Raw genomic sequence first — 47,220 nt, forward strand, 5'->3', positions numbered from 1 at the left:
TGCGGACTCCAGCCAGTCCGGCGCCTCCGCGGGCGCCACCGGCGCGGCCTCCGGCAAGGACGAGGACATCGTCGACGCCGAGATCGTCGACGACGAGGAGTCCAAGTGAGCACCGGCGCTTCCGCTCCCGAGGGCGACGGCGCCGGCCACGAGCCCATCGACCCGGGCCTGGCCGAGGAGGTCGAATCCGCCTTCGACGGCGTCGACCTCGGCGCCGCCCAGGCGGCGGGCGCCCCGGGGCAGACGGCCCAGGCGGGCCCGGATGCCCAGGCGCCGCAGGGCTCGGAGGCCCCGGGGGATGAGTCCGATCCCCTGGCGGCCGCCCAGGCCGAGAACGCCCGCCTGACCGACGAGCTCGCCCGCGCCCGCGCGGACCTGTACAACCTCCAGCAGGAGTACCAGGGCTTCGTGCGCCGCTCGCGCGAGTCGGTGGCGGGCCACCAGGAGGCAGGCGCCGCCGGCGTCGTCGAGGCCCTCATCCCGGTCCTCGACGAGGCCGAGCTCGCCCGCCAGCACGGCGACCTCACCGGTCCCTTCGAGACCACGGTGACCAAGCTCGAGTCGATCCTGGCGGACAAGTTCTCCCTGGAGCGCTTCGGCGCCGCCGGCGAGGCCTTCGACCCCACCATCCACGAGGCGCTCATGGCCGTGGAGTCCACCGAAGTCACCGAGCCGACGATCGCCCTCGTCCTCCAGCCCGGCTACCGCCTCGGCGAGCGGGTCGTGCGGCCCGCCCGCGTGCAGGTCTCCAACCCGGCCTGAGCCGGCAGCACTGGCGATACCGACGGCGCGGGCCCGGCCCGCTCGGGCCCGCGCCGCCGCCCGCCACCCGCCCCGGGCGCGCGTGCGGCAGACACCCAGACACTCAGATACCCAGACACAAGGAACGAACCAACGACCACCCCAGTAAGGAGGAGGTGACCCATGGCCAGCCAGGACTGGATGACCAAGGACTTCTACGCGGTCCTCGGCGTCGCCAAGGACGCCGACTCCGCGGCCATCAAGAAGGCGTACCGCAAGCTCGCCAAGCAGTACCACCCCGATCGCAACCCCGACGACGCCGTCGCCGCTGAGCGCTTCAAGGAGGTCGGCGAGGCCTACGCGGTCCTGTCCGACCCCAAGGAGCGCGAGCAGTACGACGCCATCCGCAACATGACCGGCGGCGGCGCCCGCTTCACCGCCGGGGGCACCGGCGGCGGGGGCGGCTTCGAGGACATCCTGTCCTCCATGTTCGGCGGGGGCGGCAACGTCCGCTTCTCCACCGGCGGAGCGGGAGGCGCTGGCGGCGCCGAGCCCGATCTCGACGAGCTCCTGCGCATGTTCGGCGGCACCCCCAGTCCCACCCGGAAGAACGGCCGCCCCGGTGCCTTCAACTTCGGGGGATTCGGCGGCTTCGGCGGCACGCCCGAGGCCACCAAGGGCCCCGACGTCCTCACCTCCGCCACCCTGTCCCTGCGCGACGCCGTGGCCGGCACCACCGTGGAGCTCACCGCGGACAAGCGCACCATGACCGTGCGCATCCCCGCCGGCGTCCACGACGGCCAGAAGATCCGTCTGTCCGGCAAGGGCCGGCCCGGCAACCACGGGGGCCCCAACGGGGACATGATCGTCACGATCTCCGTGGCCAAGCACCCCGTCTACTCCATCGACGGCGCCAACCTGCGCATGGACCTGCCCGTCTCGCTGGCCGAGGCCGCGCTCGGCGCCGACGTCGAGGTGCCGCTCCTGGACGGGACCACCAAGAAGGTCCGCATCAAGCCCGGGACCCCCTCGGGGACGGTCATGCGGATCTCCGGCGCGGGCATCGCCACCACCAAGCGCACCGGCGACCTGCTCGTCACCATCGAGGTCGCCGTGCCCAAGAAGCTCTCGAAGGCCGCCAAGAAGGCCCTCCAGGACTTCGACGCCGCCATGGAGGGCACTGACCCGCGCGCCACGCTGAGGGACGAGGCCGCGAGATGAGTGCCCGGCGAGCCTCGCGCGCCACCGGCCAGGGACTCGGCTTCCTCGCCGACGACGCCGCCGACCGCGCTGTCTATGTCATCTCCGTGGCCGCCGAGCTCGCCGGCATGCACCCCCAGACCCTGCGCCAGTACGACCGCCTCGGCCTCGTCAGCCCCGCCCGGACCTCCGGGCGGGGGAGGCGCTACTCCCACCGCGACGTCGAGCAACTGCGCCGTATCCAGGCCCTCAGCCAGGAGGGCGTCAACCTGGAGGGCATCGCCCGCATCCTCGACCTCGAATCCCGCCTGGAGGAGCTGGAGGGGGAGAACCGGCTCCTGCGCCTGAGGCAAGCCGCCGTCGAGAGGGTCTTCGCCGCGGCTGCCGACGGCGAGGTCCAGGTCGTGCCGTCCAGGGGAGGCCACCCCATCCGGATTGAGCGGCAGGCACCAGGCGCACAGAGGCGTTGAGGCGCGCCGCGCGGGAAAAATAGGCCCCCACCTGGGCGAATGTTCTCGTGTCTGGGAAGGGAAACCCTCAGCTTCCACAGACATTCACCCACGGACGCTGTGCGGAGCGTCATGCCATGACCATCCAATGACCTTGTAGTCTGAGTCAGTCACCCCTATCAAGGAGATCCCACAATGTCTCAGCCGATGACACCCGGCCAGCCCTACAACCCGCAGTCCGCGCCCTCCGCGCCCGGAGTCCCCGGTGGGTACCAGGCCCAGTACCAGCAGCCCCAGCCGGCGCAGTATGCCCCGGGCCAGCAGATGCCCGGCCAGCCCGGCCCCGCCAACCCCGCGGGCGGCTCGATGTTCAGCACCCTCCTCGACGGCACGTCGGAGTTCGCGGTCAAGAGCGGTAAGCAGATCATGCAGTTCGCCGTTATCGGCGTGCTCGTCGCCTGGGCCATGTTCTTCCTCGCTGGCCTGATCGACGCCGCGACGGGGATCGATCTCGGCTCCTCCGGGAGCACGAAGTTCTTCACCGTCAGCTGGTGGGACGTCATCTTCACCCGCGGCATCGGCGGCCTGGGCGTCTCGCTGTTCGCCCTCGTGACTCTGCGCACCCTCCTCGACATCGCGCGTCACGGCGTCCCGCGCGCCTGAGCCGTACCGCGCCCCACGGGTGCGAGATGGCTCGTCACACATGATGACGCTTGCGCCGCAAGGCTGCCCCACTCCGTCTCTCGGGGTGGGGCAGCCCTCTCTACGCCGGGCGGCTGAGCGGCCACTGAAGCGCCTCGGCCTCGCGGATGAGGGGGCCGCTGCCGCCTTGGGGGAGAATCACCCCATGCTCTCTGATCCCCGCCCCACTCCCTCAGGAGGACGGCTGTGACCAACCGTTCCGCCTTCGCCGTCCGCTTCCTGTCCCGCTACCTCTTCACCGCAGGCATCCTCTCCCTGCTCAACAGCACCTCGCTGTCCTCAGTTCCGGGCCTCGGCAAGGCGATGGACATCGTCCTCACCTGGCTCATCCCCCTGCCGATCGTCGACTGGGTCTCAGCCGTCCTCCTGCTCCTGCTCGGCTCGGGCATCGCCCGGCGCAAGCGCGCGGCATGGATCATCATGCTCATCGGCGTCGCCTTCAGCGCGCTCGCCTTCACGGGGCTGCTCGCCTCGCTCCACATGGCCCCCGACAACCTCGCGGTCCCCGACGCTAGATGGCCGCTCCTCGTCAACCTGCTGACGCTCGTGGCGCTCCTCATCCTGCTCGTGCGCCACCGGAAGGCCTTCAGCGTGCGGTCCCCGCGGGGCAATTCGGGTCGCGTCATCCTTGTCCTCATCGTCGGCATCGCCATCGTCCTACAGCTCGGGATCCTCGGCTCCTTCCTCTACACGGGTGTCGGCTGGAGGCAGGCCAAGCGCTTCCTCCTCGAGCTCGTCGCCAATCGATCCGAGCCCTCGCCCGTGCCCGAGTGGGTTTTCGCGCTCGTCGGCCTCGGGCTCGCCCTCAGCCTCCTCGCCGCCTTCGCCGTCCTGCTGCGCTCCCAGCGCAGCGAGGCCCGCCTCACCGTCGACGAGGAGATGCGTGTGCGCGAGCTCCTCGCGGCCCACCCCTCCGACTCCCTCGGATACTTCGCCACCCGGCGGGACAAGTCCGCGTTCCTCTGCGAGCACGGCGGGGTCGTCTACCGGGTCGGCCTGGGCGTCGCGCTCGCCTCCGGCGATCCCCTCGGCGATCCCGCCAGCTGGGCCTCCTCCGCCCTGGCCTTCAAACGGCACGCCGAGTCCTACGGCTGGGTGCCCGCCGTCATCGGCGCCTCCGAGGCCGGCGCGCGCGCCTACACCGAGGCCGGGCTGCGCGCACTGCGCCTGGGCGATGAGGCGGTCCTGTCCACCGCCTCGTTCGCCATCAACAACCTGCCCGAGGTGCGCCGCGCCGTCGTCAAGCTCACCGAGCTCGGCTACACCACCCGGATCCGTCGGCACTCCTCGATCCCCGTCGGCGAGCTGGAGCACCTCGCCCGCCTGGCCGGGCACTGGCTCGACGGCGAGCCCGAGCGCGGCTTCTCGATGGCGCTGGGCCGCTTCGCCGACCCCTCCGACGGCGAGTGCGTCATGGTGGAGGCCCTCTTCCCCGAGGGCGACGAGCGCGGGACGATCGCCGGGCTCCTCTCCTTCGCACCCTGGGGCGCCGACGGCGCCAGCCTCGACGTCATGCGCCGCCACCCCCAGGTGGACAACGGCGTCACCGAGCTGATGGTGTCCGCTCTCATGAACGACGGCCGCGAGCTCGGCATCCACCGCGTCTCCCTCAACTTCGCCGTCTTCCGCTCGGCCTTCACCGAGGGCTCGCGGATCGGCGCCGGTCCCATCCAGAGGCTCTGGCGGCGAGTTCTCCTCTTCGCCTCCCGCTGGTGGCAGCTCGAGGCCCTCTACCGCTCCAATGCCAAGTACGAACCCGAATGGGTGCCGCGCCTCATCTGCTACCCAGAGCCCAGCGACTTCACCCGGGTCGCCGCGGCCATGGGCATCGCGGAGGGCTTCGTCAACGCGCCCCGGTGGCTGTGCCCCGTGCCCGACCAGGACCGGCGCAGCGCGGAGGAGTCGGCGGCGCTCCTGGCCGCCAGTGCCGGATCGACGGTCGCGCGCCCCGAGCCCAAGCACTCCGACCAGCTCGTGGCCCGCGCCGCCACCCGCGAGGCCATGCTCGCCGAGGGGATCGAGCCCTACCCCGCGTCGGTGGGAGTCGACGCCGAGTGCGCCACCGCCGACGGCCCCTGCACCGTGGCCGGGCGGGTGCTCACGATCCGCGACCACGGCGGCGTCATCTTCGCCACCATGCGCGACGCCAGCGGCGACCTCCAGATCATCCTGGAGTCCGGGCGCGCTGGCGCCCAGTCCCTCGCCTCCTTCCGACGCCTCGTGCGCGGGGGCGACCAGATCGCCGTCCCCGGAACGATCGGGGCCTCGCGCACCGGGACGCGCAGCCAGCTCGCCGACTCCTGGATGATGACCTCCAAGGCGCTGCGCCCCCTGCCGGACAAGCGCCGGGGCATCCAGAACCCCGAGGCGCGCGTGCGCCTGCGTCACGTGGACCTCATCGTCAACCAGCGCCAGCGCGAGATGGTTCGCTCCCGCTCAGCGGCGATCCAGGCCGTGCGCGACACCCTGCTGGGCCGGGACTACCTGGAAGTGGAGACACCGATCCTCCAGCCGGTCCACGGCGGCGCCAACGCCCGTCCCTTCCGCACCCACATCAATGCCTACGACCTCGACCTCTACCTGCGGATCGCCCCCGAGCTGTACCTCAAGCGCCTCATGGTCGGCGGCATGGGGAGGGTCTTCGAGATCGGCCGCAACTTCCGCAACGAGGGCGCCGACGCCACCCACAACCCCGAGTTCACGATGCTCGAGGCCTACCAGGCCCATGCCGACTACACCATCATGAAGGACGTCATGCGGGACATGGTCATCGCGGCCTCCCGCGCCGCGACCGGATCGACCATCGTGCGCGGCAGCGTCGACGGCGTCGAGCACGAGATCGATCTCGCCGCCCCCTGGCGCACCGTCACGATCGCCGAGGCGGTCTCAACCGGGCTCGGTGAGGAGGTCGGCACCGAGACGCCGGTGGCCGAGCTGCGTCGCCACGCGGACCGCATCGACATGCCCTACGACCCCAAGTGGGGCTGGGGCACGATGATGCAGGAGCTCTACGAGCACCTGGCCGAGGGAACCACGGTGGAGCCGACCTTCTTCTCCGACTTCCCAGCCGAGACCTCGCCGCTGACCCGCCAGCACCGGAGCGATCCGCGCCTGGCGGAGCGCTGGGACCTCATCATCTTCGGCTCCGAGGTCGGCACGGCCTACTCCGAACTGGTCGACCCTGTCATCCAGCGCGAGCGCCTGACCGCGCAGTCCCTGGCCGCGGCTGGCGGCGACCTGGAGGCGATGGAGCTCGACGAGGCCTTCCTGGCGGCCCTCGAGCAGGGCATGCCCCCCTCGGGCGGCCTGGGCATGGGCCTCGACCGCCTCGTCATGATGCTCACGGGAGCCTCGATCCGCGAGACCATCGCCTTCCCACTGGTCAGGCCGGGCCGGTGAGACGCTGGGTTCTGGCCCTCAGCGCCGTCGTCCTCTACAACACCTGGCTGGCCTGGCCCCTCAACGGCAGCCCTGACGCCCTCCTCGGCTACCTCTCCGAGCTCGCCGCCGCCGACCAGCCCTTCGCCTGGTTCTTCCGCGCCGCCGACATCGCCGCGGCCGCCGTCTTCGCGATCATCGCCCTCACGGGCTGGCGGGGCTGGGAGGCTTGGCTCGGGCAGCCCTGGTCCCGGCGCCTCGCCGTCGCCCTGGCCGGGGTGGCGCTGGGCACGGCCCTCGATGTCATCTTCAAGCTGCCCTGCGCGGAGAGCCGGGACGCCGCCTGCGCCGCCACGCCGAGCCTCCAGAGGCATTTCCATGAGGCCGCCTCGGTCATCACCTCGACGGCGCAGGTCGCCATGATCGCGTTCGTCGCCCTGGCGCTCGCGGCCCGCAGCGGATGGACCCGGCTCGCCCGGCAGGTGGCCTGGCTGGCTGGAGTGGTGAGCGCGCTGCTGCTGTCCAGCGTGGCCGCGCCCTATGTGCTCCGAGGCGCGCAGGGACCTATCCAGATCATCCAGATCCTCCTATGCTCACTATGGATCGCCTACCTGGCATGGCACCTACCCCAGGAGCAACATGACTGACGCGCAGGACCGGTGGGAGGCCCGGCTCGCCGAGCACACCGTCTACCGCCGCCCGGGCGGCGGGCCCGCCGTCGTCCTTCTCAACGGGTGCGGGCTGGCCTCGGTGGCCTGGGACGCCGTCGTCGAGGCCCTGCCGGGTCGCGCCATCATCGCCGTCGACCGCCCGGGCCGCTGCGGCACCGTCAACGATGGCCTCCCCGATCTGCGCCAGGAGGCGCGCATCCTCTCCCGGATCATCGGCGACGACGCCCCGGCGATCGTCGTCGCCCACTCCATGTCCTCCTTCCAGGCCGAGGCGCTGGCGCGCCTGCACCCGCAGGCGGTCAGCGGGATCGTCCTCGCCGACCCGGCGGTGGAGGCGAGCGCCCACTCCGGCAGGCTGCGCCGCGCGGGGGCCGCGAGCATCGCTCGCGCGCTGGGCTCGGCGGTCCGGGCCGAGCCCGTGCGCCGCGTGGCGGCGGCCGCGATCCGCTACGGGATGCGCCACGAGACCTCCCATCCTGAGGCCCTCGACGACGAGCTGTGGCGCGCTTGCCACGACACCCCCGAGGCGCTGGCCGCCTCGGCTGCGGAGCTCGCCTCCTACGGAGGCCAGGCCGCCGATCTTGCCGCGCTACGGGCTGAGCAGGCGGCGCCCGCGGCGGCGCCCGCGATCCTCCTGGAGGGCAAGCCCTTCCACCCAGCGGGCCAGGAGGAGACTCTCGAGGCCGCCTTCTCCCATCTGGAGATCAGGCGGGTGCCGCAGTCGCGCCACCTCATGATGCTCGATGCGCCCGAGGAGATCGCCCGGGCCGTCGACGACCTCGGCACGGCCGCCGCGCCCGAGGCATAGCGCCGCCGCGCGTGCGGAGTACGGAGTACTCCGCACGGCCGGCCCTCGCGCCACCGCCCGCAGCGCGCGTGGGGCCCCCGCACGTCGTGCGCGGGGGCCCCACGTTCTGGCGGCTGGGCCGCCGTGCTCATCAGCGCGAGCGGGTCGGCGTCGCTGCGCCGCTGGGTGTCACTCGTTGCCGATCTTGGAGTCGGCGGCCTCGACGGCGGAGTCGATCTTCTCGTCGAACTTGCCGCCGGTGACCTTCTTGGCGGCACCAGCCGCGGCACCGAGGACCTTGTCGCTGACGCCCTCGGCCTTGTCGCTCTTGAGCGCCTCGCCGGCCTTGCCCGCCAGGTCGCCAGCCTTGCCGGCGAGGTCGCCGGCCTTGTCCTTGAGGTCATCGATTCCCATGATGTGATCCCTTCCGTCGGGGGACACCGCGCCGGGCGGCGCGTGCCTGACATGATGGAATCAGACACAGTCCCATAGGGCAAACTGACCACGTCGCTGCCATGTCGCGGGAAGTGCGAATGGGTGCTCCGGATCGGCCGGTGCCTGGCTTGGGCGAGGCCTCCGGATCACCACTGCCATGTGGGGCGCGGAGGCTCCCCTGCGGCGTCAGCCAGGCTCAGCGCCTCGCGGACGGCCCGGGGGAGGAGCGAGTGGACGAGTCGGTAGGAGTCCTCGACGAGCTCGTGGGCGGTGGGGGCCTCGTAGCCGGGCGCGGTGAGGTCGATGCTCACCCAGTGCTTCTTGGCCTGGTGGAAGCCGGGCTCGGTCCAGGGGATCGAGCGGCGCACGGCGACGGCGTCCTCCGGCTCCAGCTTCACGTTGACGATGAGCCGACCATCGGTGTGGGTGAGGAGCAGCGCGAAGAGCCTGGGGCCGATGCTCGCCACGCTCGTGTCCCACTCGGGTTTGTGCCCCACCCAGGCCCCGGGGAGCGTGGCGGCGTACTCGAGGAGCTCTGAGGCGCGGTCCAGGGCGAGGTCGGCGGCGGTCATGCCAGAAGAGTAGGACGCGGGTGCGGGGCGCCGACGGCGACCTTCTCCACCGACGGCGACATTTTCCACCGATGGGTGCGCCTAGCACCCAGGGGTGCAGTGAGAACGCACCTCTCGGTGCTCACCGCACCCACCGGTGCTCGCGGCAACCACCGGTGACTGCCAGGCCATCCCTTAATCGACGACCTCCAGGAGCTCTCCGACGCCGCAGTCGAGGGCCTCGCAGATCGCGGCGAGGGTGGAGTACCGGATGGCCTTGGCGCGGTCGTTCTTGAGCACTGAGAGGTTGACGGTGGTCACGCCGACCCTCTCGGAGAGCTCGACGAGCGTCATGCCGCGCGCGGCCAGGAGCTCGTCGAGGTGGCAGACCACCCTCATACGAGCCCCTCGGTGTCCTCGCGCAGCGAGGCGTTCTCCGCTTGGAGCTCCTTGCTGCTGTGATGGAGTCGGGTCAGGGCGGCCACGAGGTACGTCATCCCCCAGATGACGACGGCCGAGGCGAGGATCCCGATGAAGGTGATGCCCCCGACGCTCATCGGTGATGAGCCGTGCCCTTTGGGTGTCCAGGAGACGGGGATCATGTACCCGAAAGCCCATGCCGCCAATAGCGCGGCCGTGCCGAGCCGCCGCACGCGCCGCGCAGCCCTCTCGATCCGCTCCCACGGCGTGCCCCTGCCCTGCCAGTGCGGGGAGGTGGGGGCCACGAGCCGCCCGATCTCGACGGCGCAGAGGAAGACGAGCACCACGTACGCGATGATGAGAACGGCTTCCAGGGCCAGGCTCCACGTTGGCGCCCCTGTGTAGTAGGCGTAGACCTTCGCCCGATCGAGCCCGACATAGGTCAGGAGCCCGTTGTACTCACGCGGGATGGGCGTCCCCTCCCCGAGGACGTCGATGAACGCCGTCGTCCCTCGGCCTGGTGGTCGCGCTCAGTGAGCGGAAGCGGCGATGCTCTTCGTGAGCGCGGTCGCGTCGGCCTCCGTGGGGGCGACGATCAGCACGGTGGCCGCGCTGCCCGAGGTTGTTGGGATGAACGCAATGGATCCGTACGACACCGTGCTCGAGTAGCTCATGAAGTAGGCGACGGTCGCGGTGCCATTCGGAGTGTCGATGTTCCTGCAGGATGTGACTCCCACCGTGTTGAGGCTTTCCGTGACCATCCTGGCCATCGCTCCATTCGGCACGTAAGGGAAAGGGTCCTTGGCGATCCGCACCTGCCGGGATTCATCGGCGTCGTGAGCATAGGCGTCAAAGCCTTCCGTGTACTCGACGATGCCCGAGGGGTCAGGGGCGCTGCCATCGCCGGTGATCCACGTGCTCGGCACGGAGACCGTGATGCCCACGCTCTGGCTTGTCAGACTGGTCATGTCCTCCGCCTGCGTGGAGTCGTCGCCGCGCATGAGGAGGAAGGCGCCGACGCCAGCGGCGATGAGGGCGACGACGACGCCCACGACGATGCCCACGATGAGCCCGGTGCGCTTCTTGGGCTGCCCGGGGCCCTGCTGGCTGGGAGCGCCGTTGGCACCGTCACCGTAGGCGGGATCGAAGGGAGGGAAGGGGCCCTGCGCACCCGGCTGGGTGGCGATCTGCGCCGAGGGCGTGTCGCCGGGCTGACCGCCGGTGCCGTACTCCGTTCCATCGCCCGACTGTGGACCATCAGGAAACCGCGCTTACATGCTGTGATTGCTAGATGAGCGTCGTCGTGGTGGTAAGGCGTGGGGGCGCGGTGGGACCCACTGTCTCCGGGACGACTCGCCGCAGAGCGAGAGGCGGAGAGGCGCGTGAACGACGGCGCGGGTGGACCCGCCTCCTCAGAGGCTGGCCCACCCGCAGTGGTGGGTGAGGTTGGCGCTGCGCGACCGATCAGCGAAGACCGTTGGCGACTTGGGTGATGCGAGCCTTGACCTTCTCCGGGGTCAGTGCGATCACCTCGACCACGGCGACCGCGCCGGACTTGGCTGGGACGAATAGGAGGCAGCCGAATCCCGGGATACCGGAGGCGTTCGTGTAGTAGGCCACCTTCCCCGCTCCGTTCGCCGTGGAGATGTCCTCGTAGGAGGAGAGCGTGGAAGTGCCATCCTTGGTGATGACATCGTTCACCGTGGTCTGATCCGGGAGGTTGGGAAGCGGCGTGTTCCCGATCTCGACTCGCTCGAACGCGGCCGTGTCATGCGCGTAGGCATCCATGTAGCTCGTGTCCTTGAGGAGCCCCGAGGGGTCCGGCGCGCCCGCCGTCCCGCTCACCCAGGTGCTCGGCACAGGGACGGTGAGCCCGGTGACCGGGCCGGAGAGATCTGTCATGGTCTCTGCCGGTGATGCGCTCGGGGTCGGTGATGTGCTCGGGGTCGCCAACATCGTGGGTCGCCTGGTGCGGGTGGGCTCCTCAGTGGGCTCGGTGCGACTGGTCTTTGTGGCGGTCGCGGTGGCTTCCGCCTTGGGGTCGGAGTCATCGTCGCCGCGCATGAGGACGAAGGCGCCGACGCCGGTGGCGATGAGGGCAACAACGACGGCGCTGACGATGCCCACGATGAGCCCCGTGTTCTTCTTCGGCTGCTGGGGGCCCTGCTGGCCGGGGGAGCCGTAGCCGTAGGCGGCGTCGATGGGCTGGAAGGGGCCCTGGGCTCCCAACTGGTTCCCGGCCTGCGTCGACGGCGTGTACCCGGGTTGGTTGCCGCCGCCGTATCCCGGCTGCTGGTAGCCGGGATACGGGTAGGCCTGGGCGGGCGGCTGCGAGGATGGATCAGGGTACTGGCCAGGGTATTGACCCGGGTACTGCCCGGGATACTGCCCATTCGGGGGGTAGGTGGACATGCACTGATCTTAGGGGAAGCGCGGGGTGGGGCTCTCGACGACGAGTGGGGGTGGGCAAGCGGCCAGAGGGTGGCTGGAACGGCGCGCCCCGACGCGCCGAAGAGGCGCGTCGGGGCGGGTGCGGGCCCTCCGGGAGAGAAAGGCTCAGAGGATCGAGAGCGTCACTTGACGCTTCCGGTGACCCGGGCAACGAGCTCGTCAACGGTGGACGGGTCGGTGGCGGAGACGGTGATGCCCGCGTAGTTGCCGCCGGAGGCGGGGGCGAAGATCACAGCACCGTAGCCCGTGCCGTCCTGAATCGTCATGTCGTAGCGGATGACGGTGGCGTCACCGTTAGCAGTGCCGATCTTCTCATACTTCGTCATGTTGTTGGCGCCGGTCGCCTTGGCGAACGTGGTCGCGGATGCCTCATCCGTAGGGACCTGGGACTCGGGGTAGGCCTGACGCGCCACGACGATGTTGTCGGCGTAGGGGAGGGATCCGATCGACTTGGCCTCCTTGCTCGAAACGATCAGGTCGACCTGCTTCATGGTGTTCTTGAAGGTCGTCGGATCCTGGCCCATCGCCTCCGCGGCAGCGCTCAGAGCGGCCTCGTCGAGGTTGGCCGGGTCGGAGATGACCGTCCAGTCGCTGGGTGCGAGGAAGGTGATGCCGGCTGTTGGGGCTTTTGCCTCCTGGCCATCGGTCACGGTCGCGGCCATGGATGCACCGGATGACGGGGCGGCTGTCGAGGCCTCTGCGGTGGTGGCTGTCGAGGCCTCTGCGGTGGTGGCTGTCGTGGTCTCTGCGGAGCCAGAGTCCTTGGAGCTGTCGGAGGAGCAGGCTGCGAGCGGCAGCGCCAGCGCGAGCACCGCGACGGCGGCGAGGGAGCGGGTCGTCTTCATGAGAATCTCCTTGGTGTAACGACGTGTGTCCACCATAACCCCCTCCACGCAGCAGCTACTCCGACATCTTGACAAGAAGGCCTGTGGAGTTCTCCCCATCACGCAGGAGCCTCGGCGCCTACGAAAGTTGAGTGGAATAGACTCAACTCGTCGGCGGTTGAGGTGCCTGGAGGGAGCGGCCCGCGCGCTGGGCCCTCCCGCACAGACCCGCCCACCAGGCATGACATCCCAAGGAGAACCATATGGACACCAACTACACCACTCGCTCCCAGGAGGCGATCTCCGGGGCGATGCAGGCGGCCGCCGCCGCGGGCAACCCCCAGGTGGACACCGCCCACCTGCTCGCCGAGCTCCTCGGCTCCGAGGACTCCACCGCCCTCGCCCTGCTCGCCGCGGTCAACCAGGACCCGGCCTGGCGCCAGCGCATCGGCGCCGCCTGCCGCCGCGTCCTCACCTCCCTGCCCGCGTCCTCGGGCTCCACCGTCTCCCAGCCCCAGCCCTCGCGCGCCCTGCTCGCCGCCCTCGAGGCCGCCTCCCATGAGGCCAAGGCCGCCGGGGATGACTACATCTCAGCCGAGATGCTCCTCATCGGACTGGCCGCCGGCAACCCCAGCGACGCCGTCGCCTCCCTCCTGCGGGAGGAGGGCGCCACCGCCGAGGCCCTGCGCGCCGCCCTGCCCGCCCTGCGCGGCGGCGCCCGCGTCACCTCCCCCAACCCCGAGGGCACCTACAAGACCCTCGAGAAGTACGGCTCCGACCTCACCGAGGCCGCCCGCGAGGGCAAGCTCGACCCCGTCATCGGCCGGGATGCCGAGATCCGCCGCCTCGTGCAGGTCCTGTCGCGCCGCACGAAGAACAACCCCGTCCTCATCGGCGAGCCTGGTGTCGGCAAGACCGCCGTCGTCGAGGGCCTGGCCCAGCGCATCGTCGCCGGCGACGTCCCCGACTCCCTGCGCGGCAAGCGCCTCATCGCCCTCGACCTGGCCGGGATGGTCGCCGGTGCCAAGTACCGTGGCGAGTTCGAGGAGCGCCTCAAGGCGGTCCTTAAGGAGATCAAGGACTCCGACGGCGAGGTCATCACCTTCATCGACGAGCTGCACACCGTCGTCGGCGCTGGCGGCGGCTCTGAGGGCGCGATGGACGCCGGCAACATGCTCAAGCCCATGCTCGCCCGCGGCGAGCTCCGCCTCGTCGGCGCTACCACGCTCGATGAGTACCGCGAGCGCATTGAGAAGGACCCCGCCCTGGAGCGCCGCTTCCAGCAGGTCCTCGTCGACGAGCCCAGCGTGGCCGACACCGTCGCCATCCTGCGCGGCATCGCGCCCAAGTACGAGGCCCACCACCAGGTGACGATCTCCGACGGCGCCCTCGTGGCCGCCGCCGCCCTGTCCGACCGCTACATCACCGGGCGCCAGCTTCCCGACAAGGCCATCGACCTCGTCGACGAGGCGGCCTCCCGCCTGCGCATGGAGCTCGACTCCAGCCCCGAGGAGATCGACGCCCTGCGCCGCCGCGTGGACCGCATGCGCATGGAGGAGTCCTACCTCGCCGAGTCGCTGGGAGCCGGTGAGGCCGACTCCGGGACCCCCAGCGCCCCCGAGTCCGTGGAGGCCGCGGCCGACCGCGAGCGCCTCGAGCGCCTGCGCGCCGAGCTCGCCGACGCCTCGGAGGAGCTCGCCGGACTGACCGCCCGCTGGGAGGCCGAGAAGGCCGGGCACAACCGCATCGGCGAGCTGCGCGCCGCCCTCGACGAACTGCGCACCAAGGCCGACCTCGCCGAGCGCGAGGGGCGCTTCGAGGAGGCCGGTCGCCTGAGGTACGGGGAGATGCCCTCCCTGGAGGAGCAGATCCGGCAGGCCGAGGCCGCCGAGTCCGCCTCCGCCGTGGCCGGCCCCGACGGCGTCGCGCGGGGAACCGCTGCGGCCGCCGAGCCGATGATCGTCGAGAAGGTCGGCGCCGCCGAGATCGCCGAGGTTGTCGCGGCCTGGACGGGCATCCCCGTGGGCCGGCTGCTCCAGGGCGAGTCCGCCAAGCTGCTCCACATGGAGGAGGTCATCGGGGAGCGCCTCATCGGGCAGAAGACCGCGGTCGCCGCGGTGTGCGACGCCGTGCGGCGCTCGCGGGCAGGCGTGTCCGACCCGGACCGCCCCACCGCCTCCTTCCTCTTCCTCGGCCCCACGGGCGTGGGCAAGACCGAGCTCGCGAAGTCGCTCGCTGACTTCCTCTTCGACGACGAGCGCGCCATCGTGCGCCTCGATATGTCGGAGTACTCCGAGAAGCACTCGGTGGCCCGGCTCGTCGGCGCCCCTCCCGGGTATGTCGGCTACGAGGAGGGCGGCCAGCTCACCGAGGCCGTGCGGCGCCGCCCCTACTCCGTGGTGCTGCTCGATGAGGTGGAGAAGGCCCACCCGGAGGTCTTCGACCTGCTCCTCCAGGTGCTCGACGACGGCCGCCTCACCGACGGCCAGGGGCGCACCGTGGACTTCCGCAACACGATCCTCGTGCTCACCTCCAACCTCGGCTCGCATTTCCTCATCGACCCTGTGCTGAGCCCCGAGGAGAAGCGCGACGAGGTCATGACACAGGTCCGCGCCCACTTCAAGCCCGAGTTCCTCAACCGGCTCGACGACACCCTCGTCTTCGACCCACTCACCAAGGAGGAGCTGGGCCGGATCGTCGAGATCCAGCTGGCCCGGATGTCGGAGCGCCTGGCGGACCGCCGCCTCACGCTCACCGTCACTGACGCCGCCCGCCAGTGGCTGGCCGATGAGGGCTACGACCCCGCCTTCGGGGCACGGCCCCTGCGCCGCCTCGTCCAGAGGGAGATCGGGGACCGCCTGGCCAGGCTCATCCTGGCGGGGGAGGTCCTCGATGGCCAGGAGGTCGTCGTCGATCTCAGCCTGGATGGGCCGGCCGCTGGCCTCGCGCTGCGGGCGGTGGGCGGGGGGCGCGTGCCGAGCGCGTCGAGCGCCCCCTCGGTGCCTCTCGTGTAAGGGCGCCGCATCATGGGGCGCGCCCGGTCCGGAAAAGACCGGGCGCGCCCCTGCGCATAGCGTGTGTGGCGCGCCTCCTCGCGCCCCGACAAAGAGTCCATGCGAACGATCATCAGGACACCCGGTGGGGTATGAATCATAGGTGATGGTGAACGTGGACCATGTATGTCGGATGACCATGAGAATGGTGGTATCCCACTAAGAGCGAGAGGCGTTTCAGGATGTTATCTTTTCGTTATTATTAATGTGAGAGACGACTCCAAAGAGTCGTGTGTCGCATGCCCTGATTCGCATGTGTTCTCCCTGGGGAGCGAAAAGGGGGCCCCGCACCTCAACACGGTGCGGGGCCCCGGTCGGGTACGGGGGCGCGGTCCCTGAATCGCGCGGGTCCCGAACGCCGCGGCATGTCATCGGAGTCCCTGATCTCCTCGTGCCGGGGCGTTTCCCGACGGCGTCATCATATGCGACGTGATGGCCCTGAAGCACATTCGCGTCTCGGAAGTTCTCGTGGAATGGGACCTCGTCGCTCCTCAATCGGTTCAAAACGGCGGAGAATCGCCAGATCGGGGCTGTTGCGCCCATGGGATCACATTTCCGTAACGAGGTGTCCGAACTCGTGGATCCGGTCGGTGAATATGCCGGAGACCCCCCATGAGAAGAGCTCCTCCGCGCGCTGGGGCGAATTGATGGTCCAGACATTGACCCCGTAGCCCAACGCGCGGATCTCCTCGACCAGGGCGCGCTCCAGGCCCTCATCGGCTGGGTTGATCGCCTCGACCCCCAGCATCTCCGCGTAGGAGCGCCAGGCCCCGGTGGGCATGCCCGCCGCCATGAGAAGCGCGAGCCGCGTGGCCGGGCGGCGCCGGCCCAGGCGATCCAGGAGGAGAGGGTTGAAGGAGGAGGCCACCGCCTGGCTCCCCGGAGCCGTGGCGGCGAACTGATCCAGATGCCTCGCGACGGCGTCGACGAGCTCCGCGCACACCCTGGCCCCCGCCTCACAGGGCTTCATCTCCACATTGACGCTCAGGCCCTCCGCGGCGACCATCTCCAGGACCTGCCCCAGCGTGGGCAGCGGCTCGCCGGAATAGGGGCGCGAGCCGTCCTCGGCGATGAACCACGAGCCGGCGTCGATCCCGTGCAGGTCCGCCTGGGACAGGTGGTCGTAGGGCCCGCTGCGGTTGGTGGTGCGGTCCAGTGAGGAGTCGTGGATGACGATGGGAGTGCCGTCACCGAGGACATCCACATCGATCTCCACCCAGGTGGCCCCCGCCCGCGCGGCCTGACGGATCGACGAGAGCGTGTTCTCAGGCGCGAGGGAAAGGGACGCCCCGATGGCCCAGGACCATTCGGCTGCCCTCCGGCACCGGCCGGGGGCAGGGCAGGGGCTCATGGCCCCATCGCGCCCGCGCGCTCATGGCCGCTCTCGCGAGAGCGCCGGATCTTCTCGCTCGGCCCACAGCAGCAGATGCGGCGTGATCGAGGCAAGGTCCGGCACGACAACGAGCCCGGGGTCGGCGGGGAATACCTTGGTCGCTCCGATCTGCACCACATGGATCCCATTGGAGCGGGCCGAGGCCGCGCCCGTCGCCGAGTCCTCCACGACGACGCAGTCCGCGGGGGCCAGGCCGAGCCTCTCGACCGCCGTGGCGTAGGGGAGGGGGTCGGGCTTCGCTCCCGCGCCGTCGTCCCCCGTGACCGTCACGGCGAACACATCGCCCAGTGCGCGCGCCACGCTCTCGACGATCCTGCGGGGAGAGGCGGACACGATCGCCTGCGCCACCCCGATCTGGGCCAAGGCCGAGGTGATGCGCTCGGCGCCCGGGAGCAGGGGAGGGGAGGCCGCCACCCGCGCCGCGACGTCGTCGGCGATGGTGGCGAAGAGATCCGCTGCAGCAGGGTCCCGCCAGTCGGCGACGGCGCCGGTGGCGGCGATGAGGTGCCGTGCCGTCTCGATGGAGGCACCGGTCAGGCGCTCCACGATCGCCGGGGTGGGGGTCCCCCCGGCGTCGCGCGTGCGGGCGATGAAGGACTCGTCCCAGAACGGCTGCGAGTCCATGAGCGTGCCGTCCATGTCCCACAGGACCGCTCGGATCGTGAAGCCGGGGAGGGAGGGGGGACGGGAGGGAGGGACTGTGACCGCCATCCCATGAGCGTAGCGCGCGCCGCGCGCCCGTGGGGCCGCCCTGTGGCATCGTGGGTCCCGGAGCAGATCTGGGAGGAGGTTGGCCGTGAGACCTCATGAGCACCGGGCGACGATGGCGGATATCGCGATCGCCGCCGGGGTGTCGCGGACCACCGTCTCCTTCGTGCTCAACGACCGCCCCGACTCCCGCATCCCCGAGGCGACCCGGGCGCGGGTCCTCCAGGCGGCCAAGGAGCTCGACTACCGGCCGCAGGGCACGGCGCGCCTCGCCCACCCCCGGCCCAGCAGCGCCCTGGGCGTCGTCACCGATATCGTCACCGGGCCGCACGCCTCCTCCATCATCCGGGGCATGCAGGACGCCGCCCTGCGCGAGGGCATGCCGCTCCTCCTGATCCCCACAACGGGGCGCGCGGAGGACGACCGCCGCGCCGTCGCCTCGCTCCTGGAGCACCGGGTGGGCGCGATCCTCCACGCGCGCGCCAGCTGCGTCCAGGTCGCCATGCCGGCCGAGGCCCGCGGCACCCCCACCGTCCTCGTCAACTGCCAGGACTCGGCCGGCGAGCACCCCAGTGTCCGCCCCGACGAGGAGGCCATCGCCCGCCTCGAGGCCGACGCCCTCCTCACAGGCGAGCACCGGGACATCGGCGTCATCGAGGTCTCCGGCGCCGACGTCGGCGCCCAGCCCCGGCGCGACGGCTACCGCGCCAGTTTCGCGCGCGCCGGGATCGACTGGGGCAGCGCCGCCATCGCCGTCGGGTACGGCACCATCCAGGGCGGTTACCGGGCCGCGGGCCAGCTCCTCGAGGCCAACCCCTGGATGACCGCGATCCTGTGCGGCAACAACAGGATGGCGATCGGCGCCTACGATGCCGTGCGCGAGCGCGGCCTGCGCGTGCGCGACGACGTCGCCATCATCGGCATCGACGACGAGGACCTCGCCCCCGCCCAGCTCCGCCCCGGCCTGACCTGCGTGGCCCTGCCCTTCGAGGAGATGGGGAGGGTCGGCGTCGAGCGGCTGGCGGCCATGCTGCGAGGCGAGAGCGTGCCCACTCAGACCCTGTTGCCCGGGCGCCTCGTGCGCCGCGCCTCCATCTAGGGGCTCTGCCCGGGCGGGCCGGGACGGGCGGGACGCCCCGCCAGGCCGGGCCCGCTGGCGGATCCGGGCAGGATCGGGGCAGGATCGGGGCATGGCAACCCAGGACACCCAGGCCCCTCAGGACTCCGCCGCCCCCCAGGGCGACGGCGCCCCCGACCGCCCGAGCATCGCCTTCCACTCCGCCTACGACCAGGGCTTCGCGCGCGTCGCCGCCGTCACCCTGCCCGTCGTCCCCGGCAACCCTGGCAAGAACGCCGCCGCCATCATCGACCAGGCCCGCGCGCTGGGGGAGGAGGGCGTCTGCCTCGCCGCCTTCCCCGAGCTGTGCCTGACCGGCTACGCCATCGACGACCTCCTCCACGCCGAGGTCCTCCTCGACGAGACCCTTGCCGCCATCGAGGCCATCCGGGCCGCGAGCGAGGGATTCCTGCCGGCCGTCGTCGTCGGCGCCCCGATCCGCCTGGGCAACCGGCTGTTCAACTGCGCCGTCGTCATCGCCGGCGGGGCCGTGCGCGGCGTCGCCCCCAAGTCCTACCTGCCCACCTACCGCGAGTTCTACGAGACCCGGCACTTCGCGGCCGGCGACGCCCCCGAGTGCGCCGAGCGCCGCGCGGTCCTGAGGGGGGTGCGGGGGCCGGGCGGCACCGGTGATTCCAGCACTGCTGGCGGCACAGGAAGCGCTGGCGCAAGTGTGCCCTTCGGCCCCAATCTGCTCTTCGACGTCGCCGACGTCCCCGGCCTCACCTTCCACGTGGAGGTCTGCGAGGACATGTGGGTTCCCGTCCCGCCGTCGTCCGTGGCCGCGCTCGCGGGCGCCACGGTGCTGCTCAACATCTCCTCCTCGCCGATCACCGTCGGCCGCGCCGAGGACCGCCATCTCATGGCGCGCTCCTCATCGGCGCGGGGCCTGGCCGCCTACGTCTACGCCGCGGCCGGGCAGGGCGAGTCCAGCACCGATCTGGCCTGGGACGGCCAGACCATGATCTACGAGAACGGCGAGCTGCTCGGATCCTCCGAGCGCTTCCCCGACGGGCCGAGGGCCACCATCGCCGACGTCGACATCGAGGGGATGCGCGCCGAGCGCCTGCGCCAGGGGACCTTCGAGGACAACGCCCGCACCCTGGCGCGCGCCGCCGGGGGAGCGGCCCCAGGGCCCGCCTCCTTCACCGACCCGCGCGCCTTCGAGCGCATCGAGATCCCCGCCGTCGACCTGCGCGCCCCCCGGACGGATATCGGACTGCGGCGGCGCGTGGACCGCTTCCCCTTCGTTCCCGACGACCCTGCCCGCCTGGCGCAGGACTGCTACGAGGCCTACAACATCCAGGTCGAGGCGCTTGTCCAGCGCCTGCGCGCCATCGGCAACCCGACAATCGTCATCGGCGTCTCCGGGGGCCTGGACTCCACCCAGGCGCTCATCGTGGCGGCGCGCGCCATGGACCGGCTCGGCCGGCCCCGCTCGGACATCCTGGCCTACACGATGCCCGGCTTCGCCACGAGCGCCACCACCCGCCGCAATGCCGAGGACCTTGCCGTGGGCCTGGGCTGCTCCTTCTCCGAGCTCGACATCCGCCCCACCGCCACGCAGATGCTCACCGAGATGGGCCACCCCTACGGGCGCGGCGAGCGCGGCCCGGAGGTCTACGACGTCACCTTCGAGAACGTCCAGGCCGGGCTGCGCACCGACTTCCTGTTCCGCATCGCCAACGCCCGGGGCGGGATCGTGCTCGGAACGGGAGACCTCTCCGAGCTGGCGCTGGGCTGGTGCACCTTCGGCGTGGGCGACCACATGGCCCACTACGGGGTCAACGCCGGGATCCCCAAGACCCTCATCCAGCACCTCATCCGCTGGGTGGTGGCCGAGCAGATCTTCGACGACGCCGTCGGGCGCACGCTGCTGTCCATCCTCGACACCGAGATCAGTCCCGAGCTGGTGCCCGGCAGCGAGGACGAGCCCATGCAGTCCACCCAGTCGCGGATCGGCCCCTACGCCCTGCAGGACTTCACCCTGTGGCACGTGCTGCGCCGGGGCTCGCGGCCCAGCCGCATCGCCTTCCTGGCGGAGAAGGCGTGGGCCGATGCCTCCGAGGGCGACTGGCCGCAGGGGCTGCCCGAGGCGGACCGGGTGGCCTACTCGCTGCCGGAGATCCGGCGCTGGGAGCTGCTGTTCCTCAAGCGCTTCTTCGCCAACCAGTTCAAGCGCTCGACCCTGCCCAACGGCCCGAAGGTCGTGGCCGGGGGCTCGCTGTCCCCCCGCGGGGACTGGCGCATGCCCTCCGACGTCAGCGGCGCCGCCTGGATCGCCGAGCTGGAGCGCAACGTCCCCGAGGCCTAGCCCGTGCCCTTCTCCCCACCCCCGCTCCCCCTTTGCCGAGACCGGGCGATCAGCACGGCGAGATTCCGATCTGTGGAAAACCGCCCGGTTTCGCGGTGCTGTTCGCCCGGTCTCGGTGAGGGGTGGGGTCGGAAACTGAGAGGAAGGCTCGCTGTGTGACGAAGATCATAGTTAGCGATGAAGGTGATGGGCAGGGGCTGTGACCCACGCAATATCGCCGATGTGCTGGGCGTCTCATTGCTAACGTTCTCCCACTCGCGTTACTAACGCTTGTTAACGCCTGCCTGATCGGGTGTCATCTCGTCGCATTCGCGCGGAATCGCGCCTATCGTCCGCCTCACCACACCGTTCGCCGGTGGCGGAGATCCCCGCGACCGGCCCGACTGGAAGGCGGTTATCCGTGGTTTCCGTGATCATCGCTGCTCATGGGCACATGGCTGAGGGGCTGCTCGGCTCCTCCGCCATGATCGTCGGTCCCAGCGACGACGTCGTCGCCGTCACCTTCGAGCAATCGGAGGGGCCCGACGACCTCCTCGCCAAGTACGCCGCTGCCGTCGAGGCCTCAACCTCCGAGCAGCACCTCATCCTGTGCGACCTCTTCGGAGGAAGCCCCTACAACGCCGCGGCGCGCTTCGCGGCGGAGCGCCCCGACGCAGACGTCGTCTCCGGCGCCAACCTGCCGATGCTCGTCGAGGTCCTCGCCCGCCGTATGGCCGGCGCCGACCTGCCCGAGCTCGTCGAGGTCGCGCGCACCGCCGGCAAGGCCGGCATCAAGATCCTCTCCGAGGAGTTCACCCCCACCACAACCCCCACTATCTCTGACGACGAAGGAGACGAGCTCTGATGGACATCAAGCTCCTGCGCATCGATTCCCGCCTGGTTCACGGACAGGTCGCCAACAACTGGGCAGGCTCCCTGGGCGCCGAGGCCATCCTCGCGGTCTCGGACAGCGCCGCCAACGACGAGCTGCGCAAGTCCCTGCTCCTCCAGACCGGCGGCGGCAAGGTCAAGGTCTACGTCCTGGGCGTGGAGAAGGCGGCCCGCGTCTACAAGAACCCCAAGTACGCCTCCCTCAAGGCCATCATCGTCGTCGAGACGCCGGCGGACATCGTCCGCCTCCTCGACCTCGGCATCGAGGCCAGCGAGGTCAACGTCGGCGGCATGACCTTCAAGCAGGGCACCTCCCAGGTCTCCCAGGCCGTCTACGCCTCCCCCGAGGATGTCGCCGCGTTCGCGGAGATCGACTCGCGCGGCATCCCGCAGTACATCCAGCAGGTCCCCTCCACGGGACGCTCCGACCTCATGCCCGCCCTCAAAGCGAAGGGAATGCTGTGAGGCCGGCCCCGAGCCGCCTCGCATGAGAAAGGTTCTGCCATGCATGACATCTCCACGTTCCAGATCATTCTGGTCACCATCGTCGCCTTCGTCGCGGGCATGGGGAGCGTCCTCGACGAGCGCCAGTTCCACCGGCCCCTCGTCGCCTGCACCCTGACGGGATTCGCCCTGGGGCAGCCCACCGTCGGCATCGTCGTCGGGGGCACCCTGGAGCTCATCGCTCTGGGCTGGATGAACGTCGGCGCCGCGATGGCCCCTGACGCCGCCCTGGCCTCGACTGTCTCCACCGTCATCGCGGTCGCCTCGATGGACGGCGCGGGCGGCACGAAGGCAGCCATCGACGCCGCCATCAGCGTCGCCGTGCCACTGGCCGTCGCTGGCCAAGCGCTGACCATCTTCGTGCGAACCATCGCCGTGTTCTTCGCCCACCAAGCCGACCGGTACGCCAAGCAAGCGAACTACCGCGGCATCGCCATCATGCACTTCACCGCCCTGTTCCTCCAGGGCCTGCGCGTGGCCGTGCCCACCGCGATCGTCGCCGCACTGGCCTCCGGTGACGCCGTCCACCGCGCGCTGGACGCCATCCCCGAGGTCATCACCAAGGGACTGGGGATCGCCGGTGGATTCATCGTCGTCGTCGGATACGCGATGGTCATCAACATGATGAAGGCGCGCAAGCTCATGCCCTTCTTCTTCCTGGGCTTCGTCTTCGCCACCTTCGCCACGACGATCGCCGGCAATGGATCCGTCTCCGACCCCCAGGGCGCTGGGGACATGGCGAACTGGGTCCTCAAGGTCATGCCGACGGGCGTGACGCTGGTGGGCCTGGGCATCATCGGCGCTTGCCTCGCCGTCATCTACACCCAGCTCAACCCCGAGTTCGCCAAGCCGGCTCCCTCGTCCCAGCCGGCCCCCGTGGCCGCTGGAAACGGCGCCGCCTACGCGGACGACGACCTCGACGACGAGCTCGACTGAGCGAATGGAGAACGTGATCATGACTTCCACCACGACCGCCGCCCCGGAGCGCTCGCTGACCAACAGGGACCTGCGGTCCATGTACTGGCGCTCGACGACCCTCCTGGGCTCGTTCAACTTCGAGCGCATGCAGGCCATGGGCTTCTGCCTCACCCTCATGCCCGCGATCAAGAAGGTCTACAAGGACGACAAGGCCGCGCAGGCCGCCGCCCTCGAGCGCCACTTGGAGTTCTACAACACCCAGCCCTGGGTCTCGTCCGTCGTCTTCGGCGTCACCGCCGCCATGGAGGAGCAGCGCGCCAAGGGCGAGCCCATCGGCGATGACACCATCACCAACGTCAAGATCGGCCTCATGGGACCGCTCGCCGGAGTCGGCGACCCGATCTACTGGGGAACCGCCCGTCCCGTCCTGGCGGCCCTGGGCGCCTCGCTGGCGCTCAACGGCTCCATCGTGGGACCACTGCTGTTCTTCCTGGGCATCAATGTCCTGCGCGTGGTCACGCGCTGGTACGGCCTCAAGCTCGGCTACGAGCGCGGTACCGCGATGGTTGCCGATGTCGGAGGGGGCCAGCTCAAGAAGATCACCCAGATGGCCGCCGTCATGGGTCTGTTCGTCATGGGCGCCCTGGTCTCGAAGTGGACCACGATCAACTTCCCGGCCGTGGTCAGCTCGGTCGAGGACAAGGACACCGGCATCGTCACCGACACCACGCTGCAGACGGTCCTCGACCAGTTGCTGCCCGGAGCGGCCGCCCTGGGTCTCACCTTCCTGTGCATGTGGCTGCTCAACAAGAAGGTCAACGCGCTGTGGATCATCCTCGGCATGTTCGTCGTTGGCATTCTCGGCGCCTGGTCCGGCTTCCTCGGCTGAGCCGGGCAGCCGCCCTCATGCCCTAGGCTGCGAGGGGCGCGGGGAGCACCGCTCCCGCGCCCCTCGCGCGCGTCCTGGCACCGCCGCCCGCGCCAGACCCGCCAGCCCTGAGATCCGATATTCCAGCCAGAAGCCCAACGGAGGGCCCATGCGCCGCCTCATCGTCACCGACCTCGACTCCACCATCATCTTCAACCGCGGCGTCTCCCCGGCCGACCGCGAGGCCATGGGGCGATGGCGGGCCGCCGGCAACCTGCTCGCCGTCGACACCGGCAAATCCATCTTCGCCACGCGCGGCGTCCTGGAGCCCGCGGGCGTCCGCTTCGACTACGGCATCGTCTTCACCGGCGCCGTCCTCATCGACGGCGACTACCAGGTCCTCGCGGCCCGCTACCTCCCCGACGGCGTCGCCCGCGCCGTCGCCGAGGACACCGCCGACCTGCCGGGCGTGTCCACCTACGCCACCACCATCACCCAGGACTACATCCTGTCCGACAACAACGGCGATGTGTCCTCCATCCTCCAGGTCTTCGAGCCCATGACCGCAGCGCAGATGGGCGAGCACCGCTTCATCGGCGTGCCGCTGCGCGTCACCGACGACTTCCTGCGCGAGCGCATCGAGATCGAGGCCGCCGAGCGCTGGGGCGCGGGGATCGAGTGCCATCGCAACCTGGAGTTCCTCGACATCGTGCCGACCGGATCCTCCAAGGGCGGAGGGCTCGCCGAGCTTCTCGCGGGTCCCCTGGCGGCGCTCCGGGCCTCCGAGGGTCTCGAAGTGTGGACTCTCGGGGACTCCTACAACGACGTCTCCATGCACGCCCTCGCCGACCACCCCATCACCCTGCCGTGGGCCCCGCCCGAGGTGAGCCAGGCCTGCGAGCGCGTCGTCGGCTCCATGGCGGAGCTCATCGACGGCCTTCTCCGGCAAGGGCCCCAGACTTCCTAGGATGTGACGATCGTCATCATTTTGATATCCTCTGGGATATGACGCGACGCCGCATCTCCCTGATCCCCGCCCGGGCCCTCCCGGCCGCCATGACGGCGCTCATCGCCGTCGTCGGAGGGGCCGGATGCGCCGAGTCGACACCCGCCGCGGACTCCGGAACCTCGACGGCGGGTACCGCCCAGCCCGGCGCGGGGCTTCCCACGGAGCTGCGCACCGCCACATCGACCCCCGCCCCGCTCTCCACCGTCTCCGCATCCTCGCAGTGCACGGCGATGGACGGCGTCGTCTCGCAGGCCCTGGCCGATACCCCCGAGGGCCAGAAGTACACGGCTCTGGCCGCCTCAGGGGACTCCGTGGCCACGCAGCAGGCCTGGGAGGCCTTCGCCGGAGTGCTCGCATCGACCTACCGGGACCAGCTGACCAGCGCCGCCGGCTCCGACCCGACGGCCACCGCCGCGCTGACCTCCCTGGATACCTATACCAGCGTCAGCGGCAAGCTCTCCCGCGGCGAGATCGCCGAGTACGCGGACCCGGCCCAGGCCGAGGACGACATCAAGTCCGGGAGGACCCCGACGCCCAACCCCGAGTACCAGACCGCAACCGACTCCCGGACCCAGGCGCAGATCACCCTCACGGGCTGCCTGTCGACCTGGCCGGTGGTCTTCTGACACATCACCATCCCACGCCCTGACACACGAAGCGCCCCGCAGAACCTCACCCAGCTGGCGCGATGGGGCGCCCGCCTCCCCACGAGAGAAGACACCTGTGCACTGGACACGGAGCACCACCCGCCGCCTCGCGGCCGCGGGCCTCGCCGCCGCCCTCTCCCTTCCCCTCGCCGCGCAGGCGAGCGCCGTCGACGACCCGGGGGCCACGCCGTCGCCCAGCGCCTCGGCGTCGGCCTCCCCTGCCGGAGATGAGAACCGCCTGGGGCCCGCGCCCTCGGAGCAGCCCGACCCCGCCGCCTCGGCCTCGGCAGCACCGACGAGCCCCGATGCGACTACCCCCGCCGGCGAGGAGGATCCCGACGCCGTCGCCGAGGCCGCAGTCGAGCCCTCCTCCTTCAACCCCGCCGGCACCTGGGTCAAGGCTGGCTGGCGCTGGTGGTGGAAGAACCCCGATGGCAGCTTCCCCTACTCCCAGTGCGCTCCCATCAACTACGCCATCTACTGCTTCGACGCCGAGGGGTACATGCGCACCGGCTGGTGGCGCGACGCCGCCGGCTGGCACTACAACCGCGACTCCGGCACTCAGTACACCGGCTGGCTCAGGGACCGCGGGCACTGGTACTACCTCGACACCTCCAGCGGCATCATGCGCACCGGCAGCCTCGTCGTCGGCGGGGCGCGCTACTTCCTGGACTCCGACGGCGCCATGGCGCTGGGATGGGTCAAGCACGCCGACGGCTGGCGCTACTACGCCCCCGCCACCGGCGCCATGGCCACCGGCTGGCTGGGCCTGGACGAGTGGTACTACATGGACCCCTCCAGCGGCGTCATGGCCACTGGGAGCCGGAGCATCGACGGCAAGACCTACTGGTTCTACGACTCTGGGGCCTGGTGGGCCTACTGGGCGCCGGCCTGGTTCCTCCAGCCCACCAACACCATCACCCCGTTGGGCGGCGCCAGCAACAACCTCACCAAGGGCATGAACGGCGTCAAGGTGAGGGTCGTGCAGCAGTCACTCGGCATGTGGAGCCCCTCGAAGCTCGCCTCGGTGGACGACGCCCTCATGTCCGCCGTCGCCAACTTCCAGAGCCGCGCCGGGCTGCCGCCCACCGGCGTCGTCGACAAGACCACCTGGGACGCCCTGGGCACCGGCTACGACTGGTTCGCCATCGAGGCCTACCACGCCACCCCCATCCGCCTGAGCGCCACCCGCGGCGAGCGCATCGAGGCGATGATCGGGTACGCGCAGAACCAGATCGGATCGAGCTACACCTGGGGCGGGGCAGGCCCCTACGCCCTGGGCTACGACTGCTCCGGGCTGGTCCTGCAGTCGCTCTACGCGGGCGGCCTCGACCCCCAGCCCATCAACACCCACCGGCACGCCTGGCCCGACTACCGCACCTCGCAGGAGCTCTTCCGCCATCCGAAGATGCAGCACATCCCGCTGTCCCAGCGCCAGCGCGGCGACCTCATCTTCTACGTCAACGGCTCGGGGACGATCACGCATGTGGCCATCTACCTCGGCGGTGACCAGGTGGTCCACACCGACTGGATGGGCAACCCCGCGCGCATCGAGCACATCACCGTCAGCTACGGCTGGGGCAACATCGTCGGCGACGTCGTGCGGCCCTTCCCGGAGAACTGAGCGGAGGGCCGCGCCGGCCACCCGCTGGAACGACGAGGCGCCCCCGCCCTGGGCAAGGGCGGGGGCGCCTCGCGCGCGGGAGCCGGGCTCGTAGCGGGCTCGGGCGGAGGCTCGAGCCCGGGCCCGGGGCTCGGCTCCGAGGCGCGGGCCCGGCTCGGGCTCGGCTCTCGTGGAGCTCAGTTCTTGGGGGCGCTGTGCCGGTAGACGTTCGTCTCGCGCAGCTCGAAGCCGCAGCGCTGGTAGAGGCGGTTGGCCGCCTCGCGGGACGGGCGCGAGGTGAGGTCGACGGTGCGCGCGCCGAGCTCCTGGGCGTGGGCGACCGCCGCCTCCACGAGCTGGCGGCCGGCGCCCTGGCCGCGCGCCTCGGCGTCGACGACGACGTCCTCCACCCAGGCCCGCAGGCCCGTTGGGATCGTGAAGGTCGCCAGGGTCAGCATTCCCAGGATCGGGGCGGGGGCGGCGCCGGCGGGGGAGTCCGGGCGGAAGACGAAGAGGTAGACGCCGTCCTGTGCGAGAAGGGCCTCGCACTGCTCGGCGGTGAGCGCCGGGGCGCTGCGGGAGAGCTGGGGGATGAGGCGCTCCATCGCCTCGACGAGTTCGGGTCCTGCCTGGGTGACGATCTCGGTGGCCATCGTGGTGCCTCTCTTGAGTGAGTGCCGCGGGGACGCGCGCCGCGTGAGGGTCGGCGCGAATGCCCTGAGCCTAGCGGCGATGGGGAGCTGGCGAGGGCGGGCACACGGTGTCAGCATCGGGGGTAGTCTCAGGGGACCCAGCATGGGACCGTTGGGACGAGCATCTGGCCGGAGGGAGCCCCGCCATGACCGAGCACACTGAGCCGACCCAGCCGACGAGTCAGAGCGAGCCGGTCGGAGCCGGCGCGCCGCCCGCTCAGGAGCGCGCTTTCGAGGCCCACGAGATCTTCTTCTCCACCACGGACGCCGCGGGCCGCATCCGCCGGGCCAACTCGATCTTCATGCGCCTGTCCGGCTACCCGCGCGGGGCGCTCGTGGGGCGGGCCCACAACGTCGTGCGCCACGCCGTCATGCCCGCCGGGCTCTTCCGCGGGGTGTGGGAGGACATCGAGGCCGGCCACGCCGCCAGCGCCTACATCACCAACCGCGCCTCCGACGGCGGGCACTACCGGGTCTTCGCCACCATCGTCCCCTCGGGCAGCGGCTACCTGTCCATCCGCACCCTCCCGCAGCTGACCGAGCAGCGCGATGCCTTCGAACGGGCCTTCGCGCGGGTTCGGGAAGTCGAGGCCGCCTCGGCCGCGGGAGGCTCCACCCGCCGGGAGGCCGCCGCCGCGGGGCAGGCCGCCCTGGCCCGCGAGCTCGAGGCGCTGGGGTATGAGTCCACCGTGGACTTCACCCGGCAGGCCGTGGCCGCCGAGGTCGCCGCCCTCGTGGCCGCCGGGGTGGGCATCCCGAGCGCCGACGGGGCCGAGGGGCCCGTGGCCCGCGTTCTCGCGGAGATGCACGCCATCGAGGAGGCCACCAGAGGCCACCTCGCCCTGCTCGACGAGCTCGCCCGCCTCGTTCGCCTCCTCGACAGTCGCGCCACCGAGATCCAGGCGCTCGCGGCCAGGCTTGCCGAACTGCGAGTGGCCCTGCGCGCCACGAGGGACGAGGTCGCGCGCCTTGGCTCGCGGCCTGGGGCTGAGGGAGAGGGCGCCGACGGCTTCGAGGAGCGCTACCAGCGCGTCGACGCCCTCGTCCTCGAATGCGCCGAGGAGCTGCGCCCCCTGGCCGGGCAGGTCTCCGAACTGCGCGGCGACGCCTACTCCGTGCGCTTCGCCATCGCCCTCATGCGCCTGCACAACCTCGCCTCGGGATTCTTCGCCGCCCAGATCCTGGCCGGGGACGACGACGTCACCGAGAACGACGCCGTCGGCTCCCTCGAGGAGCTGACGAACGCCCTGAGCGAGGGCATCTCACGGCTCACCGACCACCGCGCCCTGCTGGAGGCCCGTCGCGAGCTCGTCGGCGGGGAGCTCGACGCCGTCGCCGAGGAGCTCACGGCCACGCACGGCCCCCTCACCGAGCTGCTGGCCGAGGCCGCCGCGGCGGGCGCGGGGCAGAGCAAGCCGGTGCGGCGCGCCACTGCCCTCGTCGCGGACGGCTTCCCCGAGGCGCGGGACCTGGCGGACCTGGCTGGAGCCGTTCGCGACCTGGAGATCCCGATGCTGGCCGCCGAGATCCAGGAGCGCATCACTGCCGTGCGGCGCGCCCTGGCCGAGCTGCGCTGAGCACTGCCGGGTGCGCCTGGCACCGGTGGTTGCGGCAAACACCTTCGGGTGCGTTGCCACCGCAACCCACGGTGCTCGGCGCGACCACCGGTGCTGGAGGCACCCGCCGATGGCGCGGGGGAGGCGCCCCTCTCCGGCTATGCCGGCGTCGGCGCGGCGGCGGGGACCACGTGCAGGCGCCGCCAGCCCAGCGCCCCGCTGACCACGACGAGCGCCGCCGTGTAGACGGCCGCGTGCCCGAGGCCGCCCGCGAGCGCGCTGGAAGCGTCCGCCACCGGCCCGACGGCGAGGCTCGCCAGCTCACGGGCCGACCACAGAGGCAGGGCGCGCGTCCACGACTCCTGCGGGTCCACGAGGAGCTGGACCGCCATGATCCCGATGAGCAGGAGCGCCCCCTCCAAGTCCCGGGGCACGAGGGCCGCCGTGAGCGCGCCCAGCGGGGCCGCGACGGTGGCGCCAAGGAGCAGGAGCGGCACCACCGCCGTCGGCCGCTCGAGTGAGTCCCCGATCGTCGCGATCGCCACGATCGAGTAGGCGCAGGCGAGCGCCCAGCCCATGGCGAGGACCGCCAGGAGGCGGCCCGCGAGCAGCGCCAGGGGCGGCGCCCCCGCAACGGCGAGGCGGCGGTCGATGCCGCGCGAGGAGACGTGGGTGAACAGGGCGAGGGTCGCCACCGCCCACCCCAGGCCCATCGACAGCAGCCGCAGCGCCGTCCAGTGGGTGTCCACGCGCACCGCGAAGAACGCCAGGGGGAGAAGGCAGGTGAGAGCCAGAGCGCCGCGGCGCCGAAGGAGCTCGACCACAGTGGTGCGGGCGACGAGCAGGGTCATGATGCCACCTCCTCGGGGCGCTCGGGGCTGGGGAGCTCGATGACGCGGTCGACGTGGTCGAGGTCGCGCAGCAGGTGGGTGACGAGGAGGACCCCCGCGCCGCTCGAGCGCCAGGCCTCCACGAGCCCCCACAGGTCCTCGTAGGCCAGCGAGTCGAAGCCCTGGTAGGGCTCATCGAGGAGGAGCAGGTCCGGGGAGTCGATCTGGGCGAGGGCGAGGTTGAGCTTCTGCTGGGTCCCGCCCGACAGTGTGCCAGCGCTCTGCCCTCCCCGCGCCCGCCATCTCAGGCCGGCCAGCAGCCCATGCCCGACGGCGACCGCGCGGCGCGGCGCCATGCCCCGGGCCGCGCCGAAGAGGCGGCAGTGCTCGTCCACGGTGAGCAGCGGGGCCAGGCCATTCAATTGGGGCGCGTAGCCGAAGCGGGGAGCGCGCTCCACCCGGCCCGCGCTCGGGCGCAGGAGCCCTGCGCAGATCTGCAGCAGGGTGGACTTGCCCGCCCCATTGGCGCCGACGACGGCCATGACCTCCCCGCGCCGCAGTTCGAGGCTGATCCCGGTGAGGACCGGGCGGTGGGACCGCATGGCGCTCACGCCGTCGAGCCGGAGGACCACCTCTCCGGGAGCGGAGGGCAGGGGGTCGGGGCGGGAGCCTGCGCGCAGGGCGGTGACGAGCTCGCGCGCGTAGATCGTGGCGGGGCCGAAGAGCGCCTCGGGCGGGGCGGCGGCCGCCAGGGCCTCACTGCTCGCGGAGGTCGCGGCGTCGTCGCAGGCGGGGCCGGGCAGGCCGAGGGCGGCGAGCTCGGCGCGCAGGGTGGCGCACCAGGCGGCGTGAGGATCGTGCGGCGCGGGGACCGTGCGCAGGGAGGTCATGTGGTCCTCCCGGTGCTGCGCTCGGGGGCGGTGCCCGGGGTCGCGGGGGCGAGGGGGGTGAGCGGGCGCGGGCTCATGATGCCGCCGACCGCCTGGCTGAAGGAGGCCCACTCCTCGCGGTGGGAGGCCAGGGCGCTCCGACCGGCGTCGGTGATCTCGAAGTACTTGCGCGCCGGGCCGGAGGTGGAGGGCTGCCAGGAGGCGGTGATGAGTCCCTGCTTCTCCAGGCGCAGGAGCGCGGGGTAGAGGGTTCCGCCCGGGATCGTGCCGAGGCCCGCGGCGTCGAGGCGCTGGGCGAGGGCGAGGCCATAGTCCGGGGCCGTCTCCAAGAGGGACAGGAGACAGGGGGCGAGGAAGCCGTGGAGGATCTGCGTTGACGGCGTCATGCTAGTCAGGCTACCTAGTTAGTAGAAAGTCTGTCTAGGGATGGCCTGCGGCGATGGTGTGGGGTGATGGCCGGCGACGATAGCGGGATGCCGTGGGGTGATGGCGTGCGGCGATGGCCTGCGGCGGTGGCGTCCTCGCGCACGAGCGGCTGTGCGAGCGATGTCGGGAGCTTCCTTCTCGCGCGTTCCCGGGTGCGCTGAGCCCGTGCTGACAGGCGCGCTGCGCACTGATGGGTGCCTCCAGCACCGAGAGGTGCGGAGACAACGCACCTCTCGGTGCTGGGCGCACCCGTCGGTGGAGGAAGCACCTGTCGGTTTAGGCGCGCAGCGGCCAGGGCGCGGGCATCTGCTCCAGGCCTGCGCGGACGAGGCACTCGATCATCGCCGCGCCGTCGTGGTACCACGCGTCGTTCCAGCCCCAGCGCCGGACTATGACGCCATACAGATCCTCCAGTTCGTTCTGCCTGTCCTTCTCATCGAGCAGTACGGCCCGTGTGTCCCTGCCGAAGGAGGCGGGGTCGTACTTGATCCGGCCGTCGTACTCGCCGACCAGGTTGATCGAGGCCCAGTAGAAGTCGACGCGGATCACCCGGCCACCGGCGTCGAGCACGTACTGCAGGACCGGCTGCGGCAAGCGGCCCTGCCACTGGCGAACCCGCGACACCGACTCGCCCGGGGACTCCGCCCTCTCGTCGGCCAGGCCGAGGGCGGTCCGCGCTACCCGCAGGCCCCGGGAGCCCGCTGGGATCCGCTCCAGCGCCTCGCGGAGCTCCTCCCACACGCACAACTCCTGGTGGAGCGCGGAGTCCATCGCGCATACGCCCGGGATGAGGCCTCCCCATCGGGCGATGTCCACGGCGGCGTCGGCAGCGCTCGCCAGGAGGAGCCCTCCGTGCTCGACGATGTCGAGGTTCCCTGCCCGGTGCCGTCGCCGCATGAGTGTTGTTCGAGAGCGTGAGGCTTGGCGTCGGAGCACCTCCACACGCTCCAAGCGCATCCCGACGACGGGGATCCCATAGGCGATGGCAGCGGAGGGACCGACAAGGACCGCCTCATCATCTGTCCGACGGACCGCCTCGATGAGAAGGCGGTGGCGCTCGGCGGGACGCATCGCCTTCCAGGCCTCAGCCTCGGCGTAGACACCACGGGCGACGCGCACCAAGCCGTCGATGCGTTCCGGGTGGAGGGGCCCGATGGCGGTGCTCGCGGACTCGTGGGCGATGACGATGACGGGGAGCGGGGGCGGCGGCGGGACGGCCGGTGTGGTCTGGGAAGCGGCGCGCTGGGCTGAGATGTGCATGAGATCCAGATTGCGGCGCGTTTGTCGGCATTGCCGCGCCTCTCCACAGCGCGCGGAGTGCGGCGTGCGTGAGGAGGCCTGTGGATCCCGGCGCGTCCTGGGCGCGGGGGCTCCGCGCGTATCGCCGGGTGCGTCTAGCACTGGTGGGTGCGGCAAGCACCGAGAGGTGCGTTGTCGCCGCACCCGTGGGTGCTGGGCGCACCTGTCGGTGGAGGAAGCACCTCTCGGCGAGGGGCGCGCGGGGATGGAGAGCGCTCTCGACGGCGCCTCAGCGCACGAGCTCGACGAGCACCTCGGCGTGCGGGGTATGCGGGAACATGTCGAACAAGCGCGCCCGGCGCACCCGCAGTGACGGCATCCGCCCCAGATCAGCGGCGAGCGACGCCGGATTGCACGAGGAGTACAGCACCCGCGCCACCCCCGAGGCCTCGATCCTCCCCGCCAGCTCCTCCCCGATGCCGCGTCTGGGAGGGTTGACGACGAGCAGGTCCGGCAGGCCGCCGAGCCCGCGCGCCGCCGAGGGATCGAGCACGCGGGCGTCGCCCGCCTCGAAGCGCGCCTGCTCAGCGCTCAGCCCCGCCAGCGCCGCCGAGGCCCGCGCGCCGTCGATCGCCGACGCCGAGATCTCCACCCCGAGGACGCTCGGCCCGGGACTCCTCTCCTCCCCGCTCGCCGCTCCTGCCAGCGCCAGCGCGAAGCCGCCCACCCCGCAGAACAGGTCCCACGCCCGCCGCATCGGGCCTGTGCCAGCGGGCGCGTCCGCCGCCCAGTCGCGGGCAGTGGCGTACAGTGCCTCGGCCACGGCGGTGTTCGTCTGGAAGAAGGAGCGCGTCGGCAGGTAGAGAGCCAGCTCGCCCCGGGCGGCGGCCCCTCGCCCGCCCGACGGCGCGGCCCCTCCCATCAGGGCGGCCGCCCCCGGCGCTCCCGCGTCCCCGGGCAGGGACAGGCGCATGAGCAGGCGATCCTCCTCGGTGAGCACGATCTCCTCGGGCCCCTCCAGGATGGCCTGGTGCACGGGCTGGATATTCGCGCTGGCCACGGCGAGCATCGGCAGGAGCGTTCGCAGGCGCCCCAGCCCATCGCGCAGGCGCCCCACAAGGCGATCGGAGCGCAGGACGAAGCGCACCATGAGATCGCCGTCCGGCGAGGCCGTCACCAGGAGGTGCTTGAGCTCCCCGCGCCTGCCGGGGATCGAGTACGGCTCCAGCCCTGCCTCGCCGATGAACCCGGCCAGGACCGGCAGGGCCTCCTCGATCGCTGGCACGTGGAGCGGGCAGGAGCGCAGGTCGACGGCGCCGCCCCAACGATCCGCCAGGCCCAGGACTGGCGCGCTCGCCGTTCCACTGACCGCCATCTTCGCCTTGCCGCGGAAGCGCAGCGGCGCGCTCGCGACCGGGGGCTCCCAGGCGCCGTCAGGCACATGAGGGCCCAGCCGCTGGGCGACCGCCCCCTGCTTGGCGGCCAGTTGATCGGCAAGCGCCACACCCATTCGCGGGCAGGAGCGGCAGGCGCCGGAGTCGTGCAGCGCGCACGCGGCCTTCGATAGCGCAGACGGCGCGGACGGAGCGCTCGAGCCGACGGCGCGCGCGGCACGGTGATCAACGGGCACACCCGAGGATATCCCGGCTCTCGCGCCGGGCTCTCGCGCGGCGCTGGTCCCAGGCGGTGGCCGCCTCGTCGGCGGCGTGGGCCATCAGGCGCCGGTGAGGCTCACAGCTTGCCGATGCCGGAGATGATCAGGCCGACCCCCAGCGACGCGAAGACGACCGAGAGCCACTGGATCGGGATGAAGAACAGGGTGTGGACGTTGCGGTGCGAGCGGAGCGGCCCTGGCCGCATCTCGTCGATCAGGCCCTCGATCTGCGCCCGCGCCTCCTCCTCGCTGGCGGGGGCGGGGGAGCCGGGGGCCGCCTGGAATGCCCCGGTGTGGAACCGCTCCCACATCTCGGCGCGCTGCAGCTCGAGATGCTCGTCGATCTTCTTCGCCGGCCGGCTGATGTTGAGGTACTGGCCGAGGTACCAGCAGGCGACGGCGGCTAGGAGGAATCCGAGCAAAACCGCGGCAAGGCGCATGCCACAGGAGTGTCGGCGCGGGCACACTGCTCCTATGACCTCACCCGACGCCAGCCCCGCAGCCGCCCCCGCCGCCCACCCCGCCGTCGTCATCCCGCGAACGGGGATCGGCACCGACGTCCACGCCTTCGCCGCTCCCGACTCCGGCACCCCCCTTCGCCTCGCCTGCCTCGACTGGCCGGGGGAGACCGGGCTGGCAGGGCACTCCGACGGCGACGTCGTCGCCCACGCCTGCTGTGACGCCCTCTTCTCCGCCGCCGCCCTGGGCGACCTCGGCTCCAACTTCGGCACCGCCGAGCCGCAGTGGAAGGGCGCCGCGGGCAGCGCGCTCCTGGCCGAGGCGGCGCGGCGCGTACGAGCCGCCGGATTCGAGATCGGCAATATCGCCGTCCAGCTCGTCGGCGAGCGCCCCCGCATCGCCCCCCGCATGGCCGAGGCCACCGCCGCTCTCACCCAGGCCGTGGGCGCCCCTGTCCACTTCTCCGCCACCACCACCGACCACCTCGGCTTCCTCGGCCGCGCCGAGGGCCTGCTCGCCATCGCCACGGCCCTCGTCCACGCCGCCGAGGCGCCCACGCGCGCCTGACCACGGCCGACCCGCGAAAGGCCCACCGGCTAGGCTGCCCCCGTGAGCACCGCGACCACCGACGCCCCAGCACTGGCACTGCGCCTGTACGACTCCGCCGCGCGCGACGTCGTCCCCCTGGCCCCCACCGTCACCCCCGGGGTGGTGGGCATCTACCTGTGCGGCGCCACCGTCCAGGGCTCCCCACATATCGGCCACATGCGCTCGGGCATCGCCTTCGACGTGCTGCGCCGCTGGCTGGAGCGCTGCGGGCAGAAGGTCGTCCTCATCCGCAACGTCACCGATATCGATGACAAGATCCTGTCCAAGTCCGCCGCCGCCGAGCCCTCCGTTCAGTGGTGGGCCTGGGCCCAGCGCTTCGAGCGCGAGTTCGACGCCGCCTACCGCGCCCTCGGCGTCGCGCCCCCCACCTACGAGCCGCGCGCCACCGGCCACGTCCCCGAGATGATCGACCTCATCTCCCGCCTCATCGACGCCGGCCACGCCTACGTCGGCTCGCCGGGCAACGTCTACTTCGACGTCGCCTCCCTGCCCGACTACGGCTCGCTCACCAACCAGCGCCTCGAGGACCTCGCCACCACCGAGGACGAGGCCCAGATCGACGACGACGTCGAGGCGGACAAGCGCTCCCCGCGCGACTTCGCCCTGTGGAAGGCCGCCAAGCCCGGCGAGCCCTCCGACGCCGCCTGGGACACCCCCTGGGGGCGCGGCCGCCCCGGCTGGCACCTGGAGTGCTCCGCCATGAGCCGGCGCTACCTCGGCGATGAGTTCGACATCCACGGCGGCGGCATCGACCTGCGCTTCCCCCACCACGAGAACGAGCAGGCCCAGTCCCACGGCGCCGGCTGGGGCTTCGCCCGCCACTGGGTCCACAACGCCTGGGTGACCATCAAGGGCGAGAAGATGAGCAAGTCCCTGGGCAACTCGCTCGTCGTCGCCGAGCTGCTCAAGGCCTACCCCGCGCCCGTCCTGCGCCTCGCGCTGGGCACCGTCCACCACCGCTCCACGGTGGAGTTCTCGCAGGAGACCCTCGGCGACGCAGCCGCCCTCTGGGAGCGCCTGACCGGAGCGATCACCCGCGTGTTCAAGCAGTACGCTGACGGCGGGGGCAACCTTGTGGACGCCCCCGCCTCCGAGCTGCGCTCGCGGCCCCTGCCGGCCGAGTTCACCGCCGCCATGGATGAGGACCTCAACCTCGCCGCCGCCATGGCCAGCGTCCACGCGGCCCTCAAGGCCCTCAACGCCGCCCTCGCCGCGCCCGCCCCCGAGCCCGCGGCGATCGCCGCCGCGGCCCTCGACCTGCGCGCCATGCTCGACGTCCTCGGGCTCGACCCGCTCGCCGAGCCCTGGCGGGCGGGCGTCCTCGGCGGCGCCGGGTCCGACGGCTCCGATGCCGCCATGGGCGCCCTCGACCACCTCGTCGCCGCGCTCCTCGATGAGCGCGCCCAGGCCCGCGCCGCCAAGGACTGGGGCCGCGCCGACGCCCTGCGCGACCAGCTCGCGGCGGCCGGCGTCGTCGTCGAGGACTCCGCGGGCGGCGCCCGCTGGCACCTCGGCTGAGCAGCCTCTCTCCCCCCGACCACCAGCCACCACCCCCATGACGACCCGCTGATAGGAGGGCATGCGATGCCCGGCAACGAGCAGTACCCGGGCCCCCGGCGCCGCCCCGGGACCAAGAAGGGCGCCACCAAGGGGTCGGGCGGCAACCGCCGCCAGCGCCTCGAGGGCAAGGGCCCCACCCCCAAGGCCGAGAACCGCGTCGGCCACCCCAAGGCCCGCGCGAAGGCCCGGGCGGAGGCCCGCGCCGTCGGCGCCAACCAGCGCGTCAACCAGATGGAGCGCCTCAAGAAGGGCTTCGGCGTGCCCGAGGGCTTCGAGGTCGTCTGCGGCCGCAACGCGGTGGCCGAGGCCGCCCGCGCCGGTGTGCCCATCAGCCGCGTCTTCATGGCCGTCTCGGCCGCCTCCGATGACCGGCTCGGCGCCGTCGTCCGGCGCGCCGCGCTGCTCGGAGCCCCGGTCCTGGAGACCACTCGACTCGACCTCGACGCCCTCACCGACCGCGCCGCCCACCAGGGCGTGGCCATCGAGATCCCCGCCTACGAGTACGCCACCGCCGCCGACCTGCTCGACCGCGCCCGCTCGCTCGGCCACACGCCCCTGCTCATCGCCCTCGACCAGGTCACCGACCCCCACAACCTCGGGGCGGTCCTGCGCTCGGCCGGGGCCTTCGGCGCCGACGGCGTCATCATCCCCGAGCGCCGCAGCGCCGGGGTCACCGCCACCGCCTGGAAGGTGTCCGCCGGCGCGGCCGCCCGCGTGCGCGTGGCCCGCGAGACCAACCTCGTGCGCGCCCTGCGCGAGCTGAAGAAGGAGGGTTGCTTCGTCGTCGGGCTCGACGGCGGGGGCGACACGCCCGTGGGAGAGCTCTCCCTGGCGGACGCGCCGCTCGTCATCGTCACCGGCGCCGAGGGCGCGGGGCTGTCCCGCCTCGTGCGCGAGACCTGCGACATCATCGCCTCCATCCCGATCTCGGCGAGCGTGGAGTCCCTCAACGCGGCCGTCGCCACGGGCATCACCCTCTACGAGGTGGACCGCCTGCGCCGCGCGGCGGCCGAGGGCTGAGCTGGCGGGGCGGGAACCACGGGGCGGCACTGGGCGCCCCTGGGTGGCTCTGGGCGCCCTTGCGCCGCCCTCCATTCACACGCGGGCCGGATTGCTGCCACAATGGGCCGCAGTCAACCCCGAGGAGACCGCCATGGCACAGGACGCATCGCAGCGCTGGAACCGCACGGAGGGCGTCGTCATCGCCCCCGGCACAGCGCCCCAGGACGTGGCCGCGCGCCTGGACTCCGAGCGCGTCGTCGCGCGCCTCGAGTGGTACCCGAGCACACCGCACCTGCTGTCGATCACCCTGCTCACCGACGCCGAGGCGCGGGTCGCCGTCACCCCGCCCAGCCGCGGCGGCGTCGTGCCCGGCATGGGGGTCAGCGAGCTGGCCGAGACCCTCGCCCGAGCCTTCAGCGCCTCGGTGACAATCGGCCCCGCCTCCTTCGACGCCCTTCCCGACGACGCCGAGCTGCCCGAGCTCGCCCGCCACGCCACCCCCACGGCGCGCACCGTCATCGTCTCGCCGATCAGCGCCTACATGGTGCCCCTGCAGGCCACGCTCCTCGAGCGCCCCCTCGCCGTGGCCACCCTCCCGGAGATCGACCGCCGCATCGTCCTGCACTCCGGCGAGGGCCTGTCGCTCGGCATGTTCGGCTGGGACGAGGAGTCGCTGCCCGCGCTCGTCCTGACCGTCGACGAGGGGGATATGACCGTTCGCGCCGTCACCACGGGGGACTCCGAGGACGACGCCGTCTTCTCCTGGGGCATGACCTCCCAGTACGTGTGGGGCGGGGTGGCCGAGCCGGGGCCCGCGCTGAGCGCCGTGGTGGACGACCTCCTCACCGATGTCACTGACGCCTCGGCGATCGCCGCCGCCATTCCGGGCGCCGACGCCGAGGCCGTCGCCAAGGCACTGGCCACCCCGGGCGCCGCCGGTCTGACCGCGATGGTCGAGGCCCTGGGGCTGCCGGGCTGGGTGGACCAGGTGCTCTCCGGCGCGCTGGCGCCCGTGGAGGTGCCCGGCGTCGTCGTCCACGAGCCCCGCGGCCTGGCCAACGCCGTGACCCGCTCCGTGGGCCTCATGGTGAGCGACCCGGGCACGCCCGGCCAGGCGATCCGGCAGGCCTACGTGGAGACCGTCACGGAGAAGCCGTGGACGGTGCGCGCCGCCCTCGTCCTGGAGGGCGGGGTCGGCGGGGCGCTGCTGGGCGCGGCCATGCGCCGTCGCGGCGGGGTCCACAAGGGGGTGGCGGCGGTGGGCGCCATGGTGCTCGTCGACGCGATCCTCCAGGCCTCACTGGCCTCCGTGGTGCGCCACCGCGAGCTGCGCCGTCGCGCTGACGAGGAGACGCGCCTCGTCGACGCCCAGCTCGTCTCCGACTGATCCACCGAGACCGGGCGATCAGCACGGCGAGAATTGCTCTGGCCCGTCGCGCGGAGGCTCGCCCCCTCCGCAACCGGCTTGGGCAGGTCGGAGTCGGAGAGGACTCACGCGCGGCGTCCCTACTCGGTCCGGCGCCAGTCGCGTAGGCCGATCAGCGCCAGCGCCGTCCCCAGGGCCAGCATGAGGAGTGCTCTCCACACGGTCCCGGACGAGACGTCCGCGCCCGCGTACACGCGGACCAAGGCGTCGAACCAGATCTTCAAGGGATTCCACTCCAGGGCTCCCTTGAACCACTCGGGCAGGGGGTCGATCGGGCCCGCCGCGCCTGAGCCGAAGAAGAGGATGAAGAAGATGGCCGCCGTCAGCGCCTGGATGGTGCGGGCCCCGAATGGCAGCGTCCCGAAGAAGAAGCCGACGGCGCACAGGAACGCGATGAGGCTGAGGTTCAGGACGATGAACGCCGGGCTCGCTGCCTCGGCCCGCAGCCCGTGGGCGAGCCCCACCACGGCGATGATGATGGCTGAGGCGAGCGCCATCATCACGAGCATGGCGATCGTGATCGCGGCGCCGAAGACCTTCCCGGGCAGGGGGAGGGCCTTGTACCTGCGGTCGACCTGGCGCGAGCGCAGCTCGGCGACGTAGATGGGCAGTCCCATGAGGAGGAGGTTCGCCCCGATGGTTCCGATCAGGGAGGGGAACATCGTGTCGATGAACCGCAGATCCGTGTCGGGGATCGGCTCCTCCGCGTATGGGAGGCACAGGAACACGTAGACCACCAGGGGGAGGGCCAGGGAGAAGAAGACGGCCACGGGCTCCCGCAGGAGCAGGAGCAGCTCCTGGATGGACCAGACGCGCAGCATCCTTCGCTGCGATCCCGCCTTGTCGTCGCGCGCCATCATGCCGCCTCCTCGCCTGAGAGCGCCGCGGGCCGCGGCACCGGGCCATCGCTCCTGCTTCTGCTGCTCGTGCTGTCCGCCACGACGATGGCGAACACGTCCTCCAGACGGACCGGGCCCATGCGGGTCTCCATGCTCCCCGCGCCGGGGGCGCGGTCGATGGACCGGGCCAGGTCCTCCATCTGGGCGGCGCTGCCGACGACGACCAGGGAGTTCCCGCTGCGCCCGTAAGGGCGCCCGGAGGCGCGCACCAGGGACGACGCCTCGGGCGTCGGAGACATGATCCGCAGGCGCCGGTCCCCGTCCAGGGCGGCGAGCACCTGCTCGACCGAGCCGCGCAGGCGGATCCGCCCGTCCGCCATGACCAGCAGGTCGTCGCAGAAGGCCTCCGCCTCCGCCATATCGTGGGTGGTGGCCAGCACGGCGCAGCCCGCGGCGCTCTGGGAGCGGATGAAATCCCATACGGTCGCCCGCCCCTCGGGGTCGATACCGCTGGTCGGCTCGTCGAGAACCAGCAGGGAGGGGCGGCCCAGCGTCGCGCACAGGATGTCCAGGCGCCGGCGCTGCCCACCGGACAGGTTGTCCACCGTGGCGCCGAGGAAGGCGTCCACGCGCAGCCTCTCGGCGAAGGGCCGCCAGTCTGCGGGGTCGCGGTACAGGCACGCCACAGCCCGGATGACCTCGCGGACCTTGATCTTGGCCGGCAGGCCGGAGGTCTGCAGCTGGACGCCGACGTGGAAACGGTGCTCGCCGCCGGGGACCACCGGGATCCCGGCGATCGTGGCCCGCCCCGCGCTGGGACGGCGCAGGCCGATGAGCATCTCGACCGTCGTCGTCTTCCCGCAGCCGTTGGGGCCCACCAGGACCGCTGCGCGCCCTGCCTCCAGGGTGAGGTCCACGTGGTCGACGACGTTCACGCCGTCGTAGGTCTTGGTCACCCCCTCCAGGGTGGCGACGGCGGGGCCGGAGCGCCGGTCGCGGTTGGGCCAAGCGGTGGTCATCGTGGTCTCCTTCCTGGTGGCGGGGCTCAGAGACGGGCGGCGCGCGGGCTCAGCGCTCGCTCAGGCGGGCGTTGACGGCATTGATCGTGCGGCGGTAGCGCAGGTAGTTGGCCACCCAGATCACGGTGTAGATGATCAGGAAGACCACGGCGAAGCCGAGGGCCGTGGAGGCGGAGAACCACTTGAGGTACCAGCCGGCCGTGAGGACGGAGCCACCCACGAGGCCCAGGTGCGCGAGGGTGCTCGTGGCGATGCTCAGGCGGTCGGAGCGGTAGACCTCGGAAGCGAGCATGCAAACCCCGCCGAGCAGGGCGTAGACGAGCAGCTCGACGAGGACGGCGACGTTCTCGTTGGCGAAGCCCGACAGGAAAGCGGGGTTCCCGGGGGTGTATCGCGTGCCGCCGGCGGAGGAGACGACGAGCGTCTGAAGGGTTCCGACGGTCACGCCCGCGAGGGATCCGGTCCCGAGGCTCTTGAGGAGGTGTGCGGCGATCATTGGGATTCTGTCCTGTCTGTATGGGGCTAGAGGCCGAGCGCGGCCTTGAAGCGGGGGATCGAGCGCCGCGAGACGAAGCAGCGGGTGCCGTCGCGCAGTTGGACGCAGATCGTCCCGGCGCCGGACATATCCATGAAGGCCACGTGCGCCAGGTTGACGATCTCTCCCTGGTTGATGCGGATGAAGTCACTGCCTGGCAGGAGGCGCTCCAACTCGTGCAGGCGCGGCTGGACGCGCCAGGTGCCGGCGGCGTCGTGGGCGTAGACCCGCTTGTCGCGAGTGAAGAAGCGCAAGACGCGGGCGGGCTCCAACAGGACGGTGCGATTGCCGCCAGTGCCGGTCAGGCGGGGAGGAGCGCCCAGATGGGTCAGTGCCGACTCGATCTGGCGCACCTCCTCGTCCAAGGCCTGGGCCCGGACGCTCACCTCCGTCTCCTCGACACGGGGATCGACGTGGATGCTGATCTTCATGACTACCTCAGGCGCGTGCGGTGGGGCGGGGCTCGCGCCCCGCTATCCAGTCAAGCGCAGCCGCGGGCGGGAGTGGGCATGGATCCGGACAAGCGGTCGGTGCCGGGGGACAAGTGGTCGTCGGACTGCCTCGATCCCGATCGGCCGCCACCGCCCCAGCCACCGCCCAGACCGCTCCAGGACATCCGAGACACGATCGATGCCTCAGATGTCCTGACGCACCACAGTCTCGCCGTGCCGTTCGCCCGTTCTCGTGCAGGGAGGGGCGTTCACTCGCCCTTGAACTTCATGCCGGCGGTGAAGCCGAAGGGGTTGGCGCTGTAGGCCTCGGCCGTCTCCTCGTCGCGGGCCGCGAACTCGGCGTCGTCCTCGATCGGAGCTTCCTCCTCGTCGTCGACGAAGATCGCCGCCATCTCCTGGGTGTCCCCGAGCGACAGGTAGGACTCCTCATCCCAGTGCTGGGGGAGCACATGGGCGATGTAGTCCTGCACGGCCTCCTCGGTGGACACATCCCGCTGCTGGGCCTCCGACATGTACCAGCGGTGCTCCAGGACCTCGTGGAAGATCTCCGCGGGCTGGAGCTTGCGGCGCAGCTCGATCGGCACGGACTGGATGGTCGGCTCGAAGACCTCGGCGAGCCAGCTGTGCGCCACCTGCTCGATGGGACGGTCCCGCATCCCGCGCGTGGCGCGGTAGGCCTCCAGGTCGTTGAGCATGCGGCGCCCCTGCCGCTCCTGGACATCCAGGCCCGTCAGGCGCAGCAGGCGGCGGTGGTAGTAGCCGGCGTCGACGACCTTGGGCTGGATGACGAGGTGCTCCCCGGTCTCGTCCGTGCGCATGTTGAGCTCGCCGACGTCGAATCCCTGCTCGTTGAGCTGCTCGATACGGCTGCGCACCCGCCAGCGCTCCCCCATGGCGAAGGACTCCTCGCCGGTGAGGATCTCCCACAGGTCGTGGTAGCGCTCGACGATCCGGTCCCCGACCTCGATCGTGTCGACGCTCGGCTCCAGGAGCGCCCCCGCCTGCAGGTCCATGAGCTCGCCGATGATATTCGTGCGGGCGACGTCGATGTCGTAGAGGCGCTTGCCCTCCGTGAGCCCGCCCTCGGGGTAGAGCTCGCCCGTCTCCGCGTCCACGAGGTAGGCGGCGAACTCGCCGGCGTCGCGGCGGAACAGCGTGTTGGACAGCGAGACATCCCCCCAGTAGAAGCCCAGGAGGTGCAGGCGCACGAGGAGCACGGCGAGGGCGTCGATGAGGCGGGTGGCGGTGTCCGGGCTCATGTACTGGCTGAACAGGGCGCGGTAGGGCAGCGAGTAGGACAGGTGCTCCGTGACGAGGGCGGAGTTGAGATGCTCGCCGTCGACGCCCATGCGGCCCGTGATGACGGCGGTCGGGATGACGCAGGGGGCGCCCAGGCGCACGAGGTCTCGCAGCAGCTCGTACTCGCGGTGGGCGACCGACTCGCCGATCTCCTTGACCGCGATGACGCGCTCGGAGAGGTTGACGAAGCGCACGACGTGCCGTGACAGGCCGCGCGGCAGGGCCGCCAGGACATCCTGGGGCCACTCCTCCAGGGGGAGCTCCCAGGGCAGGTCGAGGAGGGCCGGGTCGATCGTCGCGGCCGAGATCTGCATGGACATGAGCATGGGACGATTCTTGCAGGAATCCCGCGGCGACGGGCCGCCCAGGTGGTCACGGCCCGGCGGCGGGCCGCCCGGTGCCCGCGCATGCGAGGAGCCCCGCCCCCGCCGTGGTGGGAACGGGGCTCCGGTGCGGGCCCGGCCCGGAGGCCGCGGCTCGCGGATGCGATCAGGCGGGCAGGCGCTCGCCGGTGGCCGCGGAGAAGATGTGCTCCTGGCCGGGCTTGATGCGCACGTAGACCGTCTCGCCAGCGCCCGGCGCGGTGCGCGGGGGAACGCGGACGATGATCTGGCTGGAGTCCTCGCCGCTGCCGAGCTTGTCCTCCGAGCCCTCAGCGCCCACGAGCTCGCCGTAGATGTAGGCGTCGGAGCCGAGCTCCTCGACGAAGGACACGCGCACCGGGATCGAGTGCTCGTCAGAGGCGGAGACCACCTCGAGGGACTCGGGGCGGAAGCCGATGGCGACCTTGCCGCCGTCCTCAGGCTTGATGGCGTCGAGGGTGGCGCGGCTCAGCTGGATCTTCGCCGAGCCGATGGAGGCGACGTCGCCGCTGACGGTGAAGTGCCCCAGGTTCATCGCGGGGGAGCCGATGAAGCCGGCAACGAACTCGTTGGCGGGCTTGTCGTACATCTCGCGCGGGGTGCCGACCTGCTGGAGGAGTCCGTCCTTGAGGACCGCGATGCGGTCGCCCATGGTGAGGGCCTCGGTCTGGTCGTGGGTGACGTAGACCGTCGTGACGCCCAGCGAGCGCTGGAGGGAGGCGATCTGCGTGCGGGTCTGGACACGGAGCTTGGCGTCCAGGTTGGACAGCGGCTCGTCCATGAGGAAGACCTTCGGCTTGCGCACGATGGCGCGGCCCATGGCCACGCGCTGGCGCTGACCACCGGAGAGGGCCTTCGGCTTGCGGTCGAGGTACTCGGTCAGGCCGAGGATCTTGGCGGCCTCGCGGACGCGCTTGTCGATCTCCTCCTTGGGAGTACCGGCGATCTTCAGAGCGAAGCCCATGTTGTCGTGCACGCTCATGTGCGGGTACAGGGCGTAGTTCTGGAAGACCATGGCGATGTCGCGGTCCTTGGGCTGGACATCGGTGACGTCGCGGTCGCCGATGAGGATGCGGCCGGAGTTGACGTCCTCCAGGCCGGCGAGCATGCGGAGCGACGTCGACTTCCCGCATCCGGACGGGCCGACGAGGACGAGGAACTCGCCGTCGGCGATCTCGAGGTTGAGCTGATCCACCGAGGGGCGGTCGTTGCCCGGGTAGATGCGGGTGGCGTGATCAAAGGTCACGGTAGCCATGGAGTTATTCCCTTCACCGGCAGGTACGTGCCGGACGATCCGTAGTGGAGAGGTGCCGGGATGTCAGCGTTGACGAAATTCGATCGAGTCGGGCAGCGCGTGGCGTCCTTGGCGCGGTGCCGGGGCGGGAGCCCTCGACGGGTGTCATAATGTCATGGCCCACTCCGAAGCGCGACATCCGATGGGAGGAGACCTGGGCAAATGCAGTGTGAACTGCATCACATGCTGTGGTCCCTTCTGCTCGGCCGGTACTCTGGCCGCATGACGCAGTCCCCTGTCTCTCTTCCTCCGTCGATCAGCGGACTGCGGGCGGGCGCCACCGTCGGCGGCTACAGGCTCCTGCGGCGCCTCGGCGCCGGGGGCATGGGCGCGGTCTGGGAGGTGGCCGATGAGGCTGGCGACCGCGTCGCCATGAAGATCCTCCACCCGCAGATCGCCGCCGACCCCATGGCCCGGCGCCGCCTCGATCGGGAGGCCCAGGTCCTGGCCCGGGTCCGGGACGCCCGCGTGGCCCGCATCCTCGACATCGAGACCGGCGACTCCGAGTCCGCCCACGGCATGACCTTCGTCATCACCGAGCTCGTCGAGGGCCCCACCCTCCAGCGCGAGGTCGACCACGAGGGCGCCTACGACCTCGTCACCGACGCCCGCGACCTCTCCGACCTCGCCCACGGCCTGGTCGACGCCTTGCGGGCCGTCCACGCGGCCGGCGTCATCCACCGGGATCTCAAGCCCTCCAACGTCATGCTCGGCGCCCAGGGGCCGGTCCTCATCGACTTCGGCATCGCCCAGGTCGCCGACGACGTCCGCCTCACCCAGACCGGCCAGGTCACCGGGACCCCCGGATTCATCCCACCCGAGATGCTCGACGGTGACGAGCCCTCCCCCGGCGTCGACTGGTACGCCTGCGCGGGCGTGCTCCTCTTCGCGGTGACCGGCCGCGCGCCCTTCGGCTCCGGCCCCTGGCAGGTGGTCTTCCGCCGCGTCTATGCCGGGACGCCCGAGCTCGGTGATCTGCCCGAGGACTGCCCCGCCCTGGCGCGCGCCTTCCGCGCGGCCCTGGAGCCCAGGGCCGCGGACCGCCTCTCGATCGACGACCTGCTCTCCGTCCTCGACGAGATCGCCGACGGCGGGGACGGCTCGCGCGCTCTCGCCGCGGTCCTGCCCGGGGCCGGTGGCGTTGAGCCGCGGCCGTCCTTGGGCTCCCAGGGCCCGCTCTATCGCGCCCCGTCGGTGGGCGAGCCGAGCCCGACGTCGGTCCAGCGCCCGGGTGGCAGTCCGACGATGAGCCCGGCGGCCTCCGGATATGGGACCTCCCCCGGCGCCTACGGGCGGGCTCCCGCGCCGAGCCCGTTCCAGGGCGCCGCCCCCGATGCGAGGTCTGGGGCCCAGGCGATCCCGGCCTCCTACGCCCCCGGCTCCGGCGCTGGGGGCGCGGGTGGGCCCGGCGGGGCGGTTGGCGCTGGCGGGAGTGTGCCCGGTGGTGCCTCGCCCGTGGGCCTG

Annotated in this window: 45 protein-coding genes; 23 read left to right on the plus strand and 22 right to left on the minus strand. The window is 71.5% G+C overall.

The features are described from left to right. Window positions 1–105: 105 nt before the first annotated feature. The 7 genes from A1QA_RS0105955 (at window position 106) to A1QA_RS0105985 (ending at window position 7,949) form a co-directional block, all read left to right on the plus strand. Window positions 106–762 (plus strand): nucleotide exchange factor GrpE, encoded by a 657-nt coding sequence (locus A1QA_RS0105955; RefSeq protein WP_017178007.1) that lies wholly within the window; start codon window positions 106–108, stop codon window positions 760–762. A gap of 162 nt (window positions 763–924) precedes the next feature. Further along, entirely contained in the window at window positions 925–1,962 is a 1,038-nt protein-coding gene (locus A1QA_RS0105960) for a DnaJ C-terminal domain-containing protein (protein WP_017178008.1), read from the plus strand. Continuing rightward, window positions 1,959–2,411 carry a heat shock protein transcriptional repressor HspR gene (locus A1QA_RS0105965; protein ID WP_017178009.1) on the plus strand — a complete coding sequence of 151 codons (453 nt, stop codon included), beginning with the start codon at window positions 1,959–1,961 and terminating at the stop codon, window positions 2,409–2,411. The genes A1QA_RS0105960 and A1QA_RS0105965 overlap by 4 nt, the downstream gene beginning before the upstream one ends. Window positions 2,412–2,585: 174 nt before the next feature. Continuing rightward, window positions 2,586–3,053, plus strand: coding sequence for a hypothetical protein (locus A1QA_RS13735; RefSeq protein WP_043508019.1), 468 nt, complete (start codon window positions 2,586–2,588; stop codon window positions 3,051–3,053). A gap of 225 nt (window positions 3,054–3,278) precedes the next feature. Further along, on the plus strand, window positions 3,279–6,491 hold the full coding sequence (lysX, locus tag A1QA_RS0105975; protein WP_017178011.1) for a bifunctional lysylphosphatidylglycerol synthetase/lysine--tRNA ligase LysX: 3,213 nt from the start codon (window positions 3,279–3,281) through the stop codon (window positions 6,489–6,491). Next, window positions 6,488–7,117, plus strand: coding sequence for a DUF998 domain-containing protein (locus A1QA_RS0105980; RefSeq protein WP_017178012.1), 630 nt, complete (start codon window positions 6,488–6,490; stop codon window positions 7,115–7,117). The genes lysX and A1QA_RS0105980 overlap by 4 nt, the downstream gene beginning before the upstream one ends. Further along, window positions 7,110–7,949 (plus strand): alpha/beta fold hydrolase, encoded by an 840-nt coding sequence (locus A1QA_RS0105985; protein WP_017178013.1) that lies wholly within the window; start codon window positions 7,110–7,112, stop codon window positions 7,947–7,949. The genes A1QA_RS0105980 and A1QA_RS0105985 overlap by 8 nt, the downstream gene beginning before the upstream one ends. A gap of 168 nt (window positions 7,950–8,117) precedes the next feature. Here the strand turns inward: A1QA_RS0105985 and A1QA_RS0105990 are convergent, their stop codons facing one another. From A1QA_RS0105990 to A1QA_RS0106020, 7 genes are all read right to left on the minus strand, one after another. Next, on the minus strand, window positions 8,118–8,342 hold the full coding sequence (locus A1QA_RS0105990) for an Rv0909 family putative TA system antitoxin (protein ID WP_017178014.1): 225 nt from the start codon (window positions 8,340–8,342) through the stop codon (window positions 8,118–8,120). A gap of 167 nt (window positions 8,343–8,509) precedes the next feature. Then, window positions 8,510–8,935 (minus strand): MmcQ/YjbR family DNA-binding protein, encoded by a 426-nt coding sequence (locus A1QA_RS0105995; protein WP_017178015.1) that lies wholly within the window; start codon window positions 8,933–8,935, stop codon window positions 8,510–8,512. A 174-nt stretch (window positions 8,936–9,109) separates the two neighbouring features. Further along, on the minus strand, window positions 9,110–9,313 hold the full coding sequence (locus A1QA_RS0106000) for a helix-turn-helix domain-containing protein (RefSeq protein ID WP_017178016.1): 204 nt from the start codon (window positions 9,311–9,313) through the stop codon (window positions 9,110–9,112). Further along, window positions 9,310–9,681 carry a hypothetical protein gene (locus A1QA_RS0106005; protein WP_017178017.1) on the minus strand — a complete coding sequence of 124 codons (372 nt, stop codon included), beginning with the start codon at window positions 9,679–9,681 and terminating at the stop codon, window positions 9,310–9,312. Before A1QA_RS0106005 ends, A1QA_RS0106000 begins: the two co-directional genes overlap by 4 nt. 183 nt (window positions 9,682–9,864) lie before the next feature. After that, window positions 9,865–10,386: a hypothetical protein gene (locus tag A1QA_RS0106010; protein ID WP_154652247.1), complete on the minus strand. Its 522-nt coding sequence runs from the start codon at window positions 10,384–10,386 to the stop codon at window positions 9,865–9,867. Window positions 10,387–10,798: 412 nt separating this feature from the next. Continuing rightward, complete coding sequence (locus A1QA_RS14965) at window positions 10,799–11,746, minus strand: hypothetical protein (RefSeq protein ID WP_154652248.1); 948 nt, start codon at window positions 11,744–11,746, stop codon at window positions 10,799–10,801. A 161-nt stretch (window positions 11,747–11,907) separates the two neighbouring features. Beyond that, a complete protein-coding gene (locus A1QA_RS0106020; RefSeq protein ID WP_017178020.1) occupies window positions 11,908–12,630 on the minus strand; it encodes a hypothetical protein in 723 nt (240 codons plus the stop codon). 242 nt (window positions 12,631–12,872) lie between these two features. Here A1QA_RS0106020 and A1QA_RS0106025 point away from each other — a divergent pair, with 242 nt between their 5' ends. After that, entirely contained in the window at window positions 12,873–15,623 is a 2,751-nt protein-coding gene (locus A1QA_RS0106025; protein WP_017178021.1) for an ATP-dependent Clp protease ATP-binding subunit, read from the plus strand. A 586-nt stretch (window positions 15,624–16,209) separates the two neighbouring features. On the opposite strand, the gene A1QA_RS0106030 is transcribed toward A1QA_RS0106025, so the two are convergent. Both A1QA_RS0106030 and A1QA_RS0106035 read right to left on the minus strand, forming a co-directional pair. Next, complete coding sequence (locus A1QA_RS0106030; RefSeq protein ID WP_082181137.1) at window positions 16,210–17,013, minus strand: glycerophosphodiester phosphodiesterase family protein; 804 nt, start codon at window positions 17,011–17,013, stop codon at window positions 16,210–16,212. 21 nt (window positions 17,014–17,034) lie between these two features. Next, a complete protein-coding gene (locus A1QA_RS0106035; RefSeq protein WP_017178023.1) occupies window positions 17,035–17,766 on the minus strand; it encodes an HAD family hydrolase in 732 nt (243 codons plus the stop codon). Between the two features lie 85 nt (window positions 17,767–17,851). On the opposite strand from A1QA_RS0106035, the gene A1QA_RS0106040 reads away from it, so the two are divergent. The 9 genes from A1QA_RS0106040 to A1QA_RS0106080 all read left to right on the plus strand — a co-directional run bounded on the left by A1QA_RS0106040 (window position 17,852) and on the right by A1QA_RS0106080 (window position 27,634). Further along, a complete protein-coding gene (locus tag A1QA_RS0106040; protein ID WP_244266072.1) occupies window positions 17,852–18,862 on the plus strand; it encodes a LacI family DNA-binding transcriptional regulator in 1,011 nt (336 codons plus the stop codon). A 91-nt stretch (window positions 18,863–18,953) separates the two neighbouring features. After that, window positions 18,954–21,194 carry an NAD(+) synthase gene (locus A1QA_RS0106045; RefSeq protein WP_017178025.1) on the plus strand — a complete coding sequence of 747 codons (2,241 nt, stop codon included), beginning with the start codon at window positions 18,954–18,956 and terminating at the stop codon, window positions 21,192–21,194. A gap of 400 nt (window positions 21,195–21,594) precedes the next feature. Further along, on the plus strand, window positions 21,595–22,038 hold the full coding sequence (locus A1QA_RS0106050; RefSeq protein ID WP_017178026.1) for a PTS sugar transporter subunit IIA: 444 nt from the start codon (window positions 21,595–21,597) through the stop codon (window positions 22,036–22,038). Next, window positions 22,038–22,529, plus strand: a complete 492-nt coding sequence (locus A1QA_RS0106055; protein ID WP_017178027.1) for a PTS sugar transporter subunit IIB — start codon at window positions 22,038–22,040, stop codon at window positions 22,527–22,529. Before A1QA_RS0106050 ends, A1QA_RS0106055 begins: the two co-directional genes overlap by 1 nt. A gap of 39 nt (window positions 22,530–22,568) precedes the next feature. Next, window positions 22,569–23,504, plus strand: a complete 936-nt coding sequence (locus A1QA_RS0106060; protein WP_017178028.1) for a PTS mannose/fructose/sorbose transporter subunit IIC — start codon at window positions 22,569–22,571, stop codon at window positions 23,502–23,504. 19 nt (window positions 23,505–23,523) lie between these two features. Continuing rightward, window positions 23,524–24,375, plus strand: coding sequence for a PTS system mannose/fructose/sorbose family transporter subunit IID (locus A1QA_RS0106065; RefSeq protein WP_154652249.1), 852 nt, complete (start codon window positions 23,524–23,526; stop codon window positions 24,373–24,375). Window positions 24,376–24,523: 148 nt separating this feature from the next. Next, window positions 24,524–25,321 (plus strand): HAD family hydrolase, encoded by a 798-nt coding sequence (locus A1QA_RS0106070; RefSeq protein ID WP_017178030.1) that lies wholly within the window; start codon window positions 24,524–24,526, stop codon window positions 25,319–25,321. A 38-nt stretch (window positions 25,322–25,359) separates the two neighbouring features. Beyond that, entirely contained in the window at window positions 25,360–25,989 is a 630-nt protein-coding gene (locus tag A1QA_RS13745) for a hypothetical protein (protein WP_017178031.1), read from the plus strand. A 97-nt stretch (window positions 25,990–26,086) separates the two neighbouring features. Continuing rightward, window positions 26,087–27,634, plus strand: a complete 1,548-nt coding sequence (locus tag A1QA_RS0106080; RefSeq protein ID WP_017178032.1) for an NlpC/P60 family protein — start codon at window positions 26,087–26,089, stop codon at window positions 27,632–27,634. Between the two features lie 176 nt (window positions 27,635–27,810). Here the strand turns inward: A1QA_RS0106080 and A1QA_RS0106085 are convergent, their stop codons facing one another. Further along, window positions 27,811–28,266, minus strand: a complete 456-nt coding sequence (locus A1QA_RS0106085; RefSeq protein ID WP_017178033.1) for a GNAT family N-acetyltransferase — start codon at window positions 28,264–28,266, stop codon at window positions 27,811–27,813. A 185-nt stretch (window positions 28,267–28,451) separates the two neighbouring features. Here A1QA_RS0106085 and A1QA_RS0106090 point away from each other — a divergent pair, with 185 nt between their 5' ends. After that, window positions 28,452–29,882 (plus strand): hypothetical protein, encoded by a 1,431-nt coding sequence (locus tag A1QA_RS0106090; RefSeq protein ID WP_017178034.1) that lies wholly within the window; start codon window positions 28,452–28,454, stop codon window positions 29,880–29,882. 137 nt (window positions 29,883–30,019) lie between these two features. Here the strand turns inward: A1QA_RS0106090 and A1QA_RS13750 are convergent, their stop codons facing one another. From A1QA_RS13750 to A1QA_RS13760, 6 genes are all read right to left on the minus strand, one after another. Next, complete coding sequence (locus A1QA_RS13750) at window positions 30,020–30,712, minus strand: hypothetical protein (RefSeq protein ID WP_017178035.1); 693 nt, start codon at window positions 30,710–30,712, stop codon at window positions 30,020–30,022. After that, the gene (locus tag A1QA_RS0106100) at window positions 30,709–31,581 is read right to left on the minus strand and encodes an ATP-binding cassette domain-containing protein (protein WP_017178036.1); all 873 of its coding nucleotides are present in this window, start codon (window positions 31,579–31,581) and stop codon (window positions 30,709–30,711) included. The genes A1QA_RS13750 and A1QA_RS0106100 overlap by 4 nt, the downstream gene beginning before the upstream one ends. Further along, window positions 31,578–31,967 carry a PadR family transcriptional regulator gene (locus tag A1QA_RS0106105; protein ID WP_017178037.1) on the minus strand — a complete coding sequence of 130 codons (390 nt, stop codon included), beginning with the start codon at window positions 31,965–31,967 and terminating at the stop codon, window positions 31,578–31,580. The genes A1QA_RS0106100 and A1QA_RS0106105 overlap by 4 nt, the downstream gene beginning before the upstream one ends. Window positions 31,968–32,283: 316 nt before the next feature. After that, window positions 32,284–33,267 carry a hypothetical protein gene (locus tag A1QA_RS13755; RefSeq protein ID WP_017178038.1) on the minus strand — a complete coding sequence of 328 codons (984 nt, stop codon included), beginning with the start codon at window positions 33,265–33,267 and terminating at the stop codon, window positions 32,284–32,286. 268 nt (window positions 33,268–33,535) lie between these two features. Continuing rightward, on the minus strand, window positions 33,536–34,756 hold the full coding sequence (locus tag A1QA_RS0106115; RefSeq protein ID WP_017178039.1) for a class I SAM-dependent methyltransferase: 1,221 nt from the start codon (window positions 34,754–34,756) through the stop codon (window positions 33,536–33,538). 221 nt (window positions 34,757–34,977) lie between these two features. Beyond that, window positions 34,978–35,340, minus strand: coding sequence for a hypothetical protein (locus A1QA_RS13760; RefSeq protein WP_017178040.1), 363 nt, complete (start codon window positions 35,338–35,340; stop codon window positions 34,978–34,980). A 34-nt stretch (window positions 35,341–35,374) separates the two neighbouring features. On the opposite strand from A1QA_RS13760, the gene ispF reads away from it, so the two are divergent. The 4 genes from ispF (at window position 35,375) to A1QA_RS0106140 (ending at window position 39,917) form a co-directional block, all read left to right on the plus strand. Continuing rightward, window positions 35,375–35,926 (plus strand): 2-C-methyl-D-erythritol 2,4-cyclodiphosphate synthase, encoded by a 552-nt coding sequence (gene ispF / locus A1QA_RS0106125; protein WP_017178041.1) that lies wholly within the window; start codon window positions 35,375–35,377, stop codon window positions 35,924–35,926. A 42-nt stretch (window positions 35,927–35,968) separates the two neighbouring features. Next, window positions 35,969–37,486: a cysteine--tRNA ligase gene (cysS, locus tag A1QA_RS0106130; RefSeq protein WP_017178042.1), complete on the plus strand. Its 1,518-nt coding sequence runs from the start codon at window positions 35,969–35,971 to the stop codon at window positions 37,484–37,486. A gap of 66 nt (window positions 37,487–37,552) precedes the next feature. Continuing rightward, window positions 37,553–38,548, plus strand: coding sequence for a 23S rRNA (guanosine(2251)-2'-O)-methyltransferase RlmB (rlmB, locus tag A1QA_RS0106135; RefSeq protein WP_017178043.1), 996 nt, complete (start codon window positions 37,553–37,555; stop codon window positions 38,546–38,548). A 133-nt stretch (window positions 38,549–38,681) separates the two neighbouring features. After that, window positions 38,682–39,917: a hypothetical protein gene (locus tag A1QA_RS0106140; RefSeq protein WP_017178044.1), complete on the plus strand. Its 1,236-nt coding sequence runs from the start codon at window positions 38,682–38,684 to the stop codon at window positions 39,915–39,917. Between the two features lie 119 nt (window positions 39,918–40,036). Here A1QA_RS0106140 and A1QA_RS0106145 read toward each other — a convergent pair whose 3' ends face one another. From A1QA_RS0106145 to A1QA_RS0106175, 6 genes are all read right to left on the minus strand, one after another. Further along, entirely contained in the window at window positions 40,037–40,816 is a 780-nt protein-coding gene (locus A1QA_RS0106145) for an ABC transporter permease (RefSeq protein ID WP_017178045.1), read from the minus strand. Next, complete coding sequence (locus tag A1QA_RS13765; protein WP_017178046.1) at window positions 40,813–41,814, minus strand: ABC transporter ATP-binding protein; 1,002 nt, start codon at window positions 41,812–41,814, stop codon at window positions 40,813–40,815. Before A1QA_RS13765 ends, A1QA_RS0106145 begins: the two co-directional genes overlap by 4 nt. Window positions 41,815–41,863: 49 nt before the next feature. Beyond that, the gene (locus tag A1QA_RS0106160; RefSeq protein WP_017178047.1) at window positions 41,864–42,310 is read right to left on the minus strand and encodes a DUF3021 domain-containing protein; all 447 of its coding nucleotides are present in this window, start codon (window positions 42,308–42,310) and stop codon (window positions 41,864–41,866) included. A gap of 26 nt (window positions 42,311–42,336) precedes the next feature. Then, a complete protein-coding gene (locus A1QA_RS13770) occupies window positions 42,337–42,780 on the minus strand; it encodes a LytTR family DNA-binding domain-containing protein (protein ID WP_017178048.1) in 444 nt (147 codons plus the stop codon). A gap of 269 nt (window positions 42,781–43,049) precedes the next feature. Continuing rightward, window positions 43,050–44,426: a DUF4032 domain-containing protein gene (locus tag A1QA_RS0106170; RefSeq protein ID WP_017178049.1), complete on the minus strand. Its 1,377-nt coding sequence runs from the start codon at window positions 44,424–44,426 to the stop codon at window positions 43,050–43,052. 163 nt (window positions 44,427–44,589) lie between these two features. After that, a complete protein-coding gene (locus A1QA_RS0106175) occupies window positions 44,590–45,717 on the minus strand; it encodes an ABC transporter ATP-binding protein (protein ID WP_017178050.1) in 1,128 nt (375 codons plus the stop codon). 261 nt (window positions 45,718–45,978) lie between these two features. Between A1QA_RS0106175 and A1QA_RS13775 the strand changes: the two genes are divergently transcribed. Next, window positions 45,979–47,220 (plus strand): serine/threonine-protein kinase (locus A1QA_RS13775; RefSeq protein ID WP_244266073.1); only part of this gene is annotated, 1,242 nt, incomplete at its 3' end.

Source organism: Actinomyces timonensis DSM 23838, from assembly GCF_000295095.1.
GTDB classification, from domain to species: domain Bacteria; phylum Actinomycetota; class Actinomycetes; order Actinomycetales; family Actinomycetaceae; genus Actinomyces; species Actinomyces timonensis.

Excerpts from the sequence above, each read along its gene's own strand:
- A1QA_RS0105960 (WP_017178008.1), top strand. The coding sequence starts at position 925 with ATGGCCAGCCAGGACTGGATGACCAAGGACTTCTACGCGGTCCTCGGC.
- A1QA_RS0105965 (WP_017178009.1), top strand. The coding sequence starts at position 1,959 with ATGAGTGCCCGGCGAGCCTCGCGCGCCACCGGCCAGGGACTCGGCTTC.
- A1QA_RS13735 (WP_043508019.1), top strand. The coding sequence starts at position 2,586 with ATGTCTCAGCCGATGACACCCGGCCAGCCCTACAACCCGCAGTCCGCG.
- A1QA_RS0105985 (WP_017178013.1), top strand. The coding sequence starts at position 7,110 with ATGACTGACGCGCAGGACCGGTGGGAGGCCCGGCTCGCCGAGCACACC.
- A1QA_RS0105990 (WP_017178014.1), bottom strand. The coding sequence starts at position 8,342 with ATGGGAATCGATGACCTCAAGGACAAGGCCGGCGACCTCGCCGGCAAG.
- A1QA_RS0105995 (WP_017178015.1), bottom strand. The coding sequence starts at position 8,935 with ATGACCGCCGCCGACCTCGCCCTGGACCGCGCCTCAGAGCTCCTCGAG.
- A1QA_RS0106000 (WP_017178016.1), bottom strand. The coding sequence starts at position 9,313 with ATGAGGGTGGTCTGCCACCTCGACGAGCTCCTGGCCGCGCGCGGCATG.
- A1QA_RS14965 (WP_154652248.1), bottom strand. The coding sequence starts at position 11,746 with ATGTCCACCTACCCCCCGAATGGGCAGTATCCCGGGCAGTACCCGGGT.
- A1QA_RS0106020 (WP_017178020.1), bottom strand. The coding sequence starts at position 12,630 with ATGAAGACGACCCGCTCCCTCGCCGCCGTCGCGGTGCTCGCGCTGGCG.
- A1QA_RS0106025 (WP_017178021.1), top strand. The coding sequence starts at position 12,873 with ATGGACACCAACTACACCACTCGCTCCCAGGAGGCGATCTCCGGGGCG.
- A1QA_RS0106030 (WP_082181137.1), bottom strand. The coding sequence starts at position 17,013 with ATGAGCCCCTGCCCTGCCCCCGGCCGGTGCCGGAGGGCAGCCGAATGG.
- A1QA_RS0106035 (WP_017178023.1), bottom strand. The coding sequence starts at position 17,766 with ATGGCGGTCACAGTCCCTCCCTCCCGTCCCCCCTCCCTCCCCGGCTTC.
- A1QA_RS0106045 (WP_017178025.1), top strand. The coding sequence starts at position 18,954 with ATGGCAACCCAGGACACCCAGGCCCCTCAGGACTCCGCCGCCCCCCAG.
- A1QA_RS0106055 (WP_017178027.1), top strand. The coding sequence starts at position 22,038 with ATGGACATCAAGCTCCTGCGCATCGATTCCCGCCTGGTTCACGGACAG.
- A1QA_RS0106060 (WP_017178028.1), top strand. The coding sequence starts at position 22,569 with ATGCATGACATCTCCACGTTCCAGATCATTCTGGTCACCATCGTCGCC.
- A1QA_RS0106065 (WP_154652249.1), top strand. The coding sequence starts at position 23,524 with ATGACTTCCACCACGACCGCCGCCCCGGAGCGCTCGCTGACCAACAGG.
- A1QA_RS0106070 (WP_017178030.1), top strand. The coding sequence starts at position 24,524 with ATGCGCCGCCTCATCGTCACCGACCTCGACTCCACCATCATCTTCAAC.
- A1QA_RS13745 (WP_017178031.1), top strand. The coding sequence starts at position 25,360 with ATGACGCGACGCCGCATCTCCCTGATCCCCGCCCGGGCCCTCCCGGCC.
- A1QA_RS0106085 (WP_017178033.1), bottom strand. The coding sequence starts at position 28,266 with ATGGCCACCGAGATCGTCACCCAGGCAGGACCCGAACTCGTCGAGGCG.
- A1QA_RS0106090 (WP_017178034.1), top strand. The coding sequence starts at position 28,452 with ATGACCGAGCACACTGAGCCGACCCAGCCGACGAGTCAGAGCGAGCCG.
- A1QA_RS13750 (WP_017178035.1), bottom strand. The coding sequence starts at position 30,712 with ATGACCCTGCTCGTCGCCCGCACCACTGTGGTCGAGCTCCTTCGGCGC.
- A1QA_RS0106100 (WP_017178036.1), bottom strand. The coding sequence starts at position 31,581 with ATGACCTCCCTGCGCACGGTCCCCGCGCCGCACGATCCTCACGCCGCC.
- A1QA_RS0106105 (WP_017178037.1), bottom strand. The coding sequence starts at position 31,967 with ATGACGCCGTCAACGCAGATCCTCCACGGCTTCCTCGCCCCCTGTCTC.
- A1QA_RS13755 (WP_017178038.1), bottom strand. The coding sequence starts at position 33,267 with ATGCACATCTCAGCCCAGCGCGCCGCTTCCCAGACCACACCGGCCGTC.
- A1QA_RS0106115 (WP_017178039.1), bottom strand. The coding sequence starts at position 34,756 with ATGGGTGTGGCGCTTGCCGATCAACTGGCCGCCAAGCAGGGGGCGGTC.
- A1QA_RS13760 (WP_017178040.1), bottom strand. The coding sequence starts at position 35,340 with ATGCGCCTTGCCGCGGTTTTGCTCGGATTCCTCCTAGCCGCCGTCGCC.
- ispF (WP_017178041.1), top strand. The coding sequence starts at position 35,375 with ATGACCTCACCCGACGCCAGCCCCGCAGCCGCCCCCGCCGCCCACCCC.
- rlmB (WP_017178043.1), top strand. The coding sequence starts at position 37,553 with ATGCCCGGCAACGAGCAGTACCCGGGCCCCCGGCGCCGCCCCGGGACC.
- A1QA_RS0106140 (WP_017178044.1), top strand. The coding sequence starts at position 38,682 with ATGGCACAGGACGCATCGCAGCGCTGGAACCGCACGGAGGGCGTCGTC.
- A1QA_RS0106145 (WP_017178045.1), bottom strand. The coding sequence starts at position 40,816 with ATGATGGCGCGCGACGACAAGGCGGGATCGCAGCGAAGGATGCTGCGC.
- A1QA_RS13765 (WP_017178046.1), bottom strand. The coding sequence starts at position 41,814 with ATGACCACCGCTTGGCCCAACCGCGACCGGCGCTCCGGCCCCGCCGTC.
- A1QA_RS0106160 (WP_017178047.1), bottom strand. The coding sequence starts at position 42,310 with ATGATCGCCGCACACCTCCTCAAGAGCCTCGGGACCGGATCCCTCGCG.
- A1QA_RS13770 (WP_017178048.1), bottom strand. The coding sequence starts at position 42,780 with ATGAAGATCAGCATCCACGTCGATCCCCGTGTCGAGGAGACGGAGGTG.
- A1QA_RS0106170 (WP_017178049.1), bottom strand. The coding sequence starts at position 44,426 with ATGCTCATGTCCATGCAGATCTCGGCCGCGACGATCGACCCGGCCCTC.
- A1QA_RS0106175 (WP_017178050.1), bottom strand. The coding sequence starts at position 45,717 with ATGGCTACCGTGACCTTTGATCACGCCACCCGCATCTACCCGGGCAAC.